The organism is Natrinema sp. H-ect4, from assembly GCF_041894845.1.
In the GTDB taxonomy this organism is placed as follows: domain Archaea; phylum Halobacteriota; class Halobacteria; order Halobacteriales; family Natrialbaceae; genus Natrinema.
In genome coordinates this window covers 115,344-172,486 of the sequence record NZ_JBHDYC010000010.1, presented here as the reverse complement: position 1 = coordinate 172,486, position 57,143 = coordinate 115,344, and the positions used below count along the sequence as shown (strand labels likewise).

The 57,143-nt window shown below is 63.9% G+C and carries 51 protein-coding genes (2 of these 51 cut by a window edge); 25 read left to right on the top strand and 26 right to left on the bottom strand.

Translation table 11 applies throughout. The annotated features are described in order from the left end of the window. The 9 genes in view from ACEWFR_RS14710 to ACEWFR_RS14670 are tightly spaced (each overlapping or abutting the next) and all read right to left on the bottom strand, a layout consistent with a single transcriptional unit that may run on beyond the window. Positions 1-1,798 carry the 5' portion of a Na(+)/H(+) antiporter subunit D gene (locus tag ACEWFR_RS14710; RefSeq protein ID WP_374061764.1) on the bottom strand. Its footprint begins 32 nt before the window's first position, so 1,798 of the gene's 1,830 nt are visible here — the first part of the coding sequence; it begins with the start codon at positions 1,796-1,798; the stop codon falls past the left edge of the window. Continuing rightward, positions 1,798-3,798, bottom strand: coding sequence for a proton-conducting transporter membrane subunit (locus ACEWFR_RS14705; protein ID WP_374061763.1), 2,001 nt, complete (start codon positions 3,796-3,798; stop codon positions 1,798-1,800). Before ACEWFR_RS14705 ends, ACEWFR_RS14710 begins: the two co-directional genes overlap by 1 nt. Then, the gene (locus tag ACEWFR_RS14700) at positions 3,798-5,360 is read right to left on the bottom strand and encodes a proton-conducting transporter membrane subunit (RefSeq protein ID WP_374061762.1); all 1,563 of its coding nucleotides are present in this window, start codon (positions 5,358-5,360) and stop codon (positions 3,798-3,800) included. Before ACEWFR_RS14700 ends, ACEWFR_RS14705 begins: the two co-directional genes overlap by 1 nt. Next, entirely contained in the window at positions 5,353-5,724 is a 372-nt protein-coding gene (locus ACEWFR_RS14695; protein ID WP_374061761.1) for a cation:proton antiporter subunit C, read from the bottom strand. Before ACEWFR_RS14695 ends, ACEWFR_RS14700 begins: the two co-directional genes overlap by 8 nt. After that, the gene (locus ACEWFR_RS14690; protein ID WP_374061760.1) at positions 5,717-6,250 is read right to left on the bottom strand and encodes an MnhB domain-containing protein; all 534 of its coding nucleotides are present in this window, start codon (positions 6,248-6,250) and stop codon (positions 5,717-5,719) included. The genes ACEWFR_RS14695 and ACEWFR_RS14690 overlap by 8 nt, the downstream gene beginning before the upstream one ends. Beyond that, a complete protein-coding gene (locus tag ACEWFR_RS14685) occupies positions 6,250-6,789 on the bottom strand; it encodes a DUF4040 domain-containing protein (protein WP_374061758.1) in 540 nt (179 codons plus the stop codon). The genes ACEWFR_RS14690 and ACEWFR_RS14685 overlap by 1 nt, the downstream gene beginning before the upstream one ends. Beyond that, positions 6,789-7,151, bottom strand: coding sequence for a monovalent cation/H(+) antiporter subunit G (gene mnhG / locus ACEWFR_RS14680; protein WP_374061757.1), 363 nt, complete (start codon positions 7,149-7,151; stop codon positions 6,789-6,791). Before mnhG ends, ACEWFR_RS14685 begins: the two co-directional genes overlap by 1 nt. Then, the gene (locus tag ACEWFR_RS14675) at positions 7,148-7,429 is read right to left on the bottom strand and encodes a cation:proton antiporter (RefSeq protein ID WP_374061756.1); all 282 of its coding nucleotides are present in this window, start codon (positions 7,427-7,429) and stop codon (positions 7,148-7,150) included. The genes mnhG and ACEWFR_RS14675 overlap by 4 nt, the downstream gene beginning before the upstream one ends. Continuing rightward, positions 7,426-8,460, bottom strand: a complete 1,035-nt coding sequence (locus ACEWFR_RS14670) for a monovalent cation/H+ antiporter subunit E (protein ID WP_374061755.1) — start codon at positions 8,458-8,460, stop codon at positions 7,426-7,428. The genes ACEWFR_RS14675 and ACEWFR_RS14670 overlap by 4 nt, the downstream gene beginning before the upstream one ends. Positions 8,461-8,705: 245 nt before the next feature. Between ACEWFR_RS14670 and ACEWFR_RS14665 the strand changes: the two genes are divergently transcribed. The 8 genes from ACEWFR_RS14665 (at position 8,706) to ACEWFR_RS14630 (ending at position 15,436) form a co-directional block, all read left to right on the top strand. Further along, a complete protein-coding gene (locus ACEWFR_RS14665) occupies positions 8,706-8,891 on the top strand; it encodes a CbtB domain-containing protein (protein WP_374061754.1) in 186 nt (61 codons plus the stop codon). Continuing rightward, positions 8,891-9,646, top strand: coding sequence for a CbtA family protein (locus ACEWFR_RS14660; protein WP_374061753.1), 756 nt, complete (start codon positions 8,891-8,893; stop codon positions 9,644-9,646). The genes ACEWFR_RS14665 and ACEWFR_RS14660 overlap by 1 nt, the downstream gene beginning before the upstream one ends. After that, on the top strand, positions 9,643-9,972 hold the full coding sequence (locus ACEWFR_RS14655; protein ID WP_374061752.1) for a ferredoxin: 330 nt from the start codon (positions 9,643-9,645) through the stop codon (positions 9,970-9,972). Before ACEWFR_RS14660 ends, ACEWFR_RS14655 begins: the two co-directional genes overlap by 4 nt. 335 nt (positions 9,973-10,307) lie before the next feature. Further along, positions 10,308-10,925: a hypothetical protein gene (locus tag ACEWFR_RS14650; protein ID WP_374061751.1), complete on the top strand. Its 618-nt coding sequence runs from the start codon at positions 10,308-10,310 to the stop codon at positions 10,923-10,925. 86 nt (positions 10,926-11,011) lie between these two features. Then, positions 11,012-12,655, top strand: coding sequence for a class I adenylate-forming enzyme family protein (locus ACEWFR_RS14645; RefSeq protein ID WP_374061750.1), 1,644 nt, complete (start codon positions 11,012-11,014; stop codon positions 12,653-12,655). A gap of 75 nt (positions 12,656-12,730) precedes the next feature. Further along, positions 12,731-12,928, top strand: a complete 198-nt coding sequence (locus ACEWFR_RS14640; protein WP_374061749.1) for an acyl-CoA dehydrogenase family protein — start codon at positions 12,731-12,733, stop codon at positions 12,926-12,928. A gap of 2 nt (positions 12,929-12,930) precedes the next feature. Continuing rightward, positions 12,931-14,286, top strand: coding sequence for an MmgE/PrpD family protein (locus ACEWFR_RS14635; RefSeq protein ID WP_374061748.1), 1,356 nt, complete (start codon positions 12,931-12,933; stop codon positions 14,284-14,286). Positions 14,287-14,362: 76 nt separating this feature from the next. Next, positions 14,363-15,436, top strand: a complete 1,074-nt coding sequence (locus tag ACEWFR_RS14630) for a quinone-dependent dihydroorotate dehydrogenase (RefSeq protein ID WP_374061747.1) — start codon at positions 14,363-14,365, stop codon at positions 15,434-15,436. Between the two features lie 29 nt (positions 15,437-15,465). Here ACEWFR_RS14630 and ACEWFR_RS14625 read toward each other — a convergent pair whose 3' ends face one another. From ACEWFR_RS14625 to allB, 3 genes are all read right to left on the bottom strand, one after another. Then, positions 15,466-16,389 (bottom strand): hypothetical protein, encoded by a 924-nt coding sequence (locus tag ACEWFR_RS14625; protein ID WP_374061746.1) that lies wholly within the window; start codon positions 16,387-16,389, stop codon positions 15,466-15,468. 221 nt (positions 16,390-16,610) lie between these two features. After that, complete coding sequence (locus tag ACEWFR_RS14620) at positions 16,611-16,841, bottom strand: hypothetical protein (RefSeq protein WP_098726405.1); 231 nt, start codon at positions 16,839-16,841, stop codon at positions 16,611-16,613. A gap of 110 nt (positions 16,842-16,951) precedes the next feature. Further along, positions 16,952-18,316: an allantoinase AllB gene (gene allB, locus ACEWFR_RS14615; RefSeq protein ID WP_374061745.1), complete on the bottom strand. Its 1,365-nt coding sequence runs from the start codon at positions 18,314-18,316 to the stop codon at positions 16,952-16,954. A 335-nt stretch (positions 18,317-18,651) separates the two neighbouring features. On the opposite strand from allB, the gene ACEWFR_RS14610 reads away from it, so the two are divergent. From ACEWFR_RS14610 to ACEWFR_RS14600, 3 genes are all read left to right on the top strand, one after another. Beyond that, positions 18,652-19,641, top strand: coding sequence for an NAD-dependent epimerase/dehydratase family protein (locus ACEWFR_RS14610; RefSeq protein ID WP_374061744.1), 990 nt, complete (start codon positions 18,652-18,654; stop codon positions 19,639-19,641). A gap of 484 nt (positions 19,642-20,125) precedes the next feature. Further along, positions 20,126-20,626: a helix-turn-helix transcriptional regulator gene (locus ACEWFR_RS14605; RefSeq protein WP_374061743.1), complete on the top strand. Its 501-nt coding sequence runs from the start codon at positions 20,126-20,128 to the stop codon at positions 20,624-20,626. Positions 20,627-20,819: 193 nt separating this feature from the next. Further along, the gene (locus ACEWFR_RS14600; protein WP_374061742.1) at positions 20,820-22,808 is read left to right on the top strand and encodes a hypothetical protein; all 1,989 of its coding nucleotides are present in this window, start codon (positions 20,820-20,822) and stop codon (positions 22,806-22,808) included. Between the two features lie 270 nt (positions 22,809-23,078). Here the strand turns inward: ACEWFR_RS14600 and ACEWFR_RS14595 are convergent, their stop codons facing one another. Next, the gene (locus ACEWFR_RS14595; protein ID WP_374061741.1) at positions 23,079-23,582 is read right to left on the bottom strand and encodes an ArsR family transcriptional regulator; all 504 of its coding nucleotides are present in this window, start codon (positions 23,580-23,582) and stop codon (positions 23,079-23,081) included. Positions 23,583-24,686: 1,104 nt separating this feature from the next. Between ACEWFR_RS14595 and ACEWFR_RS14590 the strand changes: the two genes are divergently transcribed. The 3 genes from ACEWFR_RS14590 to ACEWFR_RS14580 all read left to right on the top strand — a co-directional run bounded on the left by ACEWFR_RS14590 (position 24,687) and on the right by ACEWFR_RS14580 (position 26,717). Next, positions 24,687-25,019 (top strand): helix-turn-helix domain-containing protein, encoded by a 333-nt coding sequence (locus ACEWFR_RS14590; protein ID WP_374061740.1) that lies wholly within the window; start codon positions 24,687-24,689, stop codon positions 25,017-25,019. A gap of 226 nt (positions 25,020-25,245) precedes the next feature. Then, on the top strand, positions 25,246-25,521 hold the full coding sequence (locus ACEWFR_RS14585) for a PadR family transcriptional regulator (RefSeq protein WP_374061739.1): 276 nt from the start codon (positions 25,246-25,248) through the stop codon (positions 25,519-25,521). 206 nt (positions 25,522-25,727) lie between these two features. Further along, complete coding sequence (locus ACEWFR_RS14580; protein WP_374061738.1) at positions 25,728-26,717, top strand: DUF1616 domain-containing protein; 990 nt, start codon at positions 25,728-25,730, stop codon at positions 26,715-26,717. Between the two features lie 411 nt (positions 26,718-27,128). On the opposite strand, the gene ACEWFR_RS14575 is transcribed toward ACEWFR_RS14580, so the two are convergent. Next, a complete protein-coding gene (locus ACEWFR_RS14575; RefSeq protein WP_374061737.1) occupies positions 27,129-27,665 on the bottom strand; it encodes a hypothetical protein in 537 nt (178 codons plus the stop codon). A gap of 465 nt (positions 27,666-28,130) precedes the next feature. On the opposite strand from ACEWFR_RS14575, the gene ACEWFR_RS14570 reads away from it, so the two are divergent. Genes ACEWFR_RS14570 through ACEWFR_RS14550 form a run of 5 tightly spaced genes read left to right on the top strand, consistent with a single transcriptional unit; the run spans position 28,131 to position 33,642 of the window. Beyond that, positions 28,131-28,721: an acyltransferase gene (locus ACEWFR_RS14570; protein WP_374061736.1), complete on the top strand. Its 591-nt coding sequence runs from the start codon at positions 28,131-28,133 to the stop codon at positions 28,719-28,721. Next, positions 28,718-29,983, top strand: a complete 1,266-nt coding sequence (locus tag ACEWFR_RS14565; protein ID WP_374061735.1) for a DegT/DnrJ/EryC1/StrS family aminotransferase — start codon at positions 28,718-28,720, stop codon at positions 29,981-29,983. Before ACEWFR_RS14570 ends, ACEWFR_RS14565 begins: the two co-directional genes overlap by 4 nt. After that, positions 29,980-31,005 (top strand): Gfo/Idh/MocA family oxidoreductase, encoded by a 1,026-nt coding sequence (locus ACEWFR_RS14560; RefSeq protein ID WP_374061734.1) that lies wholly within the window; start codon positions 29,980-29,982, stop codon positions 31,003-31,005. The genes ACEWFR_RS14565 and ACEWFR_RS14560 overlap by 4 nt, the downstream gene beginning before the upstream one ends. Next, the gene (locus tag ACEWFR_RS14555) at positions 31,005-32,537 is read left to right on the top strand and encodes a nucleotide sugar dehydrogenase (RefSeq protein WP_374061733.1); all 1,533 of its coding nucleotides are present in this window, start codon (positions 31,005-31,007) and stop codon (positions 32,535-32,537) included. Before ACEWFR_RS14560 ends, ACEWFR_RS14555 begins: the two co-directional genes overlap by 1 nt. Further along, on the top strand, positions 32,530-33,642 hold the full coding sequence (locus ACEWFR_RS14550; protein ID WP_374061732.1) for a glycosyltransferase family 2 protein: 1,113 nt from the start codon (positions 32,530-32,532) through the stop codon (positions 33,640-33,642). The genes ACEWFR_RS14555 and ACEWFR_RS14550 overlap by 8 nt, the downstream gene beginning before the upstream one ends. On the opposite strand, the gene ACEWFR_RS14545 is transcribed toward ACEWFR_RS14550, so the two are convergent. Beyond that, the gene (locus tag ACEWFR_RS14545) at positions 33,627-33,833 is read right to left on the bottom strand and encodes a hypothetical protein (RefSeq protein ID WP_098726391.1); all 207 of its coding nucleotides are present in this window, start codon (positions 33,831-33,833) and stop codon (positions 33,627-33,629) included. The genes ACEWFR_RS14550 and ACEWFR_RS14545 overlap by 16 nt on opposite strands. A 151-nt stretch (positions 33,834-33,984) precedes the next feature. After that, positions 33,985-35,085, bottom strand: coding sequence for a DUF354 domain-containing protein (locus ACEWFR_RS14540; protein ID WP_374061731.1), 1,101 nt, complete (start codon positions 35,083-35,085; stop codon positions 33,985-33,987). 165 nt (positions 35,086-35,250) lie between these two features. Here ACEWFR_RS14540 and ACEWFR_RS14535 point away from each other — a divergent pair, with 165 nt between their 5' ends. Then, positions 35,251-36,240 (top strand): glycosyltransferase, encoded by a 990-nt coding sequence (locus ACEWFR_RS14535; protein WP_374061730.1) that lies wholly within the window; start codon positions 35,251-35,253, stop codon positions 36,238-36,240. Between the two features lie 86 nt (positions 36,241-36,326). Here ACEWFR_RS14535 and ACEWFR_RS14530 read toward each other — a convergent pair whose 3' ends face one another. From ACEWFR_RS14530 to ACEWFR_RS14505, 6 genes are all read right to left on the bottom strand, one after another. Beyond that, positions 36,327-36,710 carry a PIN domain-containing protein gene (locus ACEWFR_RS14530; RefSeq protein ID WP_374061729.1) on the bottom strand — a complete coding sequence of 128 codons (384 nt, stop codon included), beginning with the start codon at positions 36,708-36,710 and terminating at the stop codon, positions 36,327-36,329. Then, on the bottom strand, positions 36,700-36,945 hold the full coding sequence (locus ACEWFR_RS14525) for an AbrB/MazE/SpoVT family DNA-binding domain-containing protein (protein ID WP_226007290.1): 246 nt from the start codon (positions 36,943-36,945) through the stop codon (positions 36,700-36,702). Before ACEWFR_RS14525 ends, ACEWFR_RS14530 begins: the two co-directional genes overlap by 11 nt. 166 nt (positions 36,946-37,111) lie before the next feature. Continuing rightward, entirely contained in the window at positions 37,112-38,092 is a 981-nt protein-coding gene (locus ACEWFR_RS14520) for an NAD-dependent epimerase/dehydratase family protein (RefSeq protein ID WP_374061728.1), read from the bottom strand. Beyond that, entirely contained in the window at positions 38,089-39,021 is a 933-nt protein-coding gene (locus ACEWFR_RS14515) for a DUF362 domain-containing protein (RefSeq protein WP_374061787.1), read from the bottom strand. The genes ACEWFR_RS14520 and ACEWFR_RS14515 overlap by 4 nt, the downstream gene beginning before the upstream one ends. Positions 39,022-39,080: 59 nt before the next feature. Further along, on the bottom strand, positions 39,081-40,202 hold the full coding sequence (locus ACEWFR_RS14510) for a Gfo/Idh/MocA family protein (protein ID WP_374061727.1): 1,122 nt from the start codon (positions 40,200-40,202) through the stop codon (positions 39,081-39,083). Between the two features lie 92 nt (positions 40,203-40,294). After that, positions 40,295-41,227, bottom strand: coding sequence for a polysaccharide deacetylase family protein (locus ACEWFR_RS14505; protein ID WP_374061726.1), 933 nt, complete (start codon positions 41,225-41,227; stop codon positions 40,295-40,297). Between the two features lie 266 nt (positions 41,228-41,493). On the opposite strand from ACEWFR_RS14505, the gene ACEWFR_RS14500 reads away from it, so the two are divergent. Beyond that, a complete protein-coding gene (locus tag ACEWFR_RS14500) occupies positions 41,494-43,086 on the top strand; it encodes an alkaline phosphatase family protein (RefSeq protein WP_374061725.1) in 1,593 nt (530 codons plus the stop codon). A 165-nt stretch (positions 43,087-43,251) separates the two neighbouring features. On the opposite strand, the gene ACEWFR_RS14495 is transcribed toward ACEWFR_RS14500, so the two are convergent. Both ACEWFR_RS14495 and ACEWFR_RS14490 read right to left on the bottom strand, forming a co-directional pair. Next, positions 43,252-44,649 carry a PAS domain-containing sensor histidine kinase gene (locus ACEWFR_RS14495; RefSeq protein WP_374061724.1) on the bottom strand — a complete coding sequence of 466 codons (1,398 nt, stop codon included), beginning with the start codon at positions 44,647-44,649 and terminating at the stop codon, positions 43,252-43,254. 74 nt (positions 44,650-44,723) lie between these two features. Beyond that, positions 44,724-46,031 (bottom strand): hypothetical protein, encoded by a 1,308-nt coding sequence (locus ACEWFR_RS14490; RefSeq protein ID WP_374061723.1) that lies wholly within the window; start codon positions 46,029-46,031, stop codon positions 44,724-44,726. A 255-nt stretch (positions 46,032-46,286) separates the two neighbouring features. Here ACEWFR_RS14490 and ACEWFR_RS14485 point away from each other — a divergent pair, with 255 nt between their 5' ends. From ACEWFR_RS14485 to ACEWFR_RS14470, 4 genes are all read left to right on the top strand, one after another. Continuing rightward, positions 46,287-48,077, top strand: a complete 1,791-nt coding sequence (locus tag ACEWFR_RS14485) for a hypothetical protein (RefSeq protein ID WP_374061722.1) — start codon at positions 46,287-46,289, stop codon at positions 48,075-48,077. Positions 48,078-48,728: 651 nt separating this feature from the next. Continuing rightward, a complete protein-coding gene (locus ACEWFR_RS14480; protein WP_374061721.1) occupies positions 48,729-49,679 on the top strand; it encodes a hypothetical protein in 951 nt (316 codons plus the stop codon). Positions 49,680-50,254: 575 nt separating this feature from the next. Next, complete coding sequence (locus ACEWFR_RS14475; protein WP_374061720.1) at positions 50,255-52,072, top strand: hypothetical protein; 1,818 nt, start codon at positions 50,255-50,257, stop codon at positions 52,070-52,072. Positions 52,073-52,278: 206 nt separating this feature from the next. Next, complete coding sequence (locus tag ACEWFR_RS14470) at positions 52,279-53,439, top strand: glycosyltransferase family 4 protein (RefSeq protein ID WP_374061719.1); 1,161 nt, start codon at positions 52,279-52,281, stop codon at positions 53,437-53,439. 273 nt (positions 53,440-53,712) lie between these two features. On the opposite strand, the gene ACEWFR_RS14465 is transcribed toward ACEWFR_RS14470, so the two are convergent. Together ACEWFR_RS14465 and ACEWFR_RS14460 are read right to left on the bottom strand one after the other, a co-directional pair. After that, positions 53,713-55,758 carry a right-handed parallel beta-helix repeat-containing protein gene (locus tag ACEWFR_RS14465; protein WP_374061718.1) on the bottom strand — a complete coding sequence of 682 codons (2,046 nt, stop codon included), beginning with the start codon at positions 55,756-55,758 and terminating at the stop codon, positions 53,713-53,715. A gap of 288 nt (positions 55,759-56,046) precedes the next feature. Further along, a protein-coding gene (locus ACEWFR_RS14460) for an asparagine synthase-related protein (RefSeq protein ID WP_374061717.1) crosses the window boundary here: on the bottom strand, positions 56,047-57,143 show its 3' portion. 730 nt of this gene lie beyond the right edge of the window; 1,097 of the gene's 1,827 nt are visible here — the last part of the coding sequence; its start codon lies off the right edge, out of view; its stop codon occupies positions 56,047-56,049.

The following is a 57,143-nucleotide window of genomic DNA, read 5'->3' as shown; positions in this document are numbered from 1 at the left end:
GGACGAGCGTCAGCAGAAGGATGCTCGTCCCGATGCTCGTCCGGAGGTGGATCGTCGAGGGCCGGCCGCCGTCGGTCGGTCGCCGGTCGTCGACATCGACCAGCGGGAGCCGCCGCGCGGCCGCGTCGACGGCGAGGACGGGGTTGTTCCCGACCCAGTAGCATCGTTTGACGGCTCCGACGACAGTGGCGTCGACGATAGCGTAGGTTTCCGTCACTGCGAGCATCGTCCACCGGCTGAGGTAGTAGGTCACGGGGTAGACGGCCATCGCCGGATCGCCCAGATCCAGCTTCGAGAGCGGCTTTCGGACGACGACGAACGCGACGGCCGCGACCCCCGTGAGGATCCCGGCCGTCTCGAGGTGGCTCGGACTGTAGGGGTGAAGGTTGCTTTCGCCACCGTAGTAGGAGAACGCGAAATGGCTCCCGTGGATCGTCGGCGCGAGGTCGGCTAGCCCCTGCCACCAGACGCCGAAGAGGAGACAGGCACCGCCGAGGCCGAGCATCGCGACGGTCTGGCCGGGTTTGGCGTCGGCGACCTCGAGGTCGCTCTCGCCGTGGAAGAAGACGTAGTAGCCGAGCTTGATAAAGGAGAGCAGCGTTCCGATCGCGCCGAGCCAGAGCAGCCAGTACAGCGCCTGATACTCGGGCTGGCCGTAGTAGCCCGGATTGGCGGCGTCGAAGATCATTCCCTTGCTGACGTAGCCATTAAAGCCCGGGATCGCGGTGATCGAGAGCGCGCCGAGACCGAACCCGATCGCGGTCAGGGGCATCTCGCGCCAGAGGCCACCGAGATCGTACAGGTCCTCCTCGCCGGTCCGGTAGATGACGACGCCGACGGCCATGAACAGCAGGCTCTTGAAGAGGATGTTGTTGAACAGGTGGCTCATCGCGCCCGCGACGGCGAGGTTAGAGCCGATCCCGATCGCGGCGACGATGTAGCCGAGCTGGGCCTGAATGTGGTAGGAGAGCAGCGCCCGCATGTCGTGTTGGAGCAGCGCGAAGGTCGCGCCGTAGACGGCCATGAGGCCGCCCATGTACGCAATGTAGATCGAGAGGTCGCTCTCGCCGCCGACTGGGAACGCCCGGTAGAGAACGAATGCGCTCGTCTTCGTCGTATAGACCGAGAGGAACACCGAGGCTGCGAAGTGGGGTCGCGGATAGGTGTCGGGCAGCCACGTGTGGAACCCGATGAAAGCGACGTTGACGCCCATCCCGAGCACCGCGAGCAGCGCCGGGATCCCATTAGCGATACCAGCCTCGGTGTAGACGAACGTACCGGTCTCGACGTAGTGGATGGCGACCGCCATCATCACGAGCACCCCACCGGTGCCGTGGAAGAGCGCATACCGGAAGCCGGCCCGAACCGCCTCGCCGCCGTAGTGCCAGACCACGAGCGTGCTGGTGACGGCCATCAGCTCCCACATGAACAGGAGGACGAGCCAGTCGCCCGCGAACGCCGCCCCGATCGATGAGGAGACGTAGACGAGCGCGAACGCGACCAGCGTTCGACTCGCCTCGCTCGAGTACGCATAAATCACGCTACAGACGCCCAAAAAGCCGAGGCCGAGGCCGACCATTCGGGAGAAGTCGTCGACGTAGAACGGGACGACTTCGAACCCGAGGAAGGTTCCGGCGAGGTGCTGGCCTTCGGGGGCGACCAGCGAGATCGCCAGCACCGCCGCGAGGCTGAGCGCGCCGACGGCGAAGCCGGCGATTCGCGGCAGGACGAGCACGAGCAGGGCCGCCACGAAGACGATAAGCGGCGGGTAGGCCAGTGAAAGGAGTTCGAGTTCCATCAGTCGTTCACCTCCGTCACGAGTTCGTCGAGCGGAACGCCGCCCAGCTCCTCGAACGGCATCCCGAAGACGCCCTCGACGATCCGAGTCGCTAACTCGAGGAAGACGGCGTAGTCGGGGCCGATTCCGAGGACGATCGCGCCCGTCGCGATGACGGCAATCGGCGCGAGCATGAGCCACGTGCTCTCGGCGAACGGCGAGCGGCGTTGCCAGCCGTCTGCGGGCGGGCCGCCGGTGAGGTGATCGTCATGATCGCCGTGGTGATCGACGGCATCGACGGCGTCACCGTGATCGTCGTGATCGGGTGCGTCGTCGTCATCGGCGTGATCACCGGTTTCGGACGCTCGAGCGTCGGCGGAGTGGCTCGTCGCGTCCGCGCCGTCGGCGGTCGTGTGATCGCTCGGGTACTTGTCGACGGCGTACTCGAACTCCTCCTCATCTGCGGGCTCCCCGTCCGTCGCGTCGGCCGTCTCCGTTCTGTCGGTCGGATCCCCGCCGTCAGCGGCGACGTGATCGTCGTCCGAATCGGTCCCGCCGTAGGATCGCAGTACTCCACCCCGTGGGAACTCGAGAAGCGGTTTGGCGTCGTGGCGGTCCTCGCTCTCGAAGAAGGCCGTGTAGACGACCGGCCAGAAGTACGCGACGTTGAGCACGGCCGAGAGCAACAGTGCGCCGGCGAATAGCCAGTACTCGCCGCCCATGTAGCCGGCCCCGATCAGCATGTAGAACTTGCTGACGAAGCCGGCGACCGGCGGGAGGCCGGCCATGCCGGCCGCGCCGACGGTGAATGCGGTCATCGTCAGCGGCATGCGTTTGCCGATGCCGGCCATCTCGCTGATGTAGTCCGTGTGGGTTTCGACGTGGATCGATCCGGCACAGAAGAACAGAGTTAGTTTCGCGAACGCGTGCGCGGGGATGTGGAAAAGGGCCCCCACCATGGCGTAGGGATGGAGCATCGACAGCCCGAGCACGATGTAAGAAAGCTGTGCCGTCGTCGAATAGGCCAGCCTGCGCTTGAGGTGGTCTTTCCGCATCGCGATAATGCTCGCCGCGGTCAGCGTGAACGCGGCAACGATCGCAACCGGGATGTTCAGTCCGACCTCGCCGATGCCGGGTACGTCCAGCGGAAGGTCGCGAATCAGTCCGGGACCGAAAACCTCGAGGATGACTCGAGCGATGCCGAACGCGCCGGATTTGACGACCGCCACGGCGTGGAGTAGCCCGGAGACGGGCGTGGGGGCGACCATCGCGTCGGCGAGCCACGAGTGCAGCGGCATCAGCGCGGCCTTGACGCCGAAGCCGGCGATGAGCAGGAAGAACGCGGCCTGTGCGTAGACCGGTTCGGCCTGCGCGGCCGTCGCGAGCGCCTCGATACCGCCCGCCTCGAAGGCGAGCGTCGGCCCCGAACTGACCAGACTCGTGAGCCAGTAGATCAGGACGGTGCCGGCCAGCAGGAAGACGCCGCCGCCGAAGAACGTGTACGTGAGGTACTTCCGGCCGGCGATGCGGGCCTCGTTGTCCTCGTTGTGGGCGACCAGCGGATAGGTGACCAGCGAGAGCAGTTCGTAGAAGACGAAGATCGTCACCAGGTTCGCCGCGAAGGCGATCCCGACCGCAGCCGAGAGACTGGCCGCGAACGAGGCGAAAAACCGGGTCTGGGAGTGCTCGTCGAGTCCGCGCATGTACCCCGTTGCATAGAACGACGTGAAGATCCAGAGGAAACTCGCGAGGAGCGCGAAGAAGATCCCCAGCGGGTCCGCTCGCAGGGCGAAGTCGATGCCTGCGAGGAACTGAATTCCCGTCGACTCCGCGAGACTCCACCGGAAGACGGTGCCGTCCATGACCGCGGGGAGCATGCTGACGATGATGCCGAACTTCGCGAGAGCGGCCAGGACGGACCAGCCCTCCCGGAGGTTCGGCCGGCGATGCGACGCGACGATCAGAACGATGGCGACCGCCGACACCAACACGGCGGCGAGCGGTCGGAGATCTGCGACCATCAGTTGAACACCTCCGTGATGAACGGCTCGAGCAAGTCGGCGAACGTCCCGCCGGCGAAGCCGAGCGCAACAGCGGCGAGCGCGAAGCCGACGACGATCGCGATCATACCGATCGAGACGGCGTCGGGGGTGGCGTTGCCGTGCGTGGAAGTGCCGGCGAAGCCGTCGTCAGCGTCGGCAGTTCCGCCGTCCGTCGCGATCGAGCCCGGCGCGTCCGCCGAACCGACCGAGAGCGGTGGTGTGAAGTACATCTTCTCGAGCAGACGGGCGGCGTAGGCGAGGGTGAGCATAGTACTGAGGAAGATCACGGCGGCGACGGGCCACAGTTCCGACTGAACGGCACCGAGGGCGATGTACCACTTGCCGACGAAGCCAACGCCCGGCGGGACGCCGACCAGAACCAGCAGGAGGACGGCCATCGAACCGGCGACGAACGGGCGTTCCCTTGCGAGTCCGGCGTACTCGTCGACGGTGCGAGCTCCATAGCTCGTCGCGACGACGGCGGCCGCCAGAAAGAGGCCGGCCTTCAACAGCCCGTGGCCGACGAGGTGAACGATCGCACCGATAAGCGCCGTTTCGGAACTGCCCGCGATGACGACTCCGTAGGCGGCGATGACCAATCCGAACTGCGAGACCGAGGAGTAGGCGAGCATTCGTTTGACCTCGGTCTGGATCACAGCGAGGACGGTTCCCGCGAGGACGCTCACGCAGCCAACGGTGACGACGATCGACGCCGCGTTCGGCATGGCGGCGAGATAGTCGACGCCGAAGACGGTGACGATCACCCGGCCGAAGGCGTAGGCGGAGGCGGTCGAAACCAGTGCGGCGATCAGCGGCGTCACACCGTCCGGTGCCCGCTGATAGGCGCTTGGCTGCCAAGTGTGCAGGGGCCACTGGGCGACCTTGACGGCGAAGCCAACGACGATGAACGCGAAGCCGGCCCGAATCAGGACGGGGCGTTCGGCCGCTGGAATCGCGTCGGCGAGTTCGATCATGTTGAGCGTCCCCGTCGCCATGAAGACGAAGGCGACGCCGATCAGGTACATCGACGCGGCGACGGTTCCCAGGATCAGGTACTGCAGGGAGGCAACCGCCGCCTCCGGGCCGTCGCCGCTCGCGACGAGCGCGTAGGTCGCGATGCTCGTGATCTCGAGGAAGACGAACAGGTTGAAGACGTCGCCGGTCATCGAGATGCCGAGCAAGCCGGCGACTAACAGCAGGTACGCGGTGTAGAACGTGTTCCCGCGCGGGCCGCCGCGGCGCGTGTACGCGAGGACGCCGGTGGCGACCGTCGTCACGAGCAGGGTGATCAGGGTCGAGAACTCGTCGGCGACGAGCTGGATCCCGTACTCGATGGGGTAGCCACCCAGCGTGTGGCTCACCGGCCCGTCCGTGTAGACGACGCTCGCGAGGGCGAGGGCTCCGGCGAGGAGACCGGTCGTCGTGAGTGCGGCGACGGACCAGCCCGTTCGGTCGTACCGGAGTCCGAGGGCGATCGGGAGCGTCGCGGTGATGATGGGGACCGCAATCAGCAGCGGCAAGAGCAAGTCGATACTACTCATCGGCACGCACCTCTCGAAGGGTGTCCTCGCGGAGCGTCCCGTACTCCGCGTAGATGCGGATGATCAGGGCCAGTCCGACCGCCGTCAGCGCGATGCCGACGACGATGGCGGTCAACACGATGACCTGTGGCAGTGGGCTCGCAACCATGACCTCCCCCGGAACTCCCTCGTGAGGGACGATCGGTGCCGAGCCGCCCTCGATATAGGCCATCGAGATGAAAAACAGGAAGATGGCCGTCTGGAAGAGGTTCACCCCGATCAGCTTCTTCACGAGATTCTCGCTGGCGATCACCATGTAGATCCCGAGGCCCAGCAGGACGAACAACAGCACGTACGTGTAGTGGCTCGTCAAGAGTTCAATCATCGTCGCTCACCTCTGCGTTGGGTGAATCGGGTGTGTCGGTGGCATCGACGCCGCTGACGCCACCGGTCCCGCTCGGTCGGTCGGGCGAGAACCCCGCTGCCATCGTAAAGAAGAGGCTGATGATGGTCCCGGAGACGATCAGCGAGATGCCGGCGATTTCGACGGCCTCGAGCCCCCACTTCGGTTTGATGTGGAAGACTTCCTTGAGCATAGTAAACTCGAGGAAGTCCCCGCCGATGGCGACCATTGCGAGGCCGATAGCGCCGAAGATGACGACCCCGCCGGTGACGAGACCGGCGAGAAACGAGTTCCGGAGCCACTGTCGAGTCGGTTCGATGCCGAAGGCGAAGGCGAGCATGAGGACAGTAACGCCGACGATGGTTCCGCCCTGGAAGCCGCCGCCGGGGGCGTCGCCACCGTGGAACGTCATGAACAGCCCGTAGGTGAGCGTAAACGGTGCGATGATCTTGACGGTGGTCATGATCACCTGACTTTCGGTGTAGGTATCGTCGATGGATCCAGACATTAGGCGAACACCTCACGTTTCAGGACGAGCAGCGTCGAGACGCCGGCAGCGAAGACGACGACCGCCTCACCGAAGGTGTCAAAGCCACGGTAGGCAGCGAGGACGGACGTCACCGCGTTCTCGACGCCGGTTTGGTTGTACGTCTCCGTGATGTAATGTTGGGTCACCTCTGGGTTTGACCAGACCGGCGTCTCCGTGCCGCCGACCGCATACATCTCGGGCAGGACGGCGGTACAGAGCACGAGTACGAACGCCCCGACGACGACGACCGCCGGAACGTGAATTCGTTCCGTGAGCCGATCCGTCGAGGGCCGCGTCGTGCGGGCGATCGTCAGCAATAGCAACAGCGTCGTCACGCCCGCACCGATCGCGGCCTCGGTCATCGCAACGTCGGGGGCCAACAGGAACGTGTAGAGGATCGCCATTCCGAGGCTGTAGGCGCCGAAGACGATGATCACCGATAGCACGTCGCGGAACAGCGCCGTCGCAACGGCCGCTACCAAGATGAACGCAACGAGGATATACGCGAACAGGCTCATCACGGCTCACCGTCCGTTTCGGTAGCGGTCTCTGTTTCGTCCGTCTCAGCGCCCTCGTCCGCGAGCACGGGTTCGACACCGGTCTCCGCCGCGGAGCGAGCGATCGCGTGGGCTGCCGTCGGGTTCGTGATGAACACGAAAAACAGAAGCAAGACGGTGTAGACCGCCGCGTGCTGCCAGCCAAACGCCAACGCGACGCCGGCGAGTGCGAACCCGGCCCCGAGGGTGTCCGTCTGGGACGCGGTGTGAGCCCGCGCGTAAATGTCCGGGAGGCGGATGACGCCGACCGTCGAGACGAGGGTAAAGAGCACACCGAACCCGAGAAGGACGACGATCGCCCAGAATCGGATCGCCTCGATCACAGGACATCACCTCGCTCGACGGTGAACTTCGAGATCGCGATCGACATCAGGAAGTTCAACAACGCGTAGATCAACGCCACGTCGAGGAACCACGCCTGATCGAGCCCCGCGGCTAGCAGGGCAAGGATAACGACCGTGTTCGTCCCGAGGACGTTCACTGCTAGTAACCGGTCCTGCGTCGTCGGGCCGACGATCGCGCGATAGAACATCGCGATCGCAAGGACGACGAACAGCGCGGCCGCGGCGAGGAAGACATCCTCGAGCGGGACCGGAGTCACAGTTCGTCACCCCCGACTATTTCGGCGTCACCGCGTTCTCTCGGCGAGGGGATCGCCGCCGAATCCCGACCGTAGAAGACGAATCGAATCGCTCGCTCGAGCCCGCCGTCGAAGAGGTCGTCGCGGGCGGTGGGAATCAGCGTGTGGACGAGCAGCTGCTGGTTGGTGGCCCGAACGGTCAGGGTCCCCGGCGTGAGCGTGATGCTGTTGGCCAGCGCGAGCAGCGGCAGGCCGCTTCGCACGCGGGAGTTGACGCGAGTCAGCGTGGGTTCGATCGGCATCGACGGCCGGAGTATCACGGCCGAGACCGCGAGATTGGCCTTGACGATCTCCCAGAGCAGGTACGGGATGTAGATGGTGAACCGAACGATCCGAAGCGGCGACTGCACGCGGTCAAGCGGCACGGTAAACGTCACCCGTGCGAGCGAGACGGCGACGATACCGGCGACCGCAGCGCCGGTGAGGAGATCGAACCAGTAGGTTGGATCCCCGAGGACGAGATAGAAGCCGTAGGAGAGCAGGAACGTCGCGAACAGGCGGTCGAAGTCCTCGGTCCCGCCGGCGAGACGACCGCGGCGGGCCGACCGCTCGACCGGCGCCTCGTCGTAGGCGACCCCGATGCGCTCGAGTTCGCGCTCGAGGGGCTGGAGCATCTGCGCGGTGACGCCCGGTTGGTACTCCGGATCGAGCACGACGCGGTCGATCCCGTGTTCGTCGACGTAGGCGTCGAAGATTTCGGCGTAGTCTCGCGGCCCGAAGAGGTACTCGTCGGTCCCGAGCATCGCCGTCTCGATCGTCACGTCGGCGTCGCCGGCGTCCTCCTCGACCCAGTTTCGTGCCCGCGAGAGCAGGCCGTTGGCGTCCTCGCTGTACTGCTCGCTCTCCGGGACGTCGGCGTCGTAGGGCATCGCGACGACGAGGTGACACTCGAGCGAGTCGGCGCTCTCGAGCCCCGATTGAACGGCATAGCCGACCGTCTGGCGAACGGTCACCGTGTCCGACAGCGGGACGAGCAGGCGTTCAACCGCCACTGCGTTTCCCTCCTGGCGACCGTTGTTGAGCACTCATAACTCTAGTTGTTAGTCGAACCAAGCGGTAGCCGTAGGAAAACGATTTCGTTATTCGCCGGCAGTCGTCCGTTCTGGCGGGTTCGATTCGGTCGTTCGTGTCAGTTTAACGGCGTCCTCGCCGATCGACCGACGCGTGTCCAATCCCTGGCACTGCTGGACGATCGGTAGTTTTACAATCGGACTTTCAGTAGAGAAAGCTGACTTGTATGACGACAACCGAAACCGTTCACGATCGAATCGGGACCGCACGCGATGACCTCACGACCGGCCAGTTCGTGGCCGTCTTCGCGTTCGTCGCGGCGCTGGCGTTCACACTGCTGTTCCTTCAGGAGCCGCTGGCCCACGACTCCATGCACAACTTCCGGCACGCGGCCGGCGTGATCTGTCACTGATGCTCGTCGACTACCTCGAGCGCGGCGTCCTCGCCGGCGCGATCGCCGGGATCGCGTACGGCGCGTATATGGCGTTCGTTGCGAACCCGCTTATCGGGTACATGGAGACACTCGCCGAGGGCGGCGAACATGCTCACGAGGCCGATGAGCACGCCCACGCTGCCGGCGAACACGCACATGCGGTAAGCGAAGCGACGACAGCCGCTGTGAGCATCGGCAGCGGCGTCCTCTGGGGAATCCTGCTGGGCGGCGTCTTCGCCCTCGGCTTCTACTTCCTCGAGCCGGCGCTGCCTGGCCGCGGGAACGTCAAGGTCTACGTACTGGCCGGTGCCGGCTTCCTCACCGTCTCGGTCGCGCCGTGGCTGGTGTTGCCGCCGACGGTACCGGGGGCCGAACAGGCGTACGATCCGACGCTTCGGATCGCGATCTACGTCGGTCTCATCGCCGTCGGCGCAGTCGTCGCGTCGGCATCGATATACGGGTATATCCGCGGGTCGGCTCGGAGTCTCCCATTCGGAGTGGTTACGGCGGCGGTTCCCATCGTTGTCCTCGTCGCGGGTACCGCAATCGCAGCGCCGACCATCGTCGAATCCGGCGCGATACCGGCTGATCTCGTCGCCGCGTTCCGCGGACTGACCGTCCTGAGCCAGGCCGCCCTGTGGATCCTCGTAGCCGGGTGCTTCGGCTGGCTTCGGCCGCGATCCAACGGGCGATCGCCCACCGAGCAACGCGAGGAACTGCTGAGCAGTCCATGAAGAATCGGACCGAAGAACACCGCGAACGCCTCGAGGCCCACGTGTTCGTCTGCACCACCGATCGCGATTCCGAACACGCGAGTTGCGGTGGCGCCGGGGCCGACGAGACTGTCGCTGCGGCGAAAGCGTGGTTACGTGATCGCGACGCGTTCTGGACGAGCGTCTCAGTCAGTACGACCTCGTGTCTGGGGCTGTGCAGCGAGCGCGGAACCGCACTCTCGATTCAACCGCGAAACGCGTGGTACTCGGACGTAACACCGGCGGACGTTCCCGAGTTGCTCGCCTCGGAGTTCGGCCCGGACGCAGAGGACATCGACGACCGGTGACTGGCTCCCGTCTGCCGGGACCCATGCAACCTCGCAGTCGTACCGTCGGCGCAGTCGTGTCGTCGGTTTTTCAGTGGGACCGACTCACTCACACCAAACACTGTTGGTAGCAGAGTTATCACGCTCGCACCGTATTTTCAACCTAGACCGACACTGCGAACGGTCGGACGGATTCGCCTGACGCTCGAGCGACCGCTTGCACCTCTTTACCATATTGAATTCAATAAAATCATTGGTAATAGTTCACTATCTCATCAGTTATCTAGGAATGCTTTAATTAGAATGGGTTCTCGAAGGATTTACGTAGACATGGTCTCGTTTCCTGACCGTAGCGCATGACCACCAGATTCGATATCCCATCCCGTACTTCGGATACGCCCTCCAGCGATCCGCAGTTCGACGAGACGGCCGAGCTATCTCCGGACGATATTTTTCACGTTCTCCAGACGAATCGAAGACGAGAGGCGATTCGGTATCTGCTCGACGAGGACGAACTCACTAAAATGCGCGACGTCGCCGAGCACGTCGCGGCGAAAGAACACGAGACGACAGTGGCGCAACTGACATCTGCCCAGCGCCAGCGCGTCTACATTCCGCTGTATCAGTCACATCTTCCGAAACTCGACAAGAAGGGAATCATCGAGTACGACCAGCCCCGCGGGGTCGTGCGACCGACCGATCGACTGGAGATATTCCGACCGTATCTCGAGGCGTCGGACAACGAACTCGAGCGACCGAGAACCGACGCCGATCGATCGGCCACTGCCCGCGTCGAGAGCGCGTATTTCCGGACTGCGATCGTCGCGAGCAGTAGTCTTCTGCTCATCTCAGCAATGGGCGTGCTCTCGATCCCCGGATCGGTTCTCGGAGCGATCATCATGATCCTATTCGTGCTAGCCACGGTCGCCTCGAACGGCGTCGATGCACCGCTCTCGATGCGATCCGCGAACTGACGGTCGATCCTAATAGCATCTCCTGGCTGCCTGCTACTGGCGCGCAACGATTTTACGCTGCTACTCCGTTGTCGAGCGTACCAGTCATGCTTGCGTGGCCAGACGAGACAATCTACGAGGGGATCGCGTCAGTGGCAGCGACCGACCCGGAGCGCCGGGCCGTGGTCTTCGACGAAACAGTGTGGAGTTACGACGACCTGCTCGCGGAGAGTCGCGCACTCGCCCGCGGGCTCGCCGATGTGGGCGTGTCCCGGGGCGACGTCGTCGCGGTCTGGCTGGGAAACCGCCCCGAGTGGATCGCCTGTCAGCTCGCGACCTCGTTGCTGGGCGCGGCGATGGTCGCGGTCAACACCCGCTACCGAACCCACGAACTCAAGTACATGCTCGAGGATTCGGGCGCGAGCGTCCTCGTCACTGAGGACGCACTGCTCGGACGGGACTACCACGAGATGCTCGCGACGGCCGTTCCCGAAGTTCGCGAGCAGTCGGCCGAGGAGTTCGATCCCGATTCGATTCCCACCCTCGAGGCGGCCGTAAGCCTCGAGCCGTCGGCCGACCTGCCGGCGCTGCGAGCCTACGACGACGTCCTGAAGACCGGCCGAGCGCGGGATCGGGACGATCTCGAGCCAGCGAGCGATCCCGAGGCCCCGGCAGCGATCTTCTACACGAGCGGGACGACGAGTGATCCGAAAGGGTGTCTCCAGTCGAGTCGGTCGCTGCTAAATCACTCCGCCCACGTCGCGGACCATCTCGGCGTGACCGAGGATGACGTCGGTGTCGCAACGCTTCCGTTCTGTGGCATCTGGGGGTACAACACGCTCTTCAGCGCACTCACAATGGGAGCGACGCTCGTGACGCAGACTCACTTCGACCCCGGCGAGACGATTCGGCTGGTCGACGAGTACGACGCGACGTACCTCACGGGGCTGGGCGTGATGTTCGAACGGATGCTCGAGCACGATGTCTTCGACCCATCGCGGGTCGAGACCGTCGAGACGGGTGTCGTGGGCTTCATCAGCAAGGGATTCGACGAGGAGTTGTTCGAGCGCATCGAAGCGACGTTCGGCTTCCCGGTGGTCCAGCCCTACGGACTCTCGGAGGCCAACAGTCAGATCTTCGTCGGCGACCCCGACGATCCGGCAGAGCGACGCAAACGCGTCGGCGGGCCGCCGATCCACCCAGAGATCGGGTCGAAGATTGTCGATCCCGAGACGCGCGCGGAACTGCCGGCCGGCGAGGAGGGCGAACTGGCGATCAGGGGGTATCTACTGGCCGACGGCTACCTCGGCAAGCCGGCGGCGACGGCCGCGGCCTTCGATGAAGAGGGATGGTTCTACACCGGTGATCTCGCCGAGACGGACGCTGACGGGTACGTCTACTATCGGTCGCGGCTCGACGACGCCCTGCGAGTTCGCGGCTTCCTCGTCGCACCCCGCGAGATCGGAGCCGCCGTCGAGGACCACCCCGACGTTCGCTCCTGCGAGGTCGTCGGCGCGCCCCATCCCCGCCACGGCGAGGTGCCGGTCGCGTTCGTCGTTCCCGTCGAGTCCGATGGCGACGAGCCCACGTCCGACGGCCTCGAGGCGTTCCTCGAGTCCCGCGTGGCCGACTACAAGGTCCCCGAAGCGTTCGAGTTCGTCGACGGCTTCCCCACGACGGAGGGACCGAACGGGGAGAAGGTCCGAAAGACCGCGCTCAGGGAGCGGGTACGAGACCGATTTGGGGGATAGCGAACGGGTCCGAAATTCCGGAAATCGAGGGGGAGCGGCGCAACGCTTTTTGCCCGACTAGATGAGGCTAACCCGATGGCCCAACTCCTGCGCGATGCGGTCGAGCTGACGGAAAGCCAGCAGCTCGTTCGCTCGAGCGTTCGTAACGTCTGCTCCGATTACGACGCCGAGTACTGGCGTCGACACGCCGCGGAGGGGGAGTACCCCCACGAGTTCGTCGACGCGCTGGTCGACCACGGCTGGATGGGAATCCTGCTTCCGGAGGATCTGTAGCGATGCCCGCAGGCGAGAGCGGCGTGGCAACCGACCTCGCCGCGTTCGTGGCATCGCTCTCGGACGACGACGTGCCCGACGACGCGCGTCGACTGGCCGAACGCGCGATACTCGATACCGTCGGCGTGACCCTCGCGGGAACGGGTGCCGAGGGCGGGACCGTCGCCGCGAGTGCGACCGCCGCCGAAACCGGCGAGACGACGGTGCTCGGTCGCGACCGGCAACTCCCGCTGTCCGACGCCGTCTTCGCGAACGCGACCGCCGGCCACGCGCTGGACTTCGACGACGTCGCGCTGGCGGCGATGGACGGCCACCCGAGCGTGCCGATGGTCGCCCCGCTGTTGGCCGTCGGCGAGCGCGAGGGCTCGACCGGACAGGACGTTCTCACGGCCTTCGTCGCCGGTTTCGAGGCACAACACTTCCTCTCGAGACCGATCAGCCCCGGTCACTACGAGGGCGGCTGGCACGCCACCTCGACGATCGGCCTCTTCGGTGCCGCCGCGGCCGTTGCGAACCTGCTCGAGCTCTCCCCCGACCACGCCGAACACGCGCTCAATATCGCCGCCTCGATGCCGGCCGGCCTCAAGCGAAACTTCGGGACGACGACCAAGTCGATCCACGCTGGTCAGGCCGCTCGATCAGGCACGACCGCGGCCCTACTCGCTGCCGAGGGCGCAACCGCCGATTCGAGAGCGGTCGACGGAGACCGTGGCTTTTTCGACCTCTATCACGGGGACCGCGAACCGGACCTCGAGCGGGTGCCCGACCTCGGCTCGCACTGGGCGCTGTGCGAGGACGGCATCGACGTCAAGAAGTATCCCTGCTGTTACTACACCCACGCCGCGATCTACGCCGCGATCGAGCTCGCCGAGGAGTACGCCCTCGAGGCGGCCGATATCGACGAGGTTCGGGTGACGGCCTCCCAGGGCGCGGCCGACGCGCTCGCCCACGACGACCCCGCGACGGGGCTCGAGGCGAAGTTCTCGATGCCGTACCTGATCGGACGCGCGATCGCCGACCGGGACGTCGGACTCGCCGCATTCGACGAGGACAACATCGACGAGCCGGCGGTCCAGACCGTTCGCGAACGGGTCTCGCTGGCCGTCGACGACGAGTTGCCTTACGACTCCAACGCCGCCCACGTCGCGGCGACGACCCGCGACGGCGAGACCCACGAACGCATGCAAGAGCGGCCGCCGGGCACCCACGACGACCCGCTCTCGATTGAGGAGCTCCACGAGAAGTTCCAGATGTGCGCCGCGTACGCCCCGGCATCTGTGGCCGTCGACGACGCGCTGGCAGCCCTGGACGACCTGCGGTCGGTCTCGGACGTGAGCGACGCACTCGAGTCACTCTGATCGCGGCCGACTCGACGAGTGGTCGGTCGCGACCGCTTCGGGACGTTTACCTGTCGCCCGCTCTCACGTCCCGGCAATGACGCTGTACTCGCGGGTTCGCCCCTTCGCGTTCAAACTGCCGGCCGAGACGGCCCACGATCTGGGCAAACGGACGCTCCGGGCGGCCCAGTCGACGTGGCCGACGCGTGCAGCCCTCTCGTACGCGTATCGGTACGACGATCCGGCGCTCGAGGTCGACCTGTTCGATACCACGTTCCCGAACCCGGTCGGCGTCGCCGCCGGCTTCGACAAGAACGCCGAAGTGACCCACGCCCTCGAAGCGCTTGGCTTTGGCTTCGTCGAAATCGGCACCGTCACGCCCTACCCGCAGGCGGGCAACGACCGGCCCCGACTCTTCCGCCTGCGCGAGGACGAGGGAATGATCAACCGGATGGGCTTCAACGGGCAGGGAATGGAGCAGGTCAAGTCGCGGCTCGCGGCCGACGGCACCCCCGACGTCCCGCTGGGCGTCAACGTCGGCAAGATGAACTCCTCGAGCGAAGCGGAGGCGATCGAGGATTATCGGCGCGTTTTCGATCGGCTCTCGCCGTTCGCCGACTACGTCGTCGTCAACGTCTCCTGTCCGAACACGCCCGACGAGTTCGACGAGGCCTCCCCCGACCACCTCCGGGCGATCTTCGAGACGCTCGAGGCCGAAAACGATCGGGACGTCCCGATACTGGTAAAGATCGGCCCGGACGAGCCCCAGGAGTCAGTCTTCGACCTGGTCGACATCGTCCGGGAGTTCGATCTCGACGGCATCGTCGCGACGAACACGTCGACGAGTCGCGAGGGACTCGAGTCACCCCGGCGCGAGGAGTGGGGCGGACTCAGCGGGAACCCCCTCGAAAGTCGCTCGACCGAGGTCATTCGCACACTTGCCGAGTACACGGACGGCGAATTGCCCATCATCGGCGTCGGCGGCGTCGACTCGGCCGAAAGCGCATACGAGAAGATCCGGGCCGGCGCCTCGCTCGTCCAGTTGTACACCGGATTCGTCTACGAAGGGCCCTCGACCGCGAAGCGGATCAATCGGGGGCTCGTTGCGTTGCTCGAGCGCGACGGCTTCTCGTCGGTCGAGGAAGCGGTCGGCGCGGATCTCGAGCGCTGATCGAGAACCGGTATCGACCCGCGGAGGGACTACGAACGGCGAACGACCGTCGGGCCGGAGAGGGTCGGAACCGCGTCTGCGCCCCAGGCGTTGCGTTCCTGTTGATCCTCGATCGGCCCCTTGAACGCCGAAATTCCCGACACGACTGCTTGCTCGGGGAGATCGTTCGGGTCGATCATATCGATGCTGCCGGCCGTCGGCGAGTATGCCCAAAGCCGGACCGCCTTTCGCAGCGTGTTCAGGTCAATTTTCACAAGCCGATCCGCGATCCTGACGCCGTTATCGTAGATGGTGTCCGTCGTCTCTATCAGGTTCGCCGCCTCGAGCAGACCCTCGTTCGGGGTCGCAAACTCGACCGTGTGTCGCTCGACTCCGTCGGCGATGTTGGAATCCTGGAAGTCAACCTCGAGCTCGAGGTACGTGGGTCGAAACAGATTCCCTGGCATTCCGGTTTCCGTATGATACTCGGCGCTGAGCGAGCCGACGGCGTTTTGGCTCTCGACCGTCGTCTCGGTACTCTCGATCGTCCAGCTCCAGCCGTTGCCGCCGTAGGACGTGCCGGGTGTCTCAATGCTAAGACGCACGTAGACGTCACCGACATCGCCCGGGTCCGCGTCTGTCGCCCAGCTGATGACGAACGGGAAATCGACGGTGTATGAGTCACAGTTCCCACCGAACCAACCACAGCCGCGGAGCGATTCGTTCTGGTGCATGAAGATCCCGTCGGCGTTCCACTGGCCGTTGACGGCGCCGACCTGTTCCGGGTCCAGCGGCGTCTCGTCTTTCTGGAACAGCGTGGGGATCCCGACCGAACAGAGGAACCCATCACCGGTCGCCCCGGCACCGAGTCCGGGGAGGGTCGCCGCTGCGAGCCCGGTCCCACCGACGGCTTTCAGAACGGTTCGACGCGATCGATTCGTCCTCTCGTCCGTACTGTTGGGTCTGCCAGACATTTCACTAGATACAACTATGGCATTTCATTTATATTTTTTCTAGCGTCATATTATATGTTCTCCATATATGTATTATATAAATTCTTGCCGAATTCGAGAGTTGGCCTCAGCAGATTGGAGCACAGAGTAACGGAAAGGTGAAGATACCGGTTCGTAATCGGCGAAAAAGGAAAGCACGGGAACGGAAACCAGTCGGTCGTCAGTGGTGGCTTCGACAGAGATCAATCAGCCGGTTCGAGGTCTCCGATCGCGTCGTCGAGCCCATGGTGTTCGGCCGGGCCAACGACCCCGTCGGTCTGCTCCTCGCGGATCTCCCGGGAGTTGGAGTCCTCCCGTTGTGATTCGACCATCGGTTCGGTATCACCGTCGGTGACGGAGAGGAAAACCGATCTGAGCTGTTCCGTCTTGTCCGTTTCGCGGTCGATATCGTCAGTGGGGTCTGCGTCGGTCATGTTCGTCTACCTACCAGATTCGGTGGCACGGATACTGTATATAAATCGACCGCAACTTTCACGAACTGAGAACTGTCGCGACGAACGACACTCCGTCTTCGGTCGATCGATTAATCGACGTCCACGCGCGTACCGTATCCGGATTCGCCGATCACGTCACCGTCCTCGTAGACGACCTCGCCGCGGACGACGGTCGCGACCGCTTTCCCCCGGAAAGACTCGCCCTCGAACGGCGTCACGCAGTTCTTCGAGTGGAAGTCGGCGCCGTCCGCCGTCCACTCGAGATTCGGATCGACGATCGTGAGGTCGGCGTCGGTACCCACCTGCAGCGACCCCTTCTGGGGGTACATCCCCCAGACCTGGGCCGGATTCGTCGCGTGTCGGCGGACCCACTCCTCGAGCGAGAGTCGACCCTGATCGACGAAGGTGAGCATGGCCGGCACCTCGGTCTCGAGGCCGACGAACCCCGAGATCGCGTCCCAGGTGTTGCCGAAGGGGTCGTCGACTTTCTTTTCCGCGGGCGTGTGTGGTGCGTGGTCGGTGGCGATGCAGTCGATCACGCCGTCGTCGATACCGACCTCCCAGAGCCTGTCACGTTCCTCGGCATCCCGAATGGGTGGCTGAACCCGCGCGACGTTGCCCTTCTCGCGCATGACCTCCTCGGTGAACCAGAGGTAGTGGGGCGTCGTCTCGGCGGTGACGTCGACGCCGCGATCGTTCCCTCGGGCGACGGCCTCGGCGGCCGATCCCGATGAAACGTGGAACATGTGGATCTTCGCGCCGGTCTCCTCGGCGAAGGTGATCATCCGCTCGACGGCCTCCCGTTCGGCGATCACGGGCCGCGAGTGGGAGTGATCGATCGGTTCGTTTCGTCCCTCGGCCTTGAAACGCTCCGTGTAGTGATCGATGATCTCGCCGTTTTCCTCGTGGAAACCCAGTCGCTTGCCAGTCTCGCGGATCTTCTCCATGGCCTCGAGTATCTCGCCGTCGTTCGGCGGCGGGACGTCGCCGACTGTCGAGCCGAGGAAGACCTTGAACCCGAGCGGGCCGACCTCGTCGATGTCCGGAATAAGATCGAGGTTCTCGCTCGTGACGACGGCGTAGCTCTGAAAGTCGACGTGGGCCGAGGCCTCGCCGCGCTCGAATTTGAGCTCGAGGTTCTCGGGGCTGTCGATGACGGGATCCGTGTTCGGCATCCCGACGACGGTCGTCACGCCGCCGGCGGCGGCCGCTCGCGTCGCGGACTCCCAGTCTTCCTTGTACTCGAGGCCGGGTTCGCGGTTGTGGATGTGGCAGTCGACAATCCCGGGAACCAGCACGTTCCCCTCGGCGTCGAGGACGCGATCAGCCTCCGGAAGACGGTCGCTTCGGCCGACGGCGACGATTCGTCCGTCCTCGACGGCGACGCCCGCGTCGGGCGTCCGGCCCGCGGGCGTGATGACGGTACTGTTACGCACGACGAGATCCACGGTCATTGCCGTGGAGTTGCCGAGGACCGCGCATATAGCTTCCCCAAATGGCTCGAGTTTCGCTGCACCTGCGACACCGAGTAGTGACGCGGAACCCGTATAGAGTAGTGCTGTGGAACCCGTAAAGCACCAGGACGTTCGCGGTGGCAGTCGGCTATCTTCCCGTTCTCGATTCAAACAGACAGTATCGACGGCGTTTGGCTGCGATCTCCAGTCAGTTGGCTGCTCGACCGACACGAACGAATCCGCCGCTGTAAGCAGTTCCTACCGTTCGATCGAGCGCCGAAAACCCGGGGGTACGAATCGGATACTAAACAGCGAGGTGGTGCTACCGCCAGGCGATGGACTCGCCAGCGATTCGCGACAGCACGGTGCTCGTAACCGGCGGCGCGGGCTTTATCGGCAGCCACCTCGTCGAGGCGCTGACGCCCCACAACGAGGTCAGGGTCCTCGACAACCTCACGACCGGCGACCGAACCCACCTCCCCGACGGCGTGACGGTGATCGAGGGCGACATTCGGGACCCGATCGCGCTACAGCAAGCGGCCCGCGGCGTCGACGTGATCTTCCACCACGCCGCACTCGTCAGCGTCGAACGGAGCGTCGACGCGCCCCGACAGAGCAATCGCACGAACCTCGAGGCGAGTCTGCTGGTTCTCGAGCAGGCCCGCCAGGAGGACGCCCGGGTCGTCGTCGCCTCGAGCGCGGCGGTCTACGGCCACCCCGGAGAGCTGCCGGTCACCGAAACGACGCCGACGAACCCGACCTCGCCCTACGGCGTCCAGAAGCTCGCGCTCGACCAGTATACCCGCCTCTACGAGGAACTCTACGATCTGCCGACCGTCGCGTTGCGCTATTTCAACGCCTATGGCCCGCGTCAGCGGGGGCCTTACAGCGGCGTGATTTCGACGTTCCTCGAGCAGGCGCGGGCGGGCGAGCCGATCACGGTCGAGGGAGACGGTGAGCAGAGTCGCGACTTCGTTCACGTGAGCGACGTCGTCCGGGCGAACCTTCGGGCGGCGACGACCGACGCGGTCGGCGAGGCGTTCAACATCGGGACGGGCCAGCGGACGACGATCCTGGAGCTCGCCGAGATCGTCCGGGATGCGACCGGATCGTCCTCGCCGATCGTCCACCGAGATTCTCGCCCCGGCGATATCAGACACAGCGGCGCGGACACCACGAAGGCGACGTGCGAACTCGGGTTCGACGCCCGGATCGATCTCGAGTCCGGAATCCGTTCGCTGGTTGGGGAAGGCGAGCGGCCGCTGCTCGAGGAAGACGCTGGCACGCTACTGGAGTCGAACCGGGAACACGGTTCGTACAGTTGATTCGGTCGATAGCACGGGACGGGTCGTATCCGCCGATATGTCGGCCCGTAAATCGGTGCGACACCGAGACGGATATCGCCGAGACGAGCGCATCACTCGCTCGTATTCGATTCATTGACAGTCACGCCAATATTTTGTTACTCGCTAAATCCGGAACGAATCCGCACTAACCGTTCGAAACGTCCGGACGAGTTTATTCGGTCCGTCGAACAAAGACTGCCTATACCATGACTGGCGAGTGTTCAGCTGCGATGATCGCGGATCGGGTCGATCCCCGCCTGCCATCGATAGGGAACGACTGTCCGGGGCCCCATTGGGGAATCCCACTGATACCGACGGATCGGAATCGGTTGGTCGAGTGGAATTCACGTTCTGGAAGAGATATAGATAACGTACTAACAGCACATGGGTTATAAAAAGCGATTTGTAGAACGGTCACGAGGATACAGGATATGAACGATGTGAACACGGGTTTTCCACAGCCATGAGCAGCCACCGACGAGCTCCCCGATCCATCGTCGCGCTCGTTCCGTCGATCAGTGGAGCCGTCGCGTCAGCGGTGACCACGGGCGCTCGGCCGGGGTTCGTCTCGTGGTCAGCCCGACCGCTCCAGCTGGAGGGAAGCGCCCACATCGCTGCGCTCGCCGGAATGATCGCGCTCGCGCTTCTTGGAGGGATACTCGTCGCTCGCAACCGATACGAGGAGCCGCCCTCGCTCGCGGCCGATCCCGAGACGCACCACGAGGAGTTCGTGACCGATCGGGAGCGCGTCCGACAACTCCTCCGAGAAAACGGCGGACGGATGAAGCAGTCGAGCATCGTCGACTCCGTCGACTGGTCGAAGGCGAAGGTCAGTCGACTGCTCGCGGACCTCGAGGAGGACGAACAGATCACGAAACTGCGTCTCGGACGGGAAAACCTGGTCTGTCTGCCGGGTCACGAACCGACGGCGTCGAAATCACCCGAACAGGTGAACGACGATTAGTCACGGTTCACTCCGACGGCGGGGCGCGAGCCGCATGTGGTGTCCCGGTTCTCGTTGCCGGTACCGAGCGGAACGGAACTGACCGTCGACCGTTCCTATCAGCAATCGTTGTTTTCCGCGAACGAACCCGACACTGAATACGCCACTGCTGGGCCGTAGTATCCGATTTCTCGCGTAATGGTTCCGCCGGTTTATGCGCCGAAGCAACGACGAAATTGGTGCCTTCACGGCAACCATGAACGCACGCAATCAGTTGCTCGTCGTACTTACCGCGCTGATGCTCGTTTGCTCGAGCGGGGCGATGGTCACAGCCGCCACATCCGGTGACACCATCGATCAGAGCAGCGAGGCCAGCGCGAACGAGTACGACTCAGCGAACGAGACGACGAACGAAACGGTAGACGACGAACAGAACGAGACAGCCACGGGGATCGACGGAAACGAGACGGTCCCCGACGACGGTGACGCCGACAACGAAACCGCGGACGCGGACAACGACTCCCAGCCCGCGTACGTGACGTTCGAAGATCAGACGACCGATGGCGAGACGGTCGTCGTCGAGAACGTCACGATCGCGAGCCCCGGTTTCGTGACGATCCACGATAGCAGCCTCCTCGTGGGAGACGTCTTCGAGAGCGTCATCGGTACCTCGGAGTACCTCGAGGCCGGCACGCATGAACAGGTCGAAGTCACCCTCGACGAACCGCTCGAGGAGGACGAGACCCTGATTGCGATGCCCCATCGCGATACGAACGACAATCAGACGTACGATTTCGTCGAATCGGAGGGGCAGTTTGACGGACCCTTCCTCACGGCCGACGACGAGCCGGTGACCGACGATGCAGTGGTCACCGTCGAGGATGCGGCCGATGAGGAGCCGGTCGAGGATACCGAGACCGACGAGGACGTTCAGCAGCCGGACGACAACGTCACTGACGAAGAACCAACCGATAACGTCACCGACGAACCGGTTGACGACAACGAAACCGACGACGACGGGCTAGCTGACGACAACGAGACTGATGATGAGCTCGTCGATGACGAAACCGACGAACCGATTGACGACAACGTAACCGACGAGGACGAGGGAGCCGACGAAGAGCCAGTCGATGAGATGCCGATGGAGGATCTACCGGTCGATGGTGACGGACAGCCGATCTTCGTGACCGTCGAGAATCCAACCATCGAGAACCTGAACATCGAGAACGTGACCGTGTACGTTCTCGTCGTCGGTGAAGACGTTGACGGTGACGAGATGGCAGACCAGATCGACGACATCACCGACGGTGAGATGCCGGTTGACGACGAAACCGAAGACAACGTCACTGACGATAACGAATCGGAAGAGAACATCACGCCGATCGACGAAGAACCGATCGACGAAGAACCGATCGACGACGAGACCGAAGACAACGTCACCGAGGACGACGAGACCGAAGACAACGTCACCGAGGACGACGAGACCGAAGACAACGTCACCGAGGACGACGAGACCGAAGACAACGTCACCGAGGACGACGAGATCGAAGACAACGTCACTGACGATAACGAATCGGAAGAGAACATCACGCCGATCGACGAAGAACCGATCGACGAAGAACCGATCGACGACGAGACCGAAGACAACGTCACCGAGGACAACGAGACGGAAGACGACCTTACGCCGATCGACGAAGAACCGATCGACGAAAACGAAACTGAGGATGACGCCGACGATGTTGCGGCAGCCGAATCCTTCAACGTTAGCGACCTCGAGGCGCCCAGCAGCGCCACGATCGGTGAGAATATCACCGTGACGGCGAACGTCTCGAACCCGACGGACGAGGAACGCACCGAGGCGATCCAGTTCCGTCTCGATGGTGACCTCGTCGCCGAGCAGAACGTGACCCTCGAGAGCGGCGCGAGCGAGGACGTCGAGTTCGAGGTCGACACCACTGGCCTCGCTGCCGGCGACTACGTCCACATGGTGCTGTCGGACGAATCCGGTGAGGTCGCGGCCCTCGAGCTGACCGAGGAAACCGAAGAGACTGACACCGGTATCGACGACGAAACGAACGAGTCCGAAACCGACGACACCGGACTCGACGACGAGACGAACGAGACTGAAACCGGGCTCAACGAGACCGAAGACGGTCTCAACGACACCGGTGAAAACACTACCGACGGTGTGACGGCCGACTGAGCCGACCCTGCGGCGACTGGGTTCGGTAGCGAACGGCCGACAGATCCAACGGACGGCGCGTCTTTTCTCTCCGTCGCAGCGAGCGTCGCGACGGTATGCTGTCGTTCGCTCGGCGGATGACGACACTCGATTCAGCAGTCACCAGGCACGGAGCGACGGCGTCGTCCCGAACGAACTGTCACCGACGGATAGACGTGCAGGTGTGGCCGAGGCGCACGTTGAGCGCCGCTGTTCGAGGGCCGCCGGATGTGGAGTTGGGGTGCACCTCGTTCACCCGAGCAACTGATAGAGGCCGCTCGCAGCGATGGCAAGAAACAGTAGCACGCTCGAGAGCACCGGATCGATGCTCGAGACGACCGGCAGTCCGAGGCCGGCGAGCGCAATGATCGCGAGCCCGAGCAGACAGAGCCCGAGGTGAACCCCCAAGACGCGCGAGTGATCATCTGTGTGCCCGTCGACGTACTGGAGGACCTCGTCGAAGTGACGACCGGGCTGGATCGTCTTCGCATCGGAGTCGTACTCGATCACGGCGTCTTCCTCGAGTTGAGGGAGATGCGTCTGTTGGAGGGAGACGTAGACGCTCTTGTAGAGGTTGTTCGGGACGGGCGTCGTATCGGATTCCGTTGCAGCGATCTTGGTCGCGACGTCGGAGACGTCGATCTGTCCGCCCTCCTCCGCGAGCAACTGGACGATAGCCCGCCGTCTATCGTTACCGAGGATGTGAAATACCTCGCTCTCCTCGAGTGGCTCAGTTCTGTTCGTTTGAACTGACATCGATCAGAGAGAAAGGGCAAGGGTACTCGAACGGCCGTCCACCACCTGTGACCATGTCTCCCCATTTCTCCCACCACTACCTTTAACTTTTGCAGGTTACGCCATCGCCCGAGTCGGACTGTGTGACCGGAATCCGCGCGAGGGGGAGTAGGAGACGGATACAGTCGTTCGAGCCACCGGTTTCGCTTACCGGTCATATCGTATTCGGAAGACATGACAAACCGTGTCCGAAAGACGTGACGAACGGCGCGGACGGGAGAAAACCCCTCGAGTCGCCGAACGTATCGGTCACTCATCTCGAGGGCGGCCAGGAGTGGGGTGGTGTCGAAACGAAAAACGGAGCGGACCGGAGGCGATCAGTCACCCGGGAGATGACCGCCGGATTGCATCTCCCGATAGGTCGTACAGGATGGACAGCCGTGGACGATGTCGCCGTTGTCACCGAAGACACGCGCGAACTGCTGCGTTACATGCGTTCCGCAGTTTCGACATCGAGCACCGGCTGTCGACGATTCCATGGGCTTCCAGTCGTGTTGTGTGGAGTTCATGGGTTGTAGGGGGTGTACTCGGACGGATACGATCGGGGACGCAACTGACCGGATGGACCAACGCCTGACTCGATCCGGTCACGAGGCGGCCGATCTGCCGCGATACCCGTCCGGGCATCATCGTATCGAGGGGAGCAATCGCGAATAAAGGACGTTGACCGTTCACCCGAGAAGCCGGTCTGAGAACCGGGAAACAACCGGTTTCCGGGCAGCTTGGCCCTGTAGAAGCGCCGATACCGACGTGTAGTCGAATACCAGTCGATCGACCTCAACCAGAATTTAGCCGTATTAGGTAGTCAAACAGGGGATTGACCGGTTCGTGGAATCGTCGAAAGCTGTTCTTTCCGGATCGAAATACGATCTTACGTCGCGGAACAAAATGGCGACGGCCAATAAGGTACATCGTTATAAAATACCACTATCGCTTACCGATTTTTGTGCTGGAATGTAATGGTGGAACCGCCGACAGTGGTGGTCCAGCGACAGAGCCTCTCGAATCGTCACCTCTTACACAGAGCGAACGGACCCTGCCCGTCCTGGACGGGTGACTACGACTATGTCAACGCAAGCAAGTAACACGCGATCCGAGTCGACTGCCAATCCAGCGGCCAAACTCGATGTCCTCGGTGACGACTGCGCACGGACGATCCTTATCGCCACGAGCGAAGGGCCAAAGACGGCAAAGGAACTGACGAAACAAACGGACAGCTCGTCGGCAACGGTCTACCGACGAATCAACAACCTCCTCGAGAGCGATCTCCTGGCGGAGTGCGTGCGGTTCGAGAACGACGGTTCCCATACGACCGCCTACGAGACGACTGTCGACGACCTTCGCGTTCGGATCGACGCGGACGGCATCAACGTTGCCATCTCTGATAGCGACGGCTGATCGGCCTCGGACGGACCACGGATGTGGTGTCTGCCCAGTGAAACGATTGTTTCTGACACCGCAGATGACCCCCTTGAGCGCCGCCCCGATCGACACGTCGGTGATCGAGTAATAGTCTGTGAATCCGCAGTTTCACTCGAGTAATACCCCACGAAATGGCGGAACGGACAGTGTATGAGACGGATAACAAATATCTATTCACTGGAACGGTCAGTGTGATTGAGCAATGCACGATCTGACCGGCTTCCAGCGCGACCTGCTGTACGTGATCGCAGGTGCCGACCGACCGTCGGGGCAGACCGTCAAAGACGAAGTCGAGAAGTACTACAGCTCGGAGATCAACCACGGACGGTTGTATCCGAACCTGGACACGCTCGTCAACAAGGAACTGGTCGAGAAGGGACAACTCGACAGGCGAACGAACTACTACGCGATCACTGATGCCGGTCGACAGCAGATCAAAGATCGTCGGGAGTGGGAGGGACAGTATATCGACTTCTAGGGCGACAGGTGGCCATGGACGGCGGCAGACTGCGAGTACAGTCGGTCTCACAGTGACCCGTGTCTCTCCCACCGGACGACAGTTTTCATCCTCGCGGTAACGCGGCCATAACAAAGCACGGAAGAGTGTATCGCTCCAACGAGAATGGCACTCGTCTTGTCCGCACAGGGATCGAACGTTGCACGACGAACCCCGGTGGATCGTCGATGAGTCATCGAACGAGTAATCGGACGCGGTTCGCGTTCGTTCGCCGGTACCCGTTCGATCTCGCGGCCGTCTCGATCGGCGCGGTACTCGCGTTCCTGGTCGTGACGGCGTTCGAGTCCGGAAACGGCCTTCGGTTGTTCGTTACGATGCCGCTTGCCCTGTTTCTCCCGGGCTACGCGCTCGTTTCGGTCCTGTTTCCGGCCCGCGAGCGGGACGCGCGGGAAACGGCGGCGACGGCCGCCGAGGCCCGTCCCCGCGGAATCGACATCACCGAACGCGTCGGTCTGGGATTCGTCCTCTCGCTCGCGATCGTTCCGCTGGCCGTACTGATCTTGCCGATCACCGGCTGGGGGCTGACAACTGCGTCGGTCGCAGCGGCGCTCGCTCTCGTGACGATCGTCGCCGCCCAACTGGGCGTCGTGCGACGGCTCCGAACTCCGGACGCCGAACGGTTCAGCGTCTCCCCGGTCTCGAGCCTGGGGCGTCTCCGCGGCGACGAAAGCGCGATTGCGACGGCGTCGTCGGTACTGCTCGTGGTCGCGATCGGAACGGCGGTCGGCGCGTTACTCGTTGGATTTTTGCTGCCCGTGGCGGGCGGTGGGTACACCGAGCTTGCGCTGTACAGCGAAGACGAAGACGGCGAACTGGTCGCCGGCGCGCTGCCGAGCGAGGTCGAGCCGGGCGAGTCAATCCCGCTAACCGTCTCGATCGAAAATCAGGAGGGCGACCAACAGCGCTACACGGTCGTGGTCCAGGAACAGGTCATCGAAGACGGCGAGGTGGTCGAACGAACGGAGTTACGACGGATCGACGCGACCGTCTCGGACGGCGCGACCGCGAGCGGGGAACGATCGGTGACGCCGACGGCAGGACCCGGCGAAACGGTCAGGATCAGTATGTTGCTCTATCAGGGCGAGCCCCCGGCCACGCCGACGAACGAAAACGCTGCGGAGGAGACCCACTTCTGGGTGGAAATAACCGAGACGTAACGACTCCCGTAGGCCCCCCGCCGTGGACGTAACCGCCGATCAGGGTCGGTATCGAATTCCGTGGGTGGGCCACTCCGTTTTGGGGCGCGTTTGACGCGTTCGATGCCGACGAAATACTGTCCGACTGCTTCGAGACAGCGGTATCAACTCGAGTCGGAGCGACCCCCGAGTCGGAAGTGACCACCCGAACTGGAGCTACCCCTTCGAGACGGCGGGAATGAATCAGCCAGCGACGGAACAGGCGGCTACCGTCCGGCGGATGGGCTGCGTCTCACATCGGTTCGAAATAGATTCCAGACGCACCGAGCTGGCCAGAGGGGTGAGTGTCGGCGCGAACGGGGACGGTACGGATAGCAAACAGAGATGTCGAGGATAGCGAACGACGACGGAAGTCGGGCGCGGAAACCGCTCTTACCGGCTCGCGAAGCCGAACGGAAGGTCCAGATCCGGACGGCGGGAGACGTGTTGTACCGCCGAGAGGGCGAGGACGACGAGACAGAGTGCCAGTGCGACGATCGGTGCCAGACCAGTCGTCAGGGGGCCGACCGCGAGCAACGACAGCCCAAGTGCGACGACGCCGACCGCCGTCACCGCCGCGTAACTGCGATGCCACACCCGATCGTTCTCGAGGTGGCGGTCGAGGTACGGCTCGAAGCGGTCCTCGCTTGGCAGCAGTTCGATCTTGTGGCCGTCGGGATCCCAGTTGACGATGTCGTGGTCCTCGAGCATCGGCAGATGGGTCTGGTACAGCGAGATGTACATTCGCCGGCGCTGGGTTCGGGTCACGTCGTCGGGCTCGGTGTCGTTTTCCCACGCGGCGACCTGCTGGACGAGCGGTGCGAGATCGCAGGAGCCGCCCTGCCGTTTCAGGTATTGGACCGCTCGTCGTCGCCGCGCGTTGCTGAAGACGTCGAATAGCTCGGCTTGCGTGAGTTCAGTCTCAGACATGTCTGCTCTCGTCGTGTCGTCTCGAGTCCCGGTTCCGTCTGACGGGTGTAGTCGGATACCTCACACCAGCGAATGCCAGACTGTGTCACTTTACTATCGCTCGGCTACCCGTGGGAAAGGGAATTGTACCAGTTGGCGTCCGTGACAGACGAGAAATTCGATGTTTCAGCGTCCGAACGCGCGCTGTGCGCTCGTCCGCGGCCGCGATCACCAGGCTCACGACGATAGCAGGGTGTGCGGTTTCACTGCCACCGTAGCCACGAACTACGACCCCTGCAAGCCGGGGATAACAAAGCCTCGCTACCGGCTGTTTCAGCACGATTACCCACGCGGGTATCGATTGACTATGAAACGAATACGCGACCGACCACGACGCCGAGTAGCGGCTCGAACGCACGCCACGATTCACCGTCGCGGTCGCTCGAGCGACGTCCGGGAGAGCCGTGACGACGGAGGCGAACCATAATGAGCGAAGCGGTACGAGAGGTCGTCCGCGGCGACGGCTGTACGATCGACGCCGACGCGACGGTCGGCTACGGCGAGTTCGACGAGCCGACCCGGATCGGCGAGGAAGCGACGATCCGGGCCGGCTCGATCGTCTACGGCGACGTGACGATCGGCAACGAGTTCGCGACCGGACACGATGTCCTCGTCCGCGAAGGGACGACGATCGGTGACGACGTACTCGTCGGAACCAAGACGGTCATCGACGGGCAGACGACGATCGGCTCGCACGTCAGCCTCCAGACCAATGTCTACGTGCCGACCGAGACGACGATCGGCAACAACGTCTTCGTCGGCCCGGGCGCGGTGCTGACCAACGACGAGTACCCCGTCCGGACCGACGACGGACTCGAGGGGCCGACGATCGAGGACGGCGCGTCGATCGGTGCGAACGCGACGCTGTTGCCCGGCGTCACGATCGGCGAGAACGCGTTCGTCGCCGCCGGGGCCGTGGTGACGGACGACGTCCCTGCCGATAGTCTGGCCGTCGGCACGCCAGCGACCGTCCAGGAGCTACCGGACCCGCTCGAGGGGGCGAACCAGCTCGCATGACGGACACCGAAACGAACCGAGAGGCGGAGACGGGTATCGATGCCGCCACTGGTGCCGATGCCGGGGCCGAGACGGTGGACGCCGATACCGAACCCGAGACTGCGGACGCCGATACCGAACCCGAGACTGCGGACGCCGAACCCGACCGCGACGCGACGCCCGTTCCGATCGCTGACCCCCAACTCAGCGCTGACGCCGTCCGGCGGGTCGAATCCGTCCTCGAGGACGGCCGACTGGCGGACGGACCGGAAGTCAGGGCCTTCGAAGAGGAGTTCGCGGCCTACTGTGGCACCGACGACGCGGTCGCGACGGCCAACGGAACGACCGCGTTACACGCCGCCCTCGAGGCGATCGGACTCGAGGACGGCGACGCCGTGATTACGTCGCCGTTTTCCTTCGTCGCGAGTGCGAACGCGATCCGACTGGCGGGCGGCAACCCTGTCTTTGCCGATATCGATCCCGAGACCTACACGCTTGATCCGGCCGACGTGGAGCGGGTGCTCGCCGAGCGCGACGACATCGCCGGAATCCTGCCGGTCCACCTCTACGGACTGCCCGCGGATATGCCGGCGCTGTGTGACATCGCCGACGAGTTCGATCTGTTCGTCCTCGAGGACGCGTGCCAGGCCCACGGTGCGAAAGTCGACGGCGATCGAGTTGGCACGTTCGGTGACGCGGCCTGCTTCTCGTTCTATCCGACGAAGAACATGACGACTGCCGAGGGCGGAATGATCGTCACCGACCGCGACGATGTCGCCGAGCGCGCCGCGAGCTACGTCAACCACGGCCGAAACGTAAACGGGACCGGCGGCTACGACCACGTCGCTCTCGGGCATAATTTCCGGATGACCAGCATCGAAGCAGCGATCGGCCGCGTCCAACTCGAGCGGCTGTCGGAGTTCAACCGGGCCCGTCGCGAGAACGCCGCCGCGTACGACGAGCGGTTCGCCGACCTCCCGCTCGAGACGCCGACGGAGCCGACCGGCTCTCGCCACGTCTACCACCAGTATACGGTTCGAACGGACGATCGAGACGCCCTCGAGGCGGCCCTCGCCGATCGTGATGTCGGGACCGGGATCTACTACGAGACGCCGATTCATCACCAGCCGGCCTACGAAACGGTCAGCACGGCCGCGGCGCGGCTCCCCCGCGCGGAACGGGCGGCCGAGGAGGTGCTCTCACTGCCCGTTCACCAGGGCCTGTCGACACGCGACAGGGAGACTGTCGTCGAAGCAGTGCGGGATCACGTTACCAGCCAATGAGTACGGACAGAACGACTGACGGGACGACCGACGAACAGATTCGAGCCGGCGTCATCGGCGTCGGCTCGATGGGCGAAAACCACGCGCGCATCTACGCCGAACTCCCACGCGTCGAACTCGTCGGCGTTACCGACCACGACGACGGGATCGCGCGGCGAGTCGCCAACGAATACGGGACCGAACCGGTCGATCTCGAGACGCTGTGCGAGCGCTGTGACCTCGTGACAGTGGCCGTTCCGACCCACGCACACTACGAGACGGTTTCGGCCTGTCTCGAGGCGGGCGTCAACGTACTGGTCGAGAAGCCGATCGCGGAAACCGTCGAGCAGGGCCAGAAACTGGCCGAGCTAGCCCGCGAGGCAGGGCTCATCTTGCAGGTCGGTCATATCGAGCGGTTCAACCCGGCGGTGCAGACGGTCGAAGAATTGATCGACGAGCTGGACGTGATCAGCATCGAGGCCCACCGGCTCGGCCCGCCGATCGACCGGACGGCACCGGGTAACGTGGTCTTCGACCTGATGGTCCACGACGTCGACGTCGTCGGCTCGATACTCGACGAGAAACCGCACTCGGTCGCCGCGATGGGGGCCGAGAACGGTCAGTACGCTACCGCGACGATCGAGTACGACGACGTTATCGCGACGGTGACGGCGAGCCGCGTCACCCAGAAAAAGGTCCGGAAGCTCACCGTCACCGCCCGCGAGTGTCTCGTCGAGGTCGACTACCTCGAGCAGTCAGTGCTGATCCACCGTGATTCCTACCCCGAGTACCTCACGGACGACGGCCAGTCCCGATACCGCCACGAGAGCGTCGTCGAGCGACCTCGCGTCGACACCGGCGAGCCGCTTCGAAACGAACTCGAGTCGTTCGTCGAGGCGGTTCGCACCGGCACCGAGCCGGAAGTGACCGCCGAGGACGGGATTCAGGCCCTCGAGACGGTCCAGTTGATCGATCGGCTCGCGATGGGGGCGACGGACGAGACGGACGACGAACCGCCCCAAGAGCCGGAGGTGGAAGCCTGATGTCGGACACCGCTGGCAGCGGCCGCGACGCGACCGATGCCCGGACTACTGACGGGCTCTACGGCTCGAGCCAATCCCCCGACCGTCAGCGCGACCGCCTGACGAGCGGCGAAATTCCGGTCGCCGTCTACGGCCTCGGCAAGATGGGGCTTCCGCTCGCAGCGGTCTACGCCGAGACCACGGGGAACGTAACCGGCGTCGACATCGATCCAACCGTCATCGAGACGATCACCGACGGCGAGAGTCACGTCGTCGGCGAACCCGGCCTCGCGGACCTCGTCGCCGACCAGGTCGATGCGGGACGGCTCGAAGCCACGACCGACGGCTCGACGGCGGCGTCGGCGGCACGAATTCACGTCATTATCGTCCCGACGCTGCTGGACGACGAGAACGATCCGGATCTGACGACGGTCGAATCCGTCGTCGATGACATCGCCGCCGGTCTCGCTCCCGGCGATCTGGTGATCGCCGAGTCGACGTTGCCGCCGGGGACCTGTCGCGACGTGCTCGAGCCCCACCTCGCGAGCGAAAGCGGGCTCGCGACCGACGAGTTCGGGCTCGCGTTCTGTCCCGAACGGACATCCTCGGGAACGGCGCTACGGGACATCCGCGGCCAGTATCCGAAGGTCGTAGGCGGCGTCGATCCGGAGAGCACCCGGGCTGCCGCGGTCGTCTACGACGAACTTTCGGAGAACGAGGTTCACCCCGTCTCGGACGCGACGACGGCGGAGGCCGTCAAGGTGTTCGAGGGAATCTACCGTGACGTGAACATCGGCCTCGCGAACGAGCTGGGGCTGCTCGCGGACGAACTCGGCGTTTCGGCCCGCGAGGCGATGGACACGGCGAACGACCTGCCGATGTGTCAACTCCACGATCCCGGCCCGGGCGTCGGCGGGCACTGCATTCCGTACTACCCGCACTTCCTGCTCGGCCGAACCGACGAGCCGATGGCCGTCACGGAGACGGCTCGCCAAGTCAACCACGAGATGCCGTCGGTCGTCGTCGATCGACTCGAGCGCGAACTCGCGCGGGTGGACACCGACATCGCGGAGGCATCGGTCGTCGTTCTCGGCGTCACGTACCGTCCCGGCGTCGAGGAGACGCGCGCCTCGCCCGCGCTGGGGGTCATCGACGACCTGCTCGAGCGGGGAGCCGACGTCGCGGGCGTCGATCCGCTCGTCGATCCGGCCGACTACGGCGCGCGCCCGGTGACGATCGAGGAACTATCGGAGGCGGCGTTCGACGCCGCCGTGATCGTCACTCCCCACGAGGCGTTCGATCGAATCGACTGGGGTGGCCTCGAGCGGATGGTCGTCATCGACGGGCGAGATGCGGTCGACCTCTCGGAGACGCCCCATCGGGAGTACGACCTCGCCGGCTCGAGCGACGGCCGACCGCCGCGGGGGTCGCGTGATCCTGATGGCGGTATCGAACGCGATGACACTGATCGCGATGGGGGCGATCGAGACGGAATCGAGCGCGAGCCGTCGGAGGCGGTGAGTGCGAGCACCGACGGAGGAAACGATGTATAAGGGAAAGCGGATCGGCGTCGTCGTAACGGCCTACGACGAAGCGTCGTTCGTCGGTCGTGTCATCGAAACCGTTCCGGAGTTCGTCGATCGGATCTATGCGATCGACGATAGGTCACCGGACGAGAGCTGGCAGGTGATCCAGCGTGTCGCCGAGCGGGTCAACGCGGCGGCCGAAAGCGGCGCGACCGAGCCGGCGGTCGCGGTGGCCGACGGCGGCGACGACCGACGCGTCGTGCCGATCCGTCACGAGAAAAACCGCGGCTACGGCGCGGCGGTCAAGACCGGCTACCGCCGCGCGACGGAGGAGGGAATGGACGTCGTCGCCGTCATGAACGGCGACGGCCAGATGGACCCCGTGATCCTCGATCGAATCATCGATCCCGTCGTGACCGGCGAGGCCGACTACGCCAAGGGGAATCGGCTGCTTCGACCCGAAGACCGCGAGGATATGTCGACGTTCCGGTTCGTCGGGAACGCGATCCTCACCGGACTCTCGAAGTTCGCGTCGGGCTACTGGTCGATCGGCGACCCGCAAAACGGGTACACCGCCATCTCGCGGGACGCGATCGAGCAACTCGATCTCGAGGCGATCACCGACCAGTACGGCTTTCTGAACCACCTCCTGACGCACCTCAACGTCGCGGGCTGTCGGGTCGCGGACGTGCCCATGACGGCGATCTACGGTGATGAGGAAAGCAGCATTCGGTACGTCCCCTTCGTCCGGTACGTCTCCCTGTTGTTACTCCGGAGCTTCTGCTGGCGGCTGAAAACGCGGTACGTGGTCAGATCGTTCAATCCGGCCATCGTCCACTACGCCGTCGGCTCCGGGGGGCTGGCCGTCGGGCTGGCAGGACTGGGTGGCTCGCTCGTTCGAGTCGCCCGCGGCAACGAGGCCGCAACGGCGAGTCTCGCCTCGTTCGCTGCGATTCTGATCGGGCTCGTCTCGCTCGGCAGCGCTATCCAGCTCGACGCCGAGGCGAACGAGGACCTCGAGCTTCCGTGTGACAAACGCGACGCGACGACTGATCGGACAGTCGGGCGCGACGCGACGACCGATCGGACAGACAAGCGCGACGAGGGACCGCCAGCTCAATCGATCGAGTGAGTGACGATCGCGTCGCTCTCGCAGGTCGGACACTGAGTGGTTCCGGCCGAAACGTTCGTTCCGCAGTCACGACACTCGTGGACGACCGTAACCGATCGGACGCCATCGCCGCTTTGCGCCGCGGTTTCTGGAGTGTCCGTCGTGGTTTCGGACCCGGAGAACAGTTGACTAAGTAGTGTGGAGAGACTCATAGAACGGGGTTGTCGGCCCTATTCCAGAGATAGGTATAAGCGTTTCGTGAGCCGGACGATACTTTCATCGTTCCGTATGCTTCAACGGTAGCAGTAGATGTGGTGTGAGTTATCACCGTAAATTCCTACCAGAAACAGCTCGTCCCCGGAGTCACATCGTCTGCGAACGCGGCTGCAACGCTCGCTTCGTCGAACGGTCGAGACGGTCGACCGTTCCCCGAGAGCGGGCAACGTCGACGAGCAGATCGGTGAGGTTCACGAGATCCCCGACGTACTCCCGTCGCCGCCGCTGCCAGCGCTCGTCGGCCTCGTCGTCGGCGAGGACCTCGAGAGACCGCTCGCAGACCGCGTCGTACTCGTCGAACTGCTCGGCGAGGCCGGCGCGCTCGAGTTCCTGGAACTCGCCGTACTCGTGACGGTCGGTGCCGCGGTAGCGAAAGGCCGGCGTTCCGAGTAGTGCGGCCTCATTGACCATCGTCCCGGTGTCGGCGACCAGCAGCGAGGCCTCGGCCATCGCGTCGTGAATCAGCGCCGGGTGGAGATCGTATGCCCGCGCGGGGAGGTCCCGGAGGTCCATCTCGTCTCCCTCGTCGGAGACAAAGACGGTCGCTTCCTCGCTCAGTCGCTCGATCAGGTCGCGTCGCTGTTCGGGGCGGAACCCCTCGAGGTCGGCGTCGTGGAGGGCGTCGAGGGCGTTGAATCGGACGATTGCATACGGTTCGTCCGGAGCCACCCCAAGGTATTCCAGAACGTCGGCGTTCGGCTCGAAAACGTCGGGGTGGAGATAGGCACACTCCTTGAAGCCGTCGAAGGTGTAGTGAGTGTCACCGAGATCGCGGCGCGTCACCGCCGGGGAGAGAATGCAATCGGCGAACGGCCGGGAAACGGTGTGGTTGAAGTCACCGGGTTCGTCGTCGAGGACGAGCACAACTGGGGTTCTCGTCAGCGTACCGGCGGCGGCCGCGTAGGGTCCCCTGCCGAAGATCACGTCGGGACCGAACCGGATCGCTTCGGTCGCGATCGTCAGGAACTGGCCCCCTAACTCGCGTGCGAACCCCAGTTTCGAGTACCGCTCCGTTTCGTGATCGCCGTACACTCGGTACGGCATGTCGAAATAGTCGAGTAGGTCGATCGTACAGGCGTAGCGACGAGTGAGCACGAGCACGTCGTGGCCCGCTCGCTCGAGGCGGTCGACGGCGTGTCGATACAGATGGACGTGGGCTGGCGTATTCGCCAAGACGAGGATCCGCATCGCTGCGAACTACCCCATCTCGACCCTTTGTAATCCCATCGCTACGGGGGACGCCGACCGGAAGCCACCGTATACGAATCCCACATCTAGCTGTACGTGAAGGAAAACTCGCGTGGGTCGTGCGGATAACAAAACGGATCCAGTCCGTTTCGTCGGGTACTCGAAATGGACGTTCTCACGCTCACTGCGTACGCCGACGCCCCGTTCATGGTTCAGCAGATGGACGCGCTCGAGGAGCGCGGCGTCTCGTTTACCACGATGTCGGTGGCCGGTGAGATCGACGCCGAAACCGACCGGAGTCCGGTGGATTACATTCGGACGGTTCCGGAGATCATTCGGGAAGCGGGAAACGGCTACGATCTGATCCACGCCCACTACGGATTGACGGGGCCGATAGCGCTCGCACAGCTCCGCAAGCCGGTCGTCCTCTCGCTGTGGGGATCGGACGTCCACGGACCGGTCGCACCCGTCAGCCGGGCGTCTGCGCCACTCTGTGACGAGGTCGTCGTCATGTCCGAGGAGATGCGCGCAGCACTCGGCCGCGACTGTCGGGTGATCCCCGACGGCGTCGACCTCGAGACGTTTCGGCCGGAGCCCCAGGATAGGGCCAGAGCACGGGTCGGCTGGGACGACGATGAGGACGCGTACGAGGTACTCTTTCCCTATTCGCCCGCGCGCGGAGTGAAAAACTATCCGCGGGCCGAGCGCGTGGTGACCGTGGCCGACAACCTCCTCGAGCGACCCGTGCGACTCCGGACCGTCTCCGGCGTCGATCACGATGCGGTTCCGGACTATATGAACGCCGCCGACGCGCTCCTGTTGACCTCTCACAGCGAGGGATCACCCAACTCGGTGAAGGAGGCCCTGGCCTGCAACCTCCCCGTGGTCGCCGTCGACGTCGGCGACGTACGGGAGCGACTGGCCGGCGTCGAGCCCTCCCGTGTCGCCTCGAGCGACGAAGAACTCGTCGGGGGGCTCATCGACATTCTCGAATCCGGCGAGCGATCGAACGGCCGCGAGGCCGCCCGCGAGGTGAGCATCGACCGGATGGCCGATCGGATGCTCGAGGTCTACGAGGAGGTCGCGGGGCAGGTTATCGAGACCAAAGACGTCAGGGAGAAACGGCGTGTGGCGGGAGCGACACGGGTCGAGTGACGGCCGAAGAGTCGTTCTATAGTAGCCACTGCAAGTCACTGCACACCTGATCGCATGACAGCGATGCGACCAGCGTGCAACTCGTTTCAGTGACTACTGTCGTCTTCGGTGTCAGGTTCGAGTGCAACGCGGTCGAGCTCGATCGTCTCGAACGCCTGATCGCTCGAAAGAATCGCATCGCTCGCGAGCGCCGCATGAAACGCGTCGAACGTGTTCAGTCCGTCATCGATGTACGCCGACGCCTGAAAAACGATATCCAGATCGACATCTGTCTCTGCGAGTTCGAGGATTGCCAGCGTCGCTTCCTCGCGATCGAAACCGAACCGCTCTTCGATCAGAAATAGTTCGATGAACGTCGCCAGCGAGACCTCGAGATCACCGCGGTGTTCCTCGAGTTTCGATTCCGCTCGGTCGGCGAGCCAGTCGTCGGCTTTGAGAAGCGCGAGCCAAAAATCCGTATCAGCGTACATGCTCGGTCGCTTGCTCTCGGCCTTCGTCGAGACCAGCCTCACGCAGTTCGTCCATGGATGCAGCTTTCAACTCGTCGCTGGCCGCGTTCCGCAGTGACTCGAGTGGATCGTCGGGAACGGGCATGAGCTTGATACCGTCCTCCAGTTCGACGAGTCGATACCGCTCGCCGAAGCGCTCACGAACCGCCTTCGGGATCGTAATCCGACCGCGCTCGTCCGTCGTGATCTCGGACATACCTATCTAGTGTCGACGGGCGGGCGAGAAATAAATCTACTCCCACGTTTCGATCTCAAATGGGAACCGAAAATTTCGATCCTTCAGCCGTTCCGGCGAGCTGAGCTACGCGGAAAACCCTCTTCTACCGGTTCGGTCGCAATCGGTCGTGGTGAAGTTCCGACAACTACTGCACTTTCGCCTCGTACCACTCCATCGCATCGGGCACGTGCGCCTCGAGCGGCTGATACTCGTAGCCCAGCTCCTCGCTGGCCTTCCGCGAGCTGTAAAACAGTCGCTGGGTGGCGAGTTGCGCCATCTGCCGGTCGAAGGGGAACATCCGGCGGTCGGCGACGGCATCGACGACCTCGGCGACCGGCCCGGCGGCCCGGATCGCCGCGGCAGGGACGCGGATCCGTGCAGGTGAGCCGCCGGCCGCGTCGGCGATTCTGGAGACCGCCCGGTCGTAGGTGAGGTTCTCGCCGCCGAGGATGTAGTGCTCGCCGCTGGTTCCGTGCTCGTACGCCGCCAGAATGCCGTCGACGACATCGGAGACGCCGACGATGCTCAGGCCGCCGGGGAGGTAAGCGGGCATCGTCAACTCGACGCCCATCGAGAGCAGTTGCGCGGTGAACTCCCCGTCGCCGGGGCCGAAGATCGACGTTGGATGGACGGTGACGGCGTCTCCGTCCGTTTCGGCGTACCGATCGACCAGTTCCTCCGCCTCGGCTTTCGAGGCCTGGTAGGCACCGATCGGCTCGGCCACGTCCGTCTCGTCCGCGAAGTCGCTCCCGTTCTTCGGGCGGCGCGTTCCGGAAGTACTGGTAAAGACGACGCGGCCCACATCGCCGTCCCGACAGGCCTCGAGCACGCGCTCGGTCCCGTCGCGGTTGACCTCCCGGACGGTTTCCGGACCGGCGCTCCAGAGGCCGATTCCCGCGAGATGGAAGACGGCGTCGGCCCCGTCGACGAGGTCCCGCAGCGTCTCGTCGTCGAGGATATCGCCGACGTACCACTCCACGTCGTCGAGGTCCCCCCGATCCGAGGTCGGCCGGCTGAGCCCGCGGACCGTCCAGCCCTCCTCGAGGAGGCGATCACAGAGCCGCGAGCCGAGGAAGCCGGTCGCACCGGTAACTGCCGCAATGGGGGGCTCGGTCGTCGCGGTCATCGACCACCCTCGAGTTGCGGCGGGACGGCGTCGCCGGCGACCGCCGCGTACACGCGGTAGGCGGTGGAGACGGCGGGATGGGTCTCGTCCGAGGGCGGAAGCTCGCCGTCGGGGATCCGCTCTCGAAGCCGCTCGAAGTCGACGCCGTCCCCCTCGACGGTGACCGGTCCGGCGTCCCCGCGGGCCGTCTTCAGCGCCGCGTCGGTCTCGAGCGATCGGCCGAGCAGCGAGGACGCGACGGCGTCGACGGCGGAAGCCGAACCCGCGAACAGCGCGTTTCCTGCAGCGGGATCGCCGCCGTAGGCGGTCGTCGCGTCCAGGACGGAGACAGCGGGCTCGATGACGCGCGTCGCCGCGACGGGAACTCGCTCGGGATCCGCCGTCGAATCGACGAGCGCGGCGAGCGCCCGCATCGCGCCGGCGACCGGCCCATTCTCGGTTGGTCGCAGCGACGGGACGACGATCACGGTACTCTCGGCGAGCCGCTCGGGCACCGAAAGCGCGACCGGACTCCCGTCAACGGTACAGATGTCCTCGGTCCGGGACTCGTCCGCCAGATCGACGAATTCGGCGTCGAAGCGCTCGAGCAGGCTCGCGTAGCCGAGATACTCGGCGGTTCGAGCGACGGAGATCCGCTCGTCGCTCGCGCCAGCGACGGCGATATCGGCGTCAGTCCGCCGCTCGAGGCGGGACACGATCGAGCCGATCACGGCCGGATCAGTGACCATCCCCGATGATGGGTGAAACGGGTAGTGGGTATCGGGGACGAGCGTTAGTCGGTCAGCAGCGGCGAGCGTCTCGAGTGAGGGCTCGAGCACGTCGCGGACGGGCGACTCGAGCGCCGCCATGCGGGCGTCGATGTCTGGATCCCACCCGCCGCGGCGTCCGGTGGCGTCGACGACAGCCGCACGGACCGGGTCCCCGTTCATCGCGTCATCCGTCGCGCTCGTCGCGTTATCCGTCGCGCTCGTCGCGTCATCCGTCGCGCTCATAGGGTCACCTCGGGCGTCTCGAGTCCGTCGATCTCGTCGGCGGCTTCGTCGGTCTCTGCGGCCAGCTCGTAGGCTCGCTCGGCGAGCGCGAGCGTCCGGCGACCGTCGGCCCCGTCGACCGGCGGCTGTTCGTCCTCGCGGATCGCATCACAGAAGTCCGCCAGGGCGTCGTAGTGAGCCTGCAGGTAGAACGTCGGCCCGAAAACGTCCGGTTCGTCGCGCGTGAGTCGACTGGCGACGTTCGAGAGGGCGGATTTGGCAGCGCCGGCGTAGAAGTTCCGGGGCAGGTGGTCCTGATTGCTGATCGTCCCCGTTACGCCCTCGAGGCGCAGCCGGGTGTTGACCTCCGGAAGCTGTTCCCACTGGTAGGAGCCACAGTGGAGCGTGATCGTCGTCCCCGTCTCCGGCGCTTCCATGAGGACGGTCGCGGCGTCCTCGACGTCGATCTCGAGTGTCTGCCCCATCGAGGCGTCCCGGACTCGGAGATCCCCGAACAGCCACTCGAGGACGTCGAAGCAGTGGACACCGAGCTCGAGCAGGGAGCCCCCGCCGACCGCGTCGGCGTCGAGCGGCCACGACGGCGGCGTGTTCTCGACCGGTGGTCGGCCGAGCGGACCGTCGTTGAGCCGGGTGATCGAGGCGTAGGGGACGTGACCGACGCTCCCCTCGTCGTAGGCCGCCTTGACACCGGCCATGTCCGGCTGGTAGCGCAGCGTATGGTCGACGCCGATCGCGATGCCCGCTTCGCGAGCGGTCTCGAGCATCTCGTCGGCCTCGTCGGTCGTCCGAGCCAGGGGTTTCTCGACGAAGACGTCGACGCCGGCCTCGGCGGCCCGTTCGACGGCTTCGCCGTGGAGGAACGGCGGGAGTGCGACGACCGCTGCGTCCAGGTCCTCGGAGTTGAGCAGCGTCGCGTAATCGTCGTACGTGCGCGACGCACCGGCGCGTTCGGCGCGCTCGCGGTTCTCGGGGACGGCGTCAGCGGCCGCCACAACCGTGACGCCGGGCATCGCGGCTGCTGACTTCAGGTGTACCATGCCGATGTTCCCGACGCCGAGGATGCCCAGCGAGAGCGCATTCGAGTCGGTCAACCGATTCAAAAGAGGCGTTGGTGCCATCTGTCCGAGAACGGGCCGGCTGCGGGCTTTGTTATCGTCGTCGTACCCGCCAGCGCGCTCGAGTAGCGAATCCCTTCAGCCGTTCGTCTCGGTCACTTCCAGCTCGCCGTCGCCTGCTCCGTAACCGGCGACGATCCCGAGACACGGCGGGCAACATCGCCCATCGTCTCGACCGTGAGATCGGTCGCGGTCCGCCGACGCTCGAGGTGAGAGAGAATCGCCCGCATGCGGCGATCGTCCCGCTCGTGGGTCAGATTGTTCGGGTGGAGCCACATGTGAAAGAGTCCGTCGGTCCGGGCCGCCTCATCGATCCCGCTACGGGCCAGTTCGACCATCGGATCCGTCCAGATCGACTCGGCAACCGTCCGCGCCGGCCCCTCGAACCCGAAGAGGAACATCGACGCCGGCACGTTGACCAGCCCGTACTCGTCGACGGCCGGTTCGACCAGCATCGACCGGTCCCGAATCGTCGAATCAAATATTCCGCGCACGCCGTCCCGCGTCGGTGATCGTCCCCGATACGCCGAGACGCCCTGCTCGGCCAGCACCTCCCGATGGCCGATATCGTTGCGCGGGTAGACGAACGAGTCGATCGACTCGTTCCAGTCGGCCGCGATTTCGCGGCTGCGCTCGAGTTCGGCGACGGCGAACTCGCGATCCGTCTCCGGGCGGCCGAACAGGGCGTGCGAAAAGGAGTGGCTGGCGAACTCGTGGTCGGCGTCCGACTGGCGGAGGTCCGTCACGAGATCGGGGGCGTATCGAAGGTCATCGCGGTCCGCCCAGTCGGTTCGCTCGCGGTCGAACCAGCCGTTGGGGGCCGGATGGTCGGCGTGGACGCCGTCACAGTCGTCGAGCATGAGGTGACCGACGACGGCCCATGTCGCCGGGATATCGAACTCCTCGAACAACTCGAGCATGACCGACCAGCCGCGGCGACCGGCCTCGACCCGCTCGGTCGGCGGGTCGGCCAGATCGTGAAATCCCCAGCCGAGTTCGGCGTCGAGAGAAATTACGACGCTGCCCACGGGATCCACCACTGTTGAACGCGTTTCATATCGGGACGGTCCGCCCGGGATGACTTTGTTATGGATCTCTTGTCGGGACGGGGACCGAGAACCGTCGTGGTTACCGCCGCCGCTCGAGCGCCGCCGAACGCGGACATGCTGGCAGAAGAATTAATCGGAGCGAACGGAATCGAATGGGGGCGGCTACCGGGTGAAACCTCTCTATAACAAAGCGCTCGTCGGGCAATTTCTGTCCATAGGCGTCTTCGACGTCTCCCTACATAATCATGAGCGGATCTACAACCCCCTCCGAGCGAGCGTTCGTGCTTGGACTCGACGGCGTACCGTGGAGACTCATCGAGCAGTGGAGCGACGAGGGCGAACTCCCGAACTTCGCCCGGATGCGCGAGGAGGGCGCGTCCGGAACGCTCGAGAGCACCCGTCCGCCGACGACGCCGCTCGCGTGGCCGTCGATCGCCACGGGTGTCTGGCCGGATAAACACGGAATCTACGGCTTTCAGAACCTCTCTTCGGAATACAGCCACGAGATGTACACGAGTCGAGATCTCCAACAGCCGGCCCTCTGGGAGCAACTCGGGCCGGCCCACGTCGGGAACGTCCCGATGACGTATCCGGTCAGCGAGATCGATGGCACCATGGTCACGGGCATGATGACGCCCTCGACGGACCGGGAGTTCACCCATCCACCGGAGCTCCGGGACGAGGTCGAGTCCCGGATCCCGAACTACGAGATCAGCCTCGATTACCCCGAGTACGCCGACCGACTGGACGACTTCGAAGTCGCCGTCGACGACGTGCTCGCAAAGCGCCGCGAACTGATGCGGATTCAGATGGACCGCGCCAGCGACGACTGGCAACTGTTCTTCTTCGTCTACACCGCACCCGACCGATTCCAGCACCTCATCTGGGACATGGATCGGCTCCTCGCCCACTACAAGAAACTCGACGACGTACTCGGCGAGGTCATAGACTACACGGACGACCACGACGCGGACCTCTACGTCGTCTCCGATCACGGCTTCGGCCCGATCGAGGACCTCGTCTACGTCAACCGCATCCTCGAGCGGGAGGGCTACCTGTTCCGCCGCGAAGACGACGGGACCCGCGGTGCGCTCGCGAGCCTCGGCATCTCCCGGGACGCCATCACCGGTGCGCTCAATCGCGTCGGGATCACCGAAAAGGCGCTCGTCCAGTCGCTCCCCCGACAGCTAGTCGACTCCGTTGCCGAGCAGATTCCCGGCGATCACGCCCTCTACGATGTCGACTTCGACCGCACGGTCGCGTTCGTCCACGACACCGGCAACCTGTACATCAACGACACTGAGCGCTTCGACAGCGGCGTCGTCGATCCCAGCGAGATCTCGGAGATCAAGGCCGATATCAGGGCCGCTCTGGAGTCGGCGACCGACGCCGACGGGGAGGTGCTGCTCGAGGTGTTCGACGGGGACGATCTGTTCCCGACGGACGAGGAGTCACCGGACCTCGTCGTGAGCGGTCGGGAAACCTACGAGTCACGAAGCACGGTCGCCGACGACGTGATCGGCGATACCGGGGTTTACGACGCGAGCCACCGCAGCGAGGGGATCGTCCTGTGTCGCGGGCCGTCGATCGACGCCGGAGCGACGCTTCGGGGGGCGCGCGTGGTCGACGTCGCGCCGACGCTGCTCCACGGAATCGGCGAACCGGTCCCGGAAAACGCCGACGGACGGGTGTTGTTCGATGCGTTCGCCGAGGAAGCGCGCCCGGCCTCGAGAAAGGTCGACCGCACGACGGTCAGCCGGACCGACACCGACGACGCGGTCGACGAGGACTTCGACGACGTCGAGGACCGACTGAAGGGGCTCGGCTACATGGAGTGAGTGATCCCGCGGTCCGTCGCGACCCGTTCTCCGAGTGACTATCGGCTCGGCAGGGGCAGGTAACTACCGCCGTATACATCGTGACAGAGCTCTTTTCCGGCGCTCTTCGATCCCGAATACCCCCGGGTTCGCTCGAACGGATACCGAACGACCGCCACCCTCCTCTCACGTCCGATCGCGCGGTAGCGTCAGCGTGATAGTGTTTCCCGTCTCGGATCGATCGAACGCGATATTGCCGTCCGAGAGGTCGGCGACCCAGTAGACGAGCCACAGCCCCAACCCGGACGTGTGATAGACGTCGTCCATCTTCCAGTCACCGGTGAGAATGCGAAACTCGACTTCCGGGATCGGCGGACAGTTATCTCGAATCGTGACGGAGATCGTTTCCGGGCTCGAGCGGACGGTTACCGACAGTTCCGGCTTACCGTGCGGTTCGTGTCGAACCGCGTTCTCGAGGAGTTCCGCCACGGCCAACTCGATTTCAGTTACTGCGCGGGTGGTCGCGGTGTCCGGAGATGTCGTCTCGATCGTCGCGTTCGGATACTGGTCGCGTATCGTTTCGATTGCCTCGGTTACGACTGGGACGAGGTCGATCGAGACGGGCACCGATCCCTCCGTGAGCAACTCGATGATCTCGCGCTGCTTGGCGGCGGTCTCGAGGAGTTCCTGCCCCTGTCGGCGGATGGTCGCCGCGTGTTCGCGGGACGATTCGTCGCCGTCCCTCGTGATGCACTCTGCGTTGCCGAGCATCACGGACAGATCGTTTCGCAGGTTGTGTCGAAGGAGATTGTCCATGATCACGAGCTGGCGTTCCCGGCGACGACGATCGGTGATATCTCGGGAGAACCCGACGATGCGGTCGACCTCGCCGTCTTCGATGATCGGTTCGGAACGCACCCAGACCCAGCGGCTGTAGTCTGTGTCCGGATTGACGCGATACTCGATGTCGACCGATTCGCCGTCCGAGATGCGGGCCATCGCTTCCGTGACGCGGGAAACGTCGTCAGGGTGGACGACATCGAGAAACTCATGCGGGTTCGCCTCGAGATCCTCGACCGGTTGGCCGAAGACGTCTTCGTAGACCGGGTTGACGAACAGGAGCTCGGTCCAGTCGCTGCTGAACATCCAGAGGACGTCCCCGACCGTCCCGGCGATCGTCTGCAGTCGACTCTCGGCGGTGCGGCGATCGCGTTCCGCAGCGACCTGTCGGGAGATATCCCGCGAGCTGACGACGTACCCCTCGAGCGTGTCGTCGGGCAGATCCGTAAAGCGGCTCTCGAGCCACACCCACTCGTCGCTTCGGGTCGCGTGACGATATTGGACCGACGCGGACGACTCCCCCGTCGAACTGATCTGCTGGAACTGGTCCGCGACGGTTTGTCGATCGTCCGGATGGATGTACTCCTGGGAGTCCTCGCCGACGAGCTGGTCCGGCTCGTACCCGAGAATAGAGCGACTCGCATCGTTGACGTAGAGGTACGTCCCCGCCTCGTCGACGACGGCGAGTTTGTCCTGGGCGTTCTCGAGCAAAATCGAGGCCAGATCGCCGATTTCGACGGTCATCTCACTACTGTGGTAATTGTTCACGTAGGATGATGAAAAGCGTGGTGGGCGCGTCACCGACCGAACGCCTCGCTCTATCGACCGGATCGGACGAGTCGAAGACCGGCTTTCGCCGTCGTCCAGGCCGGGTACACGGTGTTGTAGACGCTGTTCGGCGCGTTTCGCGCGCCGGCCCAGAGGAGTCGGTGGACCAGTGGCGAGCCGGACGACGATATCAGGTCGGCCAGATCCGCGGTTTCGAGCCACTCGAAGAAGGTTCGCTCGGCCGACGTCGCGGGTTCGGTCTCGCTCGCGCGCTCGCGGATGTCGGCCCACATGTGGCGCTCGTCCTGCCCGAGCACCCACTCGCCGCGCTCGAGGGAGCGACGGAGGTCGCGGTAGTCCGCGTCCGAGAACGGATAGCCGTGGCTCGACGGCTCGAGGCCGGACAGGCGAAGGCCGATCGCTGTCCGATAACACTTCTCACACTCGCCGCAGTTACCGTCCATGCGGTCGTTACAGGTCTGGAGTTGCAGTTCGGGATCCTCGTCGCGGACGTAGTCGGCGATGACGTCGAGGCGTTCCTGCCGGGTGAGTTCGTAGGCGTCGTGGTGACACCGCGTCCCGGCCCATCGGACGTGCTCGTCGACGTCGGGGCGAGAACCCCACTCGAGGTCGATCCCGTCCCAGTGAGTCGCGGCGACGTAGAGGTCTTCCATTCCGCGCGCGTAGGCCATCGGTGCGCAGAGCCCGAGCAGTCCCAGCCCGTGACCCACGGAGCTGTACCAGCCACCGTCGACGTAGCGCTTGTAGTGGGCTAACAGCATGGGATGATCGAGGAAGGAGAGCATGTTCGACTCGACGAACGCCGTCTCGCAGTCGTGGTCAGCGGCGAAGCCCGAGACGCGCTCGCGGAGGGCGTCCCACTTCCCGTCATCCGCGGCGTCCGGGGTGATCGTCCAGCCGCGGACGCTGATCAGCGTCGGCGACTCCTCGCGGTGGCGGACGTACGAGCACGTCGAGTCGACGCCGCCGGTGAACAGCAGGCCGCTCTCGGCGGTCGCGTCTGGTTCCGGTTCGATAGTTCGGCGCGCGTAGAGCGTCCCCCCCTCGAGGAAGTCGTGCATGTCACACAGCGACTCCTTTACGTCCTCGAGCGCGCGCGCGAACGTCGCGTCGACCTCGTCGACGTAGACGTCGGCTCCGTTGGCCCATGCGACCGGACAGACCTGTGCGAGGACGGGAATCGCGAGCACGCCCTCGGGAACGTCCCCGATCGGAACGTCGTAGCTGGTCCGAAACGATTCGTCGGTGAAGAACCGCTCGAGGTCGGCAGCGCTGCGGACCGAGCACTCGAGAGTCGTCTCGTGCGTTGAGATCTCGTCGATGATGATGGATGACATAGTGAAAGTGAGTACGGGTGTCGTCTCGACCGATCACGACCGCCTACAAAAACCGGCATAATCGTTGATCAATCGCGTCTCGAGAAATCAATCCGTAGCTGACCGTTTGGAGTCGATAGGGATAGCATACTTCGGATGTAGACCTCACAACAGCTGTTTTCGAGGGTAGGAAGCCTATAACAAACCCCGACAGTGCCGACCACTGGCCCAACACATGCGTATCGAGACTGGGCCGTCCGAACTCGGTGAGAGGGCATGAGACGATCGACGCTCAATGTGACGGTCGCGATCGGCTTTCTTGCGGTTGCGATGGGGATCCTCGTGGCGAGGGCGAACCCCGCGACCGCCTACGAGCCGTCGGTCTACGCGGGCGCTCCGACGATCACCTGGATCGGGTTCGCACTCGCACTCGCGGTCGCGGTGGGAACGACCCTGTCCTGTCGCGGCCGTCAGCAGGGACTCGGAATCGGTCTCGGGGGACTGACGGTCACGGCCATCGTGAGCCTCCCGATACTCAGGAATTATCGGTTCGCCGGAATGGGCGACGCACTCACGCACCTCGGGTGGACGCGCGACATCGTCACCGGCGGAACCGCGCCGCACGAACTCTTTTATCCGGGACTCCACGCTATCGCGACGGTCCTGCATTTCGCCGGCGGTGCCTCGATCGAACGGGGGCTCCTGATCGGGATGGTCGTCCTCTTCGTCCCCTTCGTCATCTTCGTCCCGCTCGTCGTCCGCGATATGACCGGCGACGGGCTGGCGGTCGGCCTCGCCGCGATCGTCTCCTGGATGGTGCTGCCGATCAACAACATCGCGACGCACATGGGCGTTCACACCAACTCGAACGCGCTGTTCCTCGTTCCGCCCGTGCTCTTCGCGATCGTCGCCTACCTCCACCGGCGCTCGACGCTCGAGCGACTCCCGCTCGACGTGTCGCCGTTCAGTGTCCTCATCTTTCTCACCGGCCTCGCGCTCTTGTTGGTGCATCCCCAACAGATGTTCAATGTCGTCGTTCTCATTGGCGCGATCAGCGGCGTCCAGTATCTCGCCCGCCGGCGCTACGACGACCACCCGATGCTCGAGCATCCGACGACCTACGTTCATACGCTCTCCCTCGGGGCCCTCTTCGGGCTCTGGGCGCTCGGCAACGAGCGGTTCAGGCAGGCCGTCGGCGGCCTCGTCACCGGGTTGCTCGCACAGGATATCGGCGGCGGCACCGAAGTCGACCAGCGGGGGACGTCGTTGACCGAGATCGGTGGCAGCCTCACCGAGTTGTTCGTGAAAATGTTCCTCGACGCGGCGATCATCGGCCTCATCGTCGGCTGTTTCATCCTGGTCGTCTGGCTCGGCCGGACGAGCCTCGACGGGGAGACCAGATCCCTCGTCAACTACTTCGCGTTCGCGCTGTTCCCGCTCTCCGCGATGTTTCTCGTCTACTTCCTCGGGACGCCCACGATGGCGTTCCGGCAGATGGGGTTCATATATGTGCTCCTGACGATCCTGGCCGGCATCGGCCTCGCAGGGCTCGTTGGCGGCCTCTCGAGCGTGATCACGAGACCGGGCGCGAACGCAGTCACGGCGCTGGTACTCGGGGCGTGTCTCGTCCTCGGGCTCATGACGGTGTTCACGTCGCCGCTGATCTACAACCCGGGCCAGCATGTGACCGGCGAAATGATGAGCGGCTACGAGAACGGGTTCGATCACGGGGCCGAGGACGTCCCCTACGCGGGGATGGGGTACGACCCCTATCGATACGACCACGGCATCAACGGACTTTCCGGCGGCGACACGATCAGCGGCGCGTCGGCCGCGACCGGCTCCGTCAACGCCACCGTGTTTTCGGAGGGCAACTACAGCGGGGCCTATCCCACCGACGAGTACTATTTCGTCGTCACCGACTGGGACGAGTCGCGGGAACTCGACGTCTACCGTGAACTCAACTACGACAGGAGGGCCCTCGAGGGACTCGACACCGAGCCGGGCGCGAACAAGGTCATCTCGAACGACGACTTCGAGATGTACGCGATCGATAGCGCACCGTAGGGGTCCCTCATCGCCCAGCGCGACTGCGTTTCTTCGGAGAGAGCAAACCGGTACGTCGAGCGATGAAGTTGCCTCTCGTGCTCGGTATCGAATCGTCGCTCTCGCACTGTCGGGGTCGATCACGGCCCCTCCGGAGGGGAGTCCGACTCGGTCGTCGGTCATCCGACTCGAGATATAGATGATGATACGCGTGCGTTGGGCAGCGCCTGAACGCACACTCGGGGCGGGTCGTACCGAGTCCGGTATCGACAGCTCACTGGCGACCGCGGTGGTTCGACGCTGTTCGTCAATCGTGCGGACGGAGTGACTGACGGGCGACGGTGACGTCAGTCGGCGTTCCGGCCGGTAATAGGGTATTACAACCGAGGAAACGGACTCCTGTCCGAATGAAACAGCGTCACCACCGAAAAAACGGTGCAGGAAGCAACTCGTCGAATTCAGCTCGGAGAACCCCACACACCGAGGAATTCCCTCGTTTCTCGAGAAAACCCGTGATTGCACGCCGTAGTTACACCGCGTGATCATTCGTATATTCGAGAACGAAGATGCATAGATTGTGCGAGTTTCTACAAAGTTAGTAACTATGTCTGTAAATTTAAGCCATAGTGACAAGGAAAAGTTTATGGGCGTAAGCTGGTGTTACGAAAATGTATGGCGCAGAATCCCCGTACGTCCGAAACGGAATCCGCTCCGACGACAGGCCGAAATTCCGGATTAACCCGCCGTAACTACGTTCGCTCGCTCGCCGCGGTGGCGACCGCGACGACCGCACTCGGCGGTGCCGGTGCAGTTTCGGCCCAGGACGACTACGAGGTCATCGAAGCCGAGGGACAGACGATCACCATCGGCGCCGGTGAGACCTGGGAGAACAAACTCATCGACATGACGACCGGGCAGGACATCATCGTCACGGCCCACAGCAGCGACTGGACGATCCGAAACGTCGGATTCAAGGGCGAGAATACCTCCGGCACCGGCTCCGCCACCTTCGGTATCTCCGACACCGCCGGCGGGACCTGTACCGTCGAGAACGTCTACCTCGGCGACGGCTCGAGCACGGGTAACGGTAACCCGAACGGGCACGGTCAGACCGCTTTCTGGGTCGCTCCCGACCACTCCGGCCACATCGACTTCAAAAACGTCAACATCCAGAACTTCGCGGACAACGCAATCTACGCCTCCGCACCCGGCAACAAGGGCGGCGGTACGATCCACATCGACAGCAGTTTCGCCGCGAACTGCTATGTCTCGCACTTCCGACTGGCCACCAAGGGCAGCAAGGTGACCAATTCCAGCGTCTCCGTCGACGCCAGCGAGGGCTACGTCGGCCGCGGTATCTGGGCGTGGGCCCCCGGGACGATCGAGGTCGACAACTGCCAGATCGAGATGAACGGCCAGAACTCCGCCATCGTCGCCGGTGCGAACGGAAGCCCTACCCAGGTCTCCGTGACGAACTCCGACTACGACGAGGGGGCCGGCATCTCCGAAGAAGCAGGTTCGGACGTCCAACTGGGCGACGGCGTCGGTACCGATCCCGAGGCAGTCATCCCGGATGGCGTTCCAACCTCCCCCGAAGCCGCCGCATCGGGCGCTTCGAACTGAATCCGTTCTCCGCTGACGCATCCCTTCACACGTTCCGTTCCCCGCTGACGCATCCCGCCACACGATCCGTTCCCCGCTGACGCGCCCTTCCTCCACAGTGCGGATCGTTGCTGCCCTCCCGCGATCCGCGCTGGCACACTCTCGCCGTATTCACTTCTCGTTCGAGGTTGTCACAGACTCGAGCCGTCTTCGATGAGGAGTATAGTAGTCACCGAAACGATTTCCCGCTGATCGCACAGTCCGCAGGAGGTGGTTGTGCATCCGGATTCGAGGGATCCGTTTCTCGAGAGACAAAGCAGCTGTAGACGATCGCTTCTTTCGGGTGGATTTTGAGTATCGTTGCAAAGTAATATCGTATTACCGGTAACGGACATCCAGAATAAACCGGCTTTCGGCGCCCGTTTCCTGGTAATACGAGTATACTGATACGAAAACAAGAATGTTCCGCACATATAATTCCGTGTCCGAAAACCACTCAAACTTTTAGAAATAGTACAGAGAATAGATACAGTCTGTAAATTTTAAGGGCAGAAATACGGAAAGTTTATGCCGGTAGTATCGAATTACCTGATTGCATGGCACGCGACCCTTCGGTACTGGACGACGAGTCGTCCGTCTCCACCGACGCGGAGGCGACCGACGAAGGCGGTAACGAGAAATTACTACACCGGCGATCGTATATGAAGCTGGCCGGTGCGACGACGGCGGCCGCGACGCTAACTGGAGCCGCGAGCGCCGTCGAAGATGACTACGAAGTCGTCGAGGCGCGCGGGCAGACGGTGACGGTCAACCGCGGCGAAACGTACGAAAACAAACTGATCGACCTCACGACCGGTGAGAGTTTCCTGATCATGGTCGAGGGAGCCGACTCGGCGGTTCGGAATATCGGTTTCAAAGGTCTCTATCGCGGGGACTCGTTCATGATCTCGATCAACGCCGGGCAGGGAGACATCCTCTTCGAGAACATTTATCTGGGCGACGGCGCGACGAAGGAAGGCGCGAGCTTCGTTCACGGCCCCGGTGCCGTATTCATGCACCGAGGAAGCGAAGCGGACCTCACCTTCCGCAACTGCAACGTCCAGGGATACCCGAACAACGGCTTTTACTGTTCCAACACGCCGTACGGCGGCAGCGTCCGATTCGAGCGCTGTTTCGGCAAGAACAACGGCGTTACCACCTTCCGATGTGGCAGCGAGGACGACGAAATCATCGACTGCGTCGCCTACAACGACGATACCGACTACGGGCGCGGCTACGGCGGCTACGGCGAGACCAACGGCCGCCCCGTCTGGGTCTGGAACGGCGGTACCGTAACCATCCGCGACTCGCACTTCGCCGACGGCCCCTACCCGTACTCGCTCGTGGCCGGCGCGAACGGTTCCGCGGGTAGCGTCGACTTCCAGAGCGGCGGCTATCGCGGACAGATCCGGGAGGCAAACGGTTCCACGGTCTCCATCGGCAACGACGTCTCGAGGGAGCCCGATCTCTCGATTCCCGACGGCGTCCCGACATCGCCCGAGGCGGCCGCATCGGGCACCGAATCCGCCGGCTCGAGCGGCGGAGCCAACGACGAGGCGACGAGCAACGAGGAGGGCTCGCAACTGCCGAACGTCCTCCTGGTCGACGGCGATCCGTCGGACGCGACCCGATACGAGTTCACGGTCGACGGTGCGATCGAACACGCCAACTACGAGGGAGCCTCGATCGACGACGAGGACACCATCGACGGCGCGACCGTGCAGGGGGGCGTGGCCGACTGGAAGGACGCCTTCCGGTTCGACGGCGACCTCGCCGAACTCACCGTCAACGGCCCCGGAACGGTATTCGTCAACGGCGAGGCGGTCGATCCGGCCGACGTCGGGCAACAGCTTCCACACGTCCTCGAGGTCGCGGGACAGGGGACGCCGACGAGCTACGAGATCACGGTTGACGGATCGATCGAACTCGCGTCGGACGCGCAGCCGGAAGCGGACGCGACGACGGTCTCGGGGTCGACGGTTCAGAGTTCGCTCACCGACGAAACCCAGTCTTTCCGGTTCTCGGGTGCGCTGACGGACCTCACGTTCAGCGACGGCGCGGCGGATGTGACGGTCGACGGCGAATCGATTGATCCGAGCGAGTACGGGGAACACGAACTGCTTCCACACGCCCTCGTGATCGACGGCGTCGACGCCGGCGGACCGAGCACGTACTCCCTCGAGGTCGACGGCGCGGTCGTCAAGTCGGAGTACCGGAACGCCTCGATCGACGACGAAGACGTGATCGAGGGTCGAGCCGTTCGCGGCGCCGTCGGCAACTGGCTCGACGCCTACTGGTTCGACGGCGACATCACGGACTTCCAACTCCGCGGCAACGCGAGCGTCGACGTCCAGTACAACGCGCGCGACCACTAATACGACTCCATAGTACGACTCGATTTTCCCGTTTCGCTCCCTCGCCGTTGCTCGAGTGGCGAGGCTCGAACGCGCCGAGCGACCTGACCGCGATTCGGATTCTCACGCCGCAAAGTCCCATATCAGACATCCAGCGGGAGAGATAGGCGGGTTGTACTGTCGGTACGAGCGTAATAACAAACCAGTTGATATGCGTCTACTGTCGTATGCACATCGGGTTCTATCACGACGCGGCGGGCACGCGCCACGCCGGAGGGATCGCCGTCTACACGCAGCGGATGGCGGTCGAACTCAGCGAGACGAACGACGTAACGCTGTACACCAGACGCGGTGAGCTCTCCCCCGTGTTGCTCGAGTCGGACGTGCGGATCGTCGAGACCCCGTCGTTCGACGACCATCTCTCTCGGGTGACTGACCCGATCAACCCCCTCGGGACCCAGAACCGCAAGAAGTTCCTGATGACGCTGTGGGCGGCCCGTAACGACGTCATCGATCAGATGAACGAACGGCTCGACGTGCTCTGTACGTCCCAGTTTCTGGACGACCTGCTCCTCTCGAACCTCGTCGACGTGCCGACCGTCTACACGTTTCACAAGGCCTCGGACGTCTCACCGGCGGCCTGGCTTCGCGACCGGTTTTCGCAAACGGACCTGCTGCTTGCCAACTCGCCGGATACCGCCCAGAACCTCACCGAGACGTTCGGCTACGACTTCGAGGGCGTTATCGCGCCCGGCATCGATCCCGAGGCGTTTCGGCCCGGTATCGAGCCCGCTTTCGAGAGCGACGACCCGGCAATCTTGTTCGTCGGCCGACTCGTCGAATCGAAGGGGATCGACGACCTGCTCGAGGCGGTCGCGGCCCTCGATGGACGGCAGGAACTCCACTTCGTCGGGCGGGGCGAACGCACCCGGATTCAGGATCAGGCCGCGGCCCTCGGGATTGACGACGATGTCGTCTGCCACGGCGAGGTTCCCCACCCTGACCTCCCGGCGTACCACGCCGGGGCCGACGTGTTCTGTCTCCCAAGCCACAAGGAGAGTTTCGGGATGGCGAACCTGGAAGCGATGGCCTGTGGCCTCCCGGTCGTCACGACCGATCTCGAGGGGATTGGGACCTACCTGTCCAACGGGGAAAACGGTCTGCTGGCCCGCGTCGGCGATCCCCCGGATCTCGCGGACAAGCTGACGATGCTCGTGGAATCCCCGTCGCTCCGGTCGCGCCTCGGTGCGCAGGCTCGCGAAGACGCACACGCGTTTCGCTGGACCGCCCAGGCTGAACACTTCGAGCGGGTCTGTCGCACCGCACTCGAGTCGACCGAGGAGATCGATCGCCCATCGAGCGATCCGATCCAGGCGGACACGGTCTGATACGGACTGTTGGAAGCTATAGTAGCCACTGAAAGTCACTGCACATCTCCTCGAATGAGTGCGTTGTGATCAGTGTGTAAATCGTTTCAGTGGCTACTATATTTCCGGAGCAACCGCAGGACGGTTCGCGTTTGCTCCGAGTAATCGGTACAGCAGACCGTATGAACTCGGCGGACGGTGGCGACCGCTGTCGCGAACGCGATCGCGCGCAGGACACAGGATCCGAACGCGGTCCTCTCGAGTAGCGGTTCCGTCAAAACCGGTTGAGACCGGTCAGTTGCTTCGGGCGTTGTACTGGACGTCGACGTTCGCGTTGCCGCGGAGTCGGAAGTCCGTGATGTCGCCGTCGAACCAGTAGGCGTCCAATTCGTCGTCGACGCTGCCAGTGACGGATCGACCCTCAATCTCGTCGCTGGGGTCGACCGACGCGTCGCGGTAGCTCGCGGTGACGACATCGCCGTCGATATCGAAGGAGTAGCTCGTCTCGCCGTCGGTGCCGGCTCCGTCGATCACGATGGCGTTGGGGAGTAGTTCCTGCTCGCCGTACTGATCGGGGTCGATTCGCTGGTCGTCGAGGTAGACGTGTGCCGAGCCGTCGATGAAGGTGACATCGGTGAGCGTCCCGGAGAACCGGAACCGCTGAGCGCTGCGCTCGATCGATCCCTCGACCGTGGTCCCGGAGGATACCGTGGCGAATGCTTCTGAATCGTCGCCGGCGACCGTGTCGATCGTGCCGTCGACCGATATTTCGTAGTTCGCGGCCGACCCGTTGCCAACCAGCGTCAGCACGTGTGGCTGCTCCTGACCGTAGTCGGCCGGATCGACCGCCTCGCCGTTGACGAGCACGCGTGCGTCCCCGTCGACGGTGAGCTCCTCGAGGTCGCCGCCGAACCGGAACCCGTCGCGCCAGCCGGCGACGCCGCCCGCGACGTGGCCGCCGTCGATGGCGTCCTCGTCGTCGATCGTGGCTCCCTCGACGGTCGCCTTTTCGACGGCCCCCGAGACCGTAAACTCGTAGCTCGTTCCGCCGGCGGTGCCGATCCCGTCGACCAGCAGCGTGTTCTCGAGGCTCGGTTGATCGCCGTTGTACTGATCGGGGTCGATCACCTCGCCGTTGACCTCGACGCGGGCCGAGCCCTGCCGGAACGCGACCTCGTGGAGGTCGCCGGCGAAGCGGTAACTATCGACGTGGGACGACGTTGTCACCCAGCCGGACGCGCTCGTGCCAGTGATTTCGTCGTGAACCTCGAGCGAGTCGGCGTTCGGATCGGCGACGAGTTCGTCGGTGGTCTCGACGTAGTACTCCGTCGCATCACCGGTCCCGGTGACCGTCAGAGTGTTCTCGGGGAGGTCCTCATCCTCGCTGTCCTCGTCGTCCGCGGGCGGGCTCGAGGTGCCCCCGCTGCTTCCGGCGCTCCCGCCGCTCGCCGCTTCCGCACCGCTTTCCGGACAGCCGTCGGGGACGAAGTGTTGCGGGTTCGAGCCGTCGCCGCGGCCGTCGTCGGTGTGGACGTTTTCGAGCGTCAGGTTCGGACTCCCGTTCGTCACGACCGAGCCGCCCGTACCGTTCGTGATGAAGTGGGAGTTGCGGACGGTCGCGCCGCCGCCGTAGTTGCCTTCCCAGACCCAAGTGTTGCGGTTCGCCGCGCGTGTCCCGCTCTTGTAACTCACGCAGTTCTCGATGGACATGCCACAGTCACCGATTCGAAACGCGGTGTGATGGCAGTCGTTACCGTAACAGCCCTCGAGTGCGATCGTCCCGCCGTCGCCGTTGTAGGCGGGCGCGGAGCCGTAGATACCGTTGTTTCCGGGAACGTTGAAGTTGACGTTCGTCACGTCGAGGTGCCCCGAGTGGCTGGGATCGACCCAGATGCAGATCGAGCGCTCGCTGCTTGGCTGTTCGCCGGTCGACTCGCCGAAGTAGATGTTCTCCATCACCGACGTTCCGGAGCCGGAATCGCAGACCCCGAAAATAGTCTCGTTGTAGGGAATAGTGCCCGTAAAGCCGATGTTCCGGATCGTCCAGTTCGATCCCTTGGCGGTGATCGTGATGTTGTTTCGATCGCCGAAGTCGATGAGTTTGTTCTCCCAGGTCTCGCCCGAGTCGATCCTGATCGACTGGCCGCGCGCCTCGATGACTTCGTAGTCACCCTCGGCCGCGCTCGCCGCGCTCGTCCCGACGCCCGCTGCGACGGCCGTTGCGCTGGCTAACTTCAGGTACGATCGCCGGTCGAGTATGCTGTGTTCGCTCTGTTCGTCGTCACTGACTGTCGGTTCGGCGGGACCGTCTGCGTCCCGTACCGGTTCGTCGCGTGCCATGCGATCTGAGAGAGAACACTACCAGACCATAAACTTTCCTGCCTCACTATCAGTAAGATTTTGTGATTTTCATTATATCACCGTAGATATTTTCTCTAATTACACAGTCTAGTCACGGTTTCTTATATTGAAAATCAGACGTCTGCGGCGGGATGGCATATCTGTTCAGTGCCATATACTATTGTATAAATACAGTAGCGGTTTCGCAACTGTCAGAAGCGGGAGAACAAACACGTACTCCAGAATTGTGACCTGACTATTCACCTGTCGAACAGGCAAGCGAGACAGTCACCCGAAGACGACATCCCGCCGTGACTCGAGGACGCTCTCCGTGGAGTGGATATCGTCGATAAGCGAGGTGAGCGCGAAGAGACGGTAGACCGACACCCGATCGCGGTCCGCGTGCGCGTCAAGGAACGCGTGGAGTTCGTCGGTCGAGAGCACGTCGTCGACGGCCCCGCACTGTTCGATCTGCGTTCGAATGCAGTCGACCGTGCTCGGTCTCAGTTGGGACTCCGTCTCGAGACCGTTGACCGATTTAATGATCGGTCGCAAGACATCGAACACCCGTGGATATCGCGACAGCAGATCGTCGACGAACGCCGCGGCCTCGTGGCGGGTCGAGGCGACCGGGACGCCGTAATCGGGATGAGTCAGCGCCGCGGCGGCGGGCGCGAGTTCCGTGAGGAACGACCGATAGAGGTTGTACCGGGTCTTCTGCTCGGGCGGGCAGTTCATCGCGTACCGGAAGAAGTCGATCGAGTAAAACGGGGTCGTACTCCAGAAGAAGAATCGATTCCGGTCTTCACCCTCGAACAGGAAGTTGACGCCGCGCTCGTAGACGAGGAAGTGGACGTACTTCGAGGCGGGATCGGTCTCGGGGTACAGTCGGAGCCGATCACGAACGCTCCGCCGAATCGCGTCCACGGAGAGCCCCGTAATCTGGGCCACCTCCTCGAGCGAGAGAACGCAGTTTTCCGCGATGACATAGTCGACCAGCGCCGATTCGTCGTCGATCGATGTCGCGGGAGTGAGATCGGGGAGCACCTTGTCCCCGCCGTCGCCGGTGACGTAGGTGAGTCCAGCGTCGTACTCCTCGCGAAGCTGCCGGAAGAAATCGAGGATAAACGAGGTCAAGAGACCGATCTGTCCGTTTTTCGTCTTGATGATTCGGTCCAGATCCGACCCGTTGGGCGGCCCGACATCGTAGCGCTGCCAGTCGATATCGAACGCCTCGGCCAACTCTCGAGCGAGTTCGACGTCGGACGGCGGTACGAACTCGTCGGAGGCCATCGTTGCCGCAGTCGTCGGGATCCCCTCTGCGTGGTACCCGGCCAGCACGGACCGCGAGTCGAGCCCCCCGCTCAACGAAATTACGTCACGAG

Coding starts and splice junctions, on each gene's coding strand:
- ACEWFR_RS14705 (WP_374061763.1), bottom strand. CDS start 3,798: ATGGTCGCAGATCTCCGACCGCTCGCCGCCGTGTTGGTGTCGGCGGTC.
- ACEWFR_RS14700 (WP_374061762.1), bottom strand. CDS start 5,360: ATGAGTAGTATCGACTTGCTCTTGCCGCTGCTGATTGCGGTCCCCATC.
- ACEWFR_RS14695 (WP_374061761.1), bottom strand. CDS start 5,724: ATGATTGAACTCTTGACGAGCCACTACACGTACGTGCTGTTGTTCGTC.
- ACEWFR_RS14690 (WP_374061760.1), bottom strand. CDS start 6,250: ATGTCTGGATCCATCGACGATACCTACACCGAAAGTCAGGTGATCATG.
- ACEWFR_RS14685 (WP_374061758.1), bottom strand. CDS start 6,789: ATGAGCCTGTTCGCGTATATCCTCGTTGCGTTCATCTTGGTAGCGGCC.
- ACEWFR_RS14665 (WP_374061754.1), top strand. CDS start 8,706: ATGACGACAACCGAAACCGTTCACGATCGAATCGGGACCGCACGCGAT.
- ACEWFR_RS14660 (WP_374061753.1), top strand. CDS start 8,891: ATGCTCGTCGACTACCTCGAGCGCGGCGTCCTCGCCGGCGCGATCGCC.
- ACEWFR_RS14655 (WP_374061752.1), top strand. CDS start 9,643: ATGAAGAATCGGACCGAAGAACACCGCGAACGCCTCGAGGCCCACGTG.
- ACEWFR_RS14650 (WP_374061751.1), top strand. CDS start 10,308: ATGACCACCAGATTCGATATCCCATCCCGTACTTCGGATACGCCCTCC.
- ACEWFR_RS14645 (WP_374061750.1), top strand. CDS start 11,012: ATGCTTGCGTGGCCAGACGAGACAATCTACGAGGGGATCGCGTCAGTG.
- ACEWFR_RS14640 (WP_374061749.1), top strand. CDS start 12,731: ATGGCCCAACTCCTGCGCGATGCGGTCGAGCTGACGGAAAGCCAGCAG.
- ACEWFR_RS14635 (WP_374061748.1), top strand. CDS start 12,931: ATGCCCGCAGGCGAGAGCGGCGTGGCAACCGACCTCGCCGCGTTCGTG.
- ACEWFR_RS14630 (WP_374061747.1), top strand. CDS start 14,363: ATGACGCTGTACTCGCGGGTTCGCCCCTTCGCGTTCAAACTGCCGGCC.
- ACEWFR_RS14625 (WP_374061746.1), bottom strand. CDS start 16,389: ATGTCTGGCAGACCCAACAGTACGGACGAGAGGACGAATCGATCGCGT.
- ACEWFR_RS14620 (WP_098726405.1), bottom strand. CDS start 16,841: ATGACCGACGCAGACCCCACTGACGATATCGACCGCGAAACGGACAAG.
- allB (WP_374061745.1), bottom strand. CDS start 18,316: ATGACCGTGGATCTCGTCGTGCGTAACAGTACCGTCATCACGCCCGCG.
- ACEWFR_RS14610 (WP_374061744.1), top strand. CDS start 18,652: ATGGACTCGCCAGCGATTCGCGACAGCACGGTGCTCGTAACCGGCGGC.
- ACEWFR_RS14605 (WP_374061743.1), top strand. CDS start 20,126: ATGAGCAGCCACCGACGAGCTCCCCGATCCATCGTCGCGCTCGTTCCG.
- ACEWFR_RS14600 (WP_374061742.1), top strand. CDS start 20,820: ATGCGCCGAAGCAACGACGAAATTGGTGCCTTCACGGCAACCATGAAC.
- ACEWFR_RS14595 (WP_374061741.1), bottom strand. CDS start 23,582: ATGTCAGTTCAAACGAACAGAACTGAGCCACTCGAGGAGAGCGAGGTA.
- ACEWFR_RS14590 (WP_374061740.1), top strand. CDS start 24,687: ATGTCAACGCAAGCAAGTAACACGCGATCCGAGTCGACTGCCAATCCA.
- ACEWFR_RS14585 (WP_374061739.1), top strand. CDS start 25,246: ATGCACGATCTGACCGGCTTCCAGCGCGACCTGCTGTACGTGATCGCA.
- ACEWFR_RS14580 (WP_374061738.1), top strand. CDS start 25,728: ATGAGTCATCGAACGAGTAATCGGACGCGGTTCGCGTTCGTTCGCCGG.
- ACEWFR_RS14575 (WP_374061737.1), bottom strand. CDS start 27,665: ATGTCTGAGACTGAACTCACGCAAGCCGAGCTATTCGACGTCTTCAGC.
- ACEWFR_RS14570 (WP_374061736.1), top strand. CDS start 28,131: ATGAGCGAAGCGGTACGAGAGGTCGTCCGCGGCGACGGCTGTACGATC.
- ACEWFR_RS14565 (WP_374061735.1), top strand. CDS start 28,718: ATGACGGACACCGAAACGAACCGAGAGGCGGAGACGGGTATCGATGCC.
- ACEWFR_RS14560 (WP_374061734.1), top strand. CDS start 29,980: ATGAGTACGGACAGAACGACTGACGGGACGACCGACGAACAGATTCGA.
- ACEWFR_RS14555 (WP_374061733.1), top strand. CDS start 31,005: ATGTCGGACACCGCTGGCAGCGGCCGCGACGCGACCGATGCCCGGACT.
- ACEWFR_RS14550 (WP_374061732.1), top strand. CDS start 32,530: ATGTATAAGGGAAAGCGGATCGGCGTCGTCGTAACGGCCTACGACGAA.
- ACEWFR_RS14545 (WP_098726391.1), bottom strand. CDS start 33,833: ATGAGTCTCTCCACACTACTTAGTCAACTGTTCTCCGGGTCCGAAACC.
- ACEWFR_RS14540 (WP_374061731.1), bottom strand. CDS start 35,085: ATGCGGATCCTCGTCTTGGCGAATACGCCAGCCCACGTCCATCTGTAT.
- ACEWFR_RS14535 (WP_374061730.1), top strand. CDS start 35,251: ATGGACGTTCTCACGCTCACTGCGTACGCCGACGCCCCGTTCATGGTT.
- ACEWFR_RS14530 (WP_374061729.1), bottom strand. CDS start 36,710: ATGTACGCTGATACGGATTTTTGGCTCGCGCTTCTCAAAGCCGACGAC.
- ACEWFR_RS14525 (WP_226007290.1), bottom strand. CDS start 36,945: ATGTCCGAGATCACGACGGACGAGCGCGGTCGGATTACGATCCCGAAG.
- ACEWFR_RS14520 (WP_374061728.1), bottom strand. CDS start 38,092: ATGACCGCGACGACCGAGCCCCCCATTGCGGCAGTTACCGGTGCGACC.
- ACEWFR_RS14515 (WP_374061787.1), bottom strand. CDS start 39,021: ATGAACGGGGACCCGGTCCGTGCGGCTGTCGTCGACGCCACCGGACGC.
- ACEWFR_RS14510 (WP_374061727.1), bottom strand. CDS start 40,202: ATGGCACCAACGCCTCTTTTGAATCGGTTGACCGACTCGAATGCGCTC.
- ACEWFR_RS14500 (WP_374061725.1), top strand. CDS start 41,494: ATGAGCGGATCTACAACCCCCTCCGAGCGAGCGTTCGTGCTTGGACTC.
- ACEWFR_RS14495 (WP_374061724.1), bottom strand. CDS start 44,649: ATGACCGTCGAAATCGGCGATCTGGCCTCGATTTTGCTCGAGAACGCC.
- ACEWFR_RS14490 (WP_374061723.1), bottom strand. CDS start 46,031: ATGTCATCCATCATCATCGACGAGATCTCAACGCACGAGACGACTCTC.
- ACEWFR_RS14485 (WP_374061722.1), top strand. CDS start 46,287: ATGAGACGATCGACGCTCAATGTGACGGTCGCGATCGGCTTTCTTGCG.
- ACEWFR_RS14480 (WP_374061721.1), top strand. CDS start 48,729: ATGGCGCAGAATCCCCGTACGTCCGAAACGGAATCCGCTCCGACGACA.
- ACEWFR_RS14475 (WP_374061720.1), top strand. CDS start 50,255: ATGGCACGCGACCCTTCGGTACTGGACGACGAGTCGTCCGTCTCCACC.
- ACEWFR_RS14470 (WP_374061719.1), top strand. CDS start 52,279: ATGCACATCGGGTTCTATCACGACGCGGCGGGCACGCGCCACGCCGGA.
- ACEWFR_RS14465 (WP_374061718.1), bottom strand. CDS start 55,758: ATGGCACGCGACGAACCGGTACGGGACGCAGACGGTCCCGCCGAACCG.